This is a genomic window from Lysobacter korlensis (assembly GCF_042434515.1).
In genome coordinates this window covers 1-49,262 of record NZ_JBHLTG010000018.1, presented here as the reverse complement: position 1 = coordinate 49,262, position 49,262 = coordinate 1, and the positions used below count along the sequence as shown (strand labels likewise).

At 67.5% G+C, this 49,262-nt stretch carries 43 protein-coding genes; 19 read left to right on the top strand and 24 right to left on the bottom strand.

Going from position 1 to position 49,262, the window contains the following annotated elements; translation table 11 throughout:
* Positions 1-631: 631 nt before the first annotated feature.
* From ACFFGH_RS33635 to ACFFGH_RS33620, 4 genes are all read right to left on the bottom strand, one after another.
* Complete coding sequence (locus ACFFGH_RS33635; RefSeq protein WP_386677177.1) at positions 632-826, bottom strand: hypothetical protein; 195 nt, start codon at positions 824-826, stop codon at positions 632-634.
* Positions 827-999: 173 nt separating this feature from the next.
* Positions 1,000-2,277, bottom strand: a complete 1,278-nt coding sequence (locus tag ACFFGH_RS33630) for a hypothetical protein (protein WP_386677175.1) — start codon at positions 2,275-2,277, stop codon at positions 1,000-1,002.
* Between the two features lie 118 nt (positions 2,278-2,395).
* Positions 2,396-4,234, bottom strand: coding sequence for a hypothetical protein (locus tag ACFFGH_RS33625; protein WP_386677174.1), 1,839 nt, complete (start codon positions 4,232-4,234; stop codon positions 2,396-2,398).
* Positions 4,235-4,633: 399 nt separating this feature from the next.
* Entirely contained in the window at positions 4,634-4,768 is a 135-nt protein-coding gene (locus ACFFGH_RS33620) for a hypothetical protein (protein ID WP_386677172.1), read from the bottom strand.
* 497 nt (positions 4,769-5,265) lie between these two features.
* Here ACFFGH_RS33620 and ACFFGH_RS33615 point away from each other — a divergent pair, with 497 nt between their 5' ends.
* Both ACFFGH_RS33615 and ACFFGH_RS33610 read left to right on the top strand, forming a co-directional pair.
* A complete protein-coding gene (locus ACFFGH_RS33615; protein ID WP_386677170.1) occupies positions 5,266-7,941 on the top strand; it encodes a CHAT domain-containing protein in 2,676 nt (891 codons plus the stop codon).
* Positions 7,941-9,026 carry a ComEC/Rec2 family competence protein gene (locus tag ACFFGH_RS33610; RefSeq protein WP_386677168.1) on the top strand — a complete coding sequence of 362 codons (1,086 nt, stop codon included), beginning with the start codon at positions 7,941-7,943 and terminating at the stop codon, positions 9,024-9,026. The genes ACFFGH_RS33615 and ACFFGH_RS33610 overlap by 1 nt, the downstream gene beginning before the upstream one ends.
* Positions 9,027-9,405: 379 nt before the next feature.
* Here the strand turns inward: ACFFGH_RS33610 and ACFFGH_RS33605 are convergent, their stop codons facing one another.
* Entirely contained in the window at positions 9,406-10,290 is an 885-nt protein-coding gene (locus ACFFGH_RS33605; RefSeq protein ID WP_386677166.1) for a hypothetical protein, read from the bottom strand.
* Between the two features lie 637 nt (positions 10,291-10,927).
* Here ACFFGH_RS33605 and ACFFGH_RS33600 point away from each other — a divergent pair.
* The 5 genes from ACFFGH_RS33600 to ACFFGH_RS33580 all read left to right on the top strand — a co-directional run bounded on the left by ACFFGH_RS33600 (position 10,928) and on the right by ACFFGH_RS33580 (position 18,653).
* Positions 10,928-12,004, top strand: coding sequence for an MBL fold metallo-hydrolase (locus ACFFGH_RS33600; protein ID WP_386677164.1), 1,077 nt, complete (start codon positions 10,928-10,930; stop codon positions 12,002-12,004).
* Positions 12,001-15,609: a CHAT domain-containing protein gene (locus ACFFGH_RS33595; protein ID WP_386677161.1), complete on the top strand. Its 3,609-nt coding sequence runs from the start codon at positions 12,001-12,003 to the stop codon at positions 15,607-15,609. The genes ACFFGH_RS33600 and ACFFGH_RS33595 overlap by 4 nt, the downstream gene beginning before the upstream one ends.
* A 28-nt stretch (positions 15,610-15,637) precedes the next feature.
* Entirely contained in the window at positions 15,638-16,930 is a 1,293-nt protein-coding gene (locus ACFFGH_RS33590; RefSeq protein ID WP_386677159.1) for a T6SS phospholipase effector Tle1-like catalytic domain-containing protein, read from the top strand.
* Positions 16,931-17,491: 561 nt separating this feature from the next.
* Positions 17,492-18,214 carry a CFI-box extended C-terminal domain-containing protein gene (locus ACFFGH_RS33585; RefSeq protein ID WP_386677157.1) on the top strand — a complete coding sequence of 241 codons (723 nt, stop codon included), beginning with the start codon at positions 17,492-17,494 and terminating at the stop codon, positions 18,212-18,214.
* A 199-nt stretch (positions 18,215-18,413) separates the two neighbouring features.
* Positions 18,414-18,653, top strand: a complete 240-nt coding sequence (locus ACFFGH_RS33580) for a hypothetical protein (protein ID WP_386677155.1) — start codon at positions 18,414-18,416, stop codon at positions 18,651-18,653.
* 316 nt (positions 18,654-18,969) lie between these two features.
* Here the strand turns inward: ACFFGH_RS33580 and ACFFGH_RS33575 are convergent, their stop codons facing one another.
* Positions 18,970-20,289 (bottom strand): nucleoside permease, encoded by a 1,320-nt coding sequence (locus ACFFGH_RS33575; RefSeq protein WP_386677153.1) that lies wholly within the window; start codon positions 20,287-20,289, stop codon positions 18,970-18,972.
* Positions 20,290-20,815: 526 nt separating this feature from the next.
* Positions 20,816-21,616: a CPBP family intramembrane glutamic endopeptidase gene (locus ACFFGH_RS33570; RefSeq protein ID WP_386677151.1), complete on the bottom strand. Its 801-nt coding sequence runs from the start codon at positions 21,614-21,616 to the stop codon at positions 20,816-20,818.
* Between the two features lie 313 nt (positions 21,617-21,929).
* Here ACFFGH_RS33570 and ACFFGH_RS33565 point away from each other — a divergent pair, with 313 nt between their 5' ends.
* From ACFFGH_RS33565 to ACFFGH_RS33555, 3 genes are all read left to right on the top strand, one after another.
* Positions 21,930-22,643, top strand: a complete 714-nt coding sequence (locus ACFFGH_RS33565) for a sensor domain-containing protein (RefSeq protein ID WP_386677149.1) — start codon at positions 21,930-21,932, stop codon at positions 22,641-22,643.
* A gap of 13 nt (positions 22,644-22,656) precedes the next feature.
* Positions 22,657-23,610 (top strand): CPBP family intramembrane glutamic endopeptidase, encoded by a 954-nt coding sequence (locus tag ACFFGH_RS33560; protein WP_386677147.1) that lies wholly within the window; start codon positions 22,657-22,659, stop codon positions 23,608-23,610.
* A 182-nt stretch (positions 23,611-23,792) separates the two neighbouring features.
* Positions 23,793-25,439, top strand: coding sequence for a protein kinase domain-containing protein (locus tag ACFFGH_RS33555; protein WP_386677145.1), 1,647 nt, complete (start codon positions 23,793-23,795; stop codon positions 25,437-25,439).
* On the opposite strand, the gene ACFFGH_RS33550 is transcribed toward ACFFGH_RS33555, so the two are convergent.
* From ACFFGH_RS33550 to ACFFGH_RS33540, 3 genes are all read right to left on the bottom strand, one after another.
* On the bottom strand, positions 25,411-26,565 hold the full coding sequence (locus ACFFGH_RS33550; RefSeq protein WP_386677143.1) for a sensor histidine kinase: 1,155 nt from the start codon (positions 26,563-26,565) through the stop codon (positions 25,411-25,413). The genes ACFFGH_RS33555 and ACFFGH_RS33550 overlap by 29 nt on opposite strands.
* Before the next feature lie 104 nt (positions 26,566-26,669).
* Positions 26,670-27,173 carry a flavodoxin family protein gene (locus ACFFGH_RS33545; protein WP_386677141.1) on the bottom strand — a complete coding sequence of 168 codons (504 nt, stop codon included), beginning with the start codon at positions 27,171-27,173 and terminating at the stop codon, positions 26,670-26,672.
* A complete protein-coding gene (locus tag ACFFGH_RS33540) occupies positions 27,173-28,054 on the bottom strand; it encodes a hypothetical protein (RefSeq protein WP_386677140.1) in 882 nt (293 codons plus the stop codon). Before ACFFGH_RS33540 ends, ACFFGH_RS33545 begins: the two co-directional genes overlap by 1 nt.
* 230 nt (positions 28,055-28,284) lie before the next feature.
* Here ACFFGH_RS33540 and ACFFGH_RS33535 point away from each other — a divergent pair, with 230 nt between their 5' ends.
* From ACFFGH_RS33535 to ACFFGH_RS33525, 3 genes are all read left to right on the top strand, one after another.
* Entirely contained in the window at positions 28,285-31,959 is a 3,675-nt protein-coding gene (locus tag ACFFGH_RS33535; protein WP_386677137.1) for a protein kinase domain-containing protein, read from the top strand.
* Between the two features lie 79 nt (positions 31,960-32,038).
* Positions 32,039-32,815 carry a phosphotransferase gene (locus tag ACFFGH_RS33530; RefSeq protein ID WP_386677135.1) on the top strand — a complete coding sequence of 259 codons (777 nt, stop codon included), beginning with the start codon at positions 32,039-32,041 and terminating at the stop codon, positions 32,813-32,815.
* Between the two features lie 65 nt (positions 32,816-32,880).
* Positions 32,881-33,270: a YybH family protein gene (locus ACFFGH_RS33525; protein ID WP_386677133.1), complete on the top strand. Its 390-nt coding sequence runs from the start codon at positions 32,881-32,883 to the stop codon at positions 33,268-33,270.
* A 20-nt stretch (positions 33,271-33,290) separates the two neighbouring features.
* Here the strand turns inward: ACFFGH_RS33525 and ACFFGH_RS33520 are convergent, their stop codons facing one another.
* Together ACFFGH_RS33520 and ACFFGH_RS33515 are read right to left on the bottom strand one after the other, a co-directional pair.
* A complete protein-coding gene (locus tag ACFFGH_RS33520; protein ID WP_386677131.1) occupies positions 33,291-33,548 on the bottom strand; it encodes a putative antibiotic biosynthesis monooxygenase in 258 nt (85 codons plus the stop codon).
* Between the two features lie 60 nt (positions 33,549-33,608).
* The gene (locus ACFFGH_RS33515) at positions 33,609-34,526 is read right to left on the bottom strand and encodes an NAD(P)/FAD-dependent oxidoreductase (protein ID WP_386677129.1); all 918 of its coding nucleotides are present in this window, start codon (positions 34,524-34,526) and stop codon (positions 33,609-33,611) included.
* A 75-nt stretch (positions 34,527-34,601) separates the two neighbouring features.
* Here ACFFGH_RS33515 and ACFFGH_RS33510 point away from each other — a divergent pair, with 75 nt between their 5' ends.
* Positions 34,602-35,204, top strand: coding sequence for a helix-turn-helix domain-containing protein (locus tag ACFFGH_RS33510; protein WP_386677127.1), 603 nt, complete (start codon positions 34,602-34,604; stop codon positions 35,202-35,204).
* Between the two features lie 76 nt (positions 35,205-35,280).
* On the opposite strand, the gene ACFFGH_RS33505 is transcribed toward ACFFGH_RS33510, so the two are convergent.
* The 7 genes from ACFFGH_RS33505 to ACFFGH_RS33475 form a co-directional block, all read right to left on the bottom strand.
* Positions 35,281-36,570, bottom strand: a complete 1,290-nt coding sequence (locus ACFFGH_RS33505; RefSeq protein WP_386677125.1) for an ABC transporter permease — start codon at positions 36,568-36,570, stop codon at positions 35,281-35,283.
* The gene (locus tag ACFFGH_RS33500) at positions 36,567-37,283 is read right to left on the bottom strand and encodes an ABC transporter ATP-binding protein (protein ID WP_386677123.1); all 717 of its coding nucleotides are present in this window, start codon (positions 37,281-37,283) and stop codon (positions 36,567-36,569) included. The genes ACFFGH_RS33505 and ACFFGH_RS33500 overlap by 4 nt, the downstream gene beginning before the upstream one ends.
* Positions 37,280-37,654, bottom strand: a complete 375-nt coding sequence (locus ACFFGH_RS33495) for a DUF805 domain-containing protein (protein WP_386677121.1) — start codon at positions 37,652-37,654, stop codon at positions 37,280-37,282. Before ACFFGH_RS33495 ends, ACFFGH_RS33500 begins: the two co-directional genes overlap by 4 nt.
* Before the next feature lie 78 nt (positions 37,655-37,732).
* On the bottom strand, positions 37,733-38,806 hold the full coding sequence (locus ACFFGH_RS33490; protein ID WP_386677119.1) for an NAD(P)-dependent alcohol dehydrogenase: 1,074 nt from the start codon (positions 38,804-38,806) through the stop codon (positions 37,733-37,735).
* Positions 38,803-39,075, bottom strand: a complete 273-nt coding sequence (locus ACFFGH_RS33485) for a DUF8691 family protein (protein ID WP_386677117.1) — start codon at positions 39,073-39,075, stop codon at positions 38,803-38,805. The genes ACFFGH_RS33490 and ACFFGH_RS33485 overlap by 4 nt, the downstream gene beginning before the upstream one ends.
* Positions 39,072-39,791, bottom strand: coding sequence for a DUF2306 domain-containing protein (locus ACFFGH_RS33480; protein WP_386677115.1), 720 nt, complete (start codon positions 39,789-39,791; stop codon positions 39,072-39,074). The genes ACFFGH_RS33485 and ACFFGH_RS33480 overlap by 4 nt, the downstream gene beginning before the upstream one ends.
* A 19-nt stretch (positions 39,792-39,810) precedes the next feature.
* Positions 39,811-40,497, bottom strand: coding sequence for a hypothetical protein (locus ACFFGH_RS33475; RefSeq protein ID WP_386677113.1), 687 nt, complete (start codon positions 40,495-40,497; stop codon positions 39,811-39,813).
* Between the two features lie 140 nt (positions 40,498-40,637).
* Here ACFFGH_RS33475 and ACFFGH_RS33470 point away from each other — a divergent pair, with 140 nt between their 5' ends.
* Positions 40,638-42,059 carry a dihydrolipoyl dehydrogenase family protein gene (locus ACFFGH_RS33470; RefSeq protein ID WP_386677111.1) on the top strand — a complete coding sequence of 474 codons (1,422 nt, stop codon included), beginning with the start codon at positions 40,638-40,640 and terminating at the stop codon, positions 42,057-42,059.
* A gap of 36 nt (positions 42,060-42,095) precedes the next feature.
* Here the strand turns inward: ACFFGH_RS33470 and ACFFGH_RS33465 are convergent, their stop codons facing one another.
* The 4 genes from ACFFGH_RS33465 to ACFFGH_RS33450 form a co-directional block, all read right to left on the bottom strand.
* Entirely contained in the window at positions 42,096-42,281 is a 186-nt protein-coding gene (locus tag ACFFGH_RS33465; protein ID WP_386677109.1) for a hypothetical protein, read from the bottom strand.
* A gap of 115 nt (positions 42,282-42,396) precedes the next feature.
* Positions 42,397-44,913 (bottom strand): phosphoketolase family protein, encoded by a 2,517-nt coding sequence (locus ACFFGH_RS33460; protein ID WP_386677107.1) that lies wholly within the window; start codon positions 44,911-44,913, stop codon positions 42,397-42,399.
* Positions 44,914-44,942: 29 nt separating this feature from the next.
* Complete coding sequence (locus ACFFGH_RS33455; RefSeq protein WP_386677105.1) at positions 44,943-45,866, bottom strand: TIR domain-containing protein; 924 nt, start codon at positions 45,864-45,866, stop codon at positions 44,943-44,945.
* A 191-nt stretch (positions 45,867-46,057) separates the two neighbouring features.
* Positions 46,058-46,405: a DUF2200 domain-containing protein gene (locus tag ACFFGH_RS33450; protein ID WP_386677103.1), complete on the bottom strand. Its 348-nt coding sequence runs from the start codon at positions 46,403-46,405 to the stop codon at positions 46,058-46,060.
* A gap of 202 nt (positions 46,406-46,607) precedes the next feature.
* Here ACFFGH_RS33450 and ACFFGH_RS33445 point away from each other — a divergent pair, with 202 nt between their 5' ends.
* A complete protein-coding gene (locus ACFFGH_RS33445) occupies positions 46,608-46,835 on the top strand; it encodes a hypothetical protein (RefSeq protein WP_386677101.1) in 228 nt (75 codons plus the stop codon).
* Positions 46,836-46,842: 7 nt separating this feature from the next.
* On the opposite strand, the gene ACFFGH_RS33440 is transcribed toward ACFFGH_RS33445, so the two are convergent.
* Positions 46,843-47,322, bottom strand: a complete 480-nt coding sequence (locus ACFFGH_RS33440) for a cupin domain-containing protein (protein ID WP_386677099.1) — start codon at positions 47,320-47,322, stop codon at positions 46,843-46,845.
* A 177-nt stretch (positions 47,323-47,499) separates the two neighbouring features.
* Here ACFFGH_RS33440 and ACFFGH_RS33435 point away from each other — a divergent pair, with 177 nt between their 5' ends.
* From ACFFGH_RS33435 to ACFFGH_RS33425, 3 genes are all read left to right on the top strand, one after another.
* Positions 47,500-47,703, top strand: a complete 204-nt coding sequence (locus tag ACFFGH_RS33435; protein ID WP_386677097.1) for a DUF1653 domain-containing protein — start codon at positions 47,500-47,502, stop codon at positions 47,701-47,703.
* Between the two features lie 59 nt (positions 47,704-47,762).
* On the top strand, positions 47,763-48,197 hold the full coding sequence (locus ACFFGH_RS33430) for a DUF6630 family protein (RefSeq protein WP_386677095.1): 435 nt from the start codon (positions 47,763-47,765) through the stop codon (positions 48,195-48,197).
* A 518-nt stretch (positions 48,198-48,715) separates the two neighbouring features.
* Positions 48,716-49,262, top strand: a 547-nt coding sequence (locus ACFFGH_RS33425) for a DUF222 domain-containing protein (protein WP_386677093.1), incomplete at its 3' end; no start/stop codon positions are given.

The following is a 49,262-nucleotide window of genomic DNA, read 5'->3' as shown; positions in this document are numbered from 1 at the left end:
GGTGATGACCAGGCGAGCTTTCGACACCTGCCGAGACTGCCGCGGAGTTTCCTATGTCTTGAGACATGCGTTTCCTATGTCCTGAGACCACACACTGCCCCCGCAACGAAACGAAGGCCCGAAACCGCAAGGTTTCGGGCCTTCATGCTTCGAACGCTGCCCGAGTCTCTGGGTGCCAGAGTTCGGTATACCCATTCGCTCTACCCATACGTCCATCACGCTCGGCATCGAGAGGGATGACCCAGTGTGCTGATCCGTGTTGCGGCGGGCCGATGGCTCCCGCCACTCATCAGGACTGCTCTCAGCCGGTTTGCGTCCAGTGCTGTCGCTCCGACGTTATTGATCTTGGTCGCAGACATGACCAGGCGGCCGCCAATCTCGGCGCCGGACAGCTGTACTTCCCCTCGAACGGAGCATTTTGACAGAACCAGGGGGCCGTCTGTCCTGAGCTGCGCCCCAGAAAACCCGGACGGTAGCAAGCAGCCGTGCCACCAGATGCTGGCGACGTGGGCGGCAGTGAAATCAGGCGCAGAGGTGTCGTCAAGCCAGCAGTTGAGCAGTTCCAGTTGCGTAGGGATTCGTGCGCCCCAGCCGTCGAATGCCCCGGTAATCCGAAAATTCTCGAGCCGGACTAGCCGGAGAGAGTCGTCGGGACTGGGTGGTCGAGTGGTGGAATCGGCCCACTTCCCTCGAGCAATTGAATCAAGGCTTCAGCTCGCACGACGTTCACGGTCTTCTGCCACGCGGGATCCAATTCAGTGACGCTAGCGAGCTGCGGTTGAGCAGGAAAAGTCACATGATGCTGTTTATAGGCGAGCATCACCATGGCGCGCTCCAGCGGAGTCAGCTCCTTGAATGAAAGTAACGTCACTGTTCACCACTTTTCTGAGTGACAATCACCGCGCGCGAACGTCGCAGATCACTGCTCCAGACCGGCGGCTTCCGGGCCGCCTACACCCCCAGCCTGCGATGAGCCGATTTCGCCGGCATTCCGGCGCCCTACTCGGGGGGAGCGGGCAGAACGAATCCAGGAAGGACAGCGGGGTCGGGCAAGCCAACAGCGGTCTCTATGTAATGCCTCCGTCGACCCAGCCACAGCGCCATTTCGTTCCCCGCGCGCGGTACATGTCGCCGGCCTGCGCGGGCGGCTGCGACCTGGTTGTCGGTCAGAACCTTGTCGAACGCCGATGCGCTCCGACCGTGATATTCGTTCGTCAGCAACTCAGGATTCAAGCGAATGTCATACCCGTGTGCCTGTGCGACATCGGCGTGCGATGCCATAATGCCGGCGATCGATTCGATGGCCCCCCCGGGTGTGGCGAGCGCACGCCTCCTGTCGTCGTCAGTGCGAACCGGTACGTAGCCGCGTTGTTCTGCCTCCCGGATCGCGGCGGCAGACACGTGCACCTTGCCCGGACCAATCGAGCTACCTAAACCGCGCACCCTGGCTGACTCCAAGGCCGGCCGAATGTTCTCCAGGGCCTCCCAGGCGATCGCACCAGCGATGGCCCGGCGGTCCACTCTGAACCTCTTTTCCGCAGCGACGATCGCGGGGAGGTGCTTCCGAAGCCAAGCGACAACTTTCAACTCCGCTAGCGTGCCAGCCAGTACGTCTCTCGGGGTGGGCAGCCCCCAGGCATCTTCCAATTCAAAGCTGATGCGGCCCCGACTGAGCGGTGAGCCACTGGGGCCGAGCGGCGTGTCGCCGTGAAAGGGCACATGTTGGCGCTGCGGCGCGACAACCCCCAGTGCCTGGAGAACAGTGGCGAATGACGGGGTCACCTGCCGCTCGCCCTCGATCTCCTCCACTTCGTTCTCCGTGAACGTGATTACAGAGTATGGACCCGGATTGGGGGTCTGGGTGAGTTGTGGACCCTTGTCGGGTTGGAGAACCACGATGCCTTGATATGGGCTGTGATCCGATCGAGATTCTGCCGGCTCAAGCTCTGACTGACCCGGTGCGATAATCGCATCGTATCCTTGAGAGCGTTGTCCGATGATTGGATCCACTTCCGACTCGTCGAACACGACTACGCTGCCATAGTGGCGCGGGGGCCCCACGAGGGGCTCGACCTCCTCACTCGTGTGAGCCGCCGATCCGGCGTCGTCTCGATCCTCCCACTCGCCTCGGGGATCGAAATCGAGCGCGACGTCGCCGGGTCCTGGGCGGTTACCTACTATCGGTTCCACTTCCGAATCGCTGAACGTGATGATGTCGGTTTGCCTACCCACCACGATCGGATCCGCTTCGGACTCGCTGAAAACTACCTCGTCCATTTCTCTGCCACTGCTCCTCCGCTAGCGCATGGGGTCGTGGGTCCCGGGCGGACCGGTGAATCCGCCCGGGGCATGGGGTGTTCGGCTGCCGCTCGCGCCGCAGGTTGGGGTCGTCCGCTCACTGCTGGGGCGGGTGTGCGCCATTCGTCAATGCAGAGGTTGAGACCACTTGGATTTCGGGCTCGTCGGGGAAGAGCCGCTCGAAGGCGGTCACCTTCTCGGGGTCCGGCTGGGCCGCCACGAGATCGAGCCTGTCCGTGGTCACCCGCGTGGTCGCCAGGCGGTCGTCGAGGCGTGCCTGGCGGTCCATCAGATCGAGCGCCTGCACCGAGGAGGCGTAGGGGTCAAGCGCGTCCGCTTGGCCGAGCAGGGCTTCAACGACCAGGTTGTCCGTGCGCAGCGTTACGGCGCTCTTGTCCATGATGACTCCGGGAATCGATGGGCTGCCCTCGGCAGGGTCGTGTGATAGCGGCTCCTGCTTGAAGCGCCACCTGACGTCCGGCCCCAGCCATGGGCCCGCCACTAGGCCGTCGTCGTCTAGCTCAGCGTCCTGCCAGTCGTACTTGATTCCCCTCGGATTGCGCCCTACCTGCAGGGTGGTCACCACCTCCGAGAAGGCGTCGAAGCGCTGGGCCGCCAGGGTAAGCAATTGCTGAGCAACCCGGTCGCGCGAGGGCTCCTTGACGTGCTTCTCCAGCAGCCTGCCCAATTCGGGGAGCGGCACTATCTCTGCTGAGCCAGCATTGCCGTTATAGAAGGCGACCTGGATGTCACGCAGGACCACGTACGTGTCGTAGGACTGGTTCAGTTCGCGGAATACGAAGTTGAGCACTCGGCGCAGGTTCGTGTTTGCGATCTCGCGCACGGTAGTGGTCTCCACTCCGGCCGCAGTCTGAGTAGCTGACGTCGACTCCACCGCCTGCCTCCGGCTGTTGTTGACCTGTGAGGCATGCTCGGACGCGGATTGACTGGCTCGGCTGCTGAATCGCTGGCTCGATTCCTGGTGATTGGCTGCAAACCCGGCTGAGACAGAAGCGGACGCCGACACCAGCCCGAAGAAGCTTGCGCCGGCGGAAACGCTCGTTGAAACAGAGACGCCCCATCCGCCGGACTCTTGGGAAGCAGTACCCGACGCGCGTTGAAGGGCGTCGGTGAAGCGGGTTTGAGCCGCAGTGTCCGATGAGTCGAAGATCGAGGTAGCATCTTCGCGCGTCGCAGCCTCCGTGCGCCACGTGTGGACGGTGATCGTCGTCCGTTCACCAGGCAGCAGCGAGAAAGTCTGGAGTGTGCGCCCGAGTCCGTAGTCGCCGAGGAACGAGCGAAGCTCCCAAGTCTCAACGAGGGCCAAGCGCGGGTAGATCGGTGCTACGGGATTGATGGGGACGTGCCGAATACTGTTGCCGATCCCCGGGAGCGGAAGAATGAGCTTGGGTAATGCGTCCTCTACCAACGTCTCGACTTGGAACTTCGCCAGGCGGTCGATGTAGGAGTCAATGCGCAGGCGCTGCACCTCGACATCTTCCGGCTCCGCCATGACCGCGCGACGGTCGCGCAGTGCAAACCGCACGCGGTCTAAGTCTTGAGGCGGCAGGGGTTGCGGATTCAGTTCCGACAGAAGCGGCTGGACATCGGCACCCACCTCCGCCACCAGCCGCAAGGAAGGACGCGCGGGCGCAGGCAGCGCTTGCCGAATGAACTTCGCCAAGCGCCCGGCGTCGATGCCCGTCAGAACACCCTGGTCTCCCGTCACGACCTTCAGCTTGAGCAGGGAGTCACCGATTTTGAAGGCCTGCTCCACGAAGTCAGAGCGGTCGATTTCCAGCGGAACTACGCGTTGCCAGGAGTACGCGCCCGGCAGGGGCACGTTGTAGTTGATCTTCGCCGCCTTGCCGGCGTCGCCGCCGCCGAAGGCTGCGACATCAGCGACGACGGGGGTACTCAGGTCAGGAGTAGGCATGACAAAGCTCCGCTCACAGTAGTTCCGATGGCGAGAGACACCGGCGGTCAAAGGAACAGGACGACCCCCCTCGCTTGGACGCCTCAGGTGCCTCACGGTAGACAGCTCCGTACATGCCCACCAGGGCCCATGGTCCTGTTCGGACGTTCCCCACCGGTCCCGGTATTACCCAGCGTTGCCTGGGCTGTCAGCGTGGGTCACCGTTCGCGCGATCACGGCCATCGGGCCTCGCCCCTCGGCTACCCCGACGCCGACCTGTTCTGGGCAGCGAAGCGATGAGTGCAGTCCTGAGAGCCGACCCCGGCTGGTCGGCGGAAGATCGCAGCCGCTTGGCTTGGACCGAGGCCCACGCCATAGCGCCGTTCGACTAGCCGACACACCTGCGCCCTGCAGCGTCATTCAGTGGCGAAACACGCCATCGAGGATTTCCGCAGTCACCGGTTCGACCCGTCCTGCGCTGACCACATAGCTCGAGCGGGTGACCTGTTCGTTGGCATGGCCGAGCAGGCGGCAGGCGAGGATGATGCCTGCCACTTGCTCCAGGAGGTAGCGGTCGTCCGCCGAAGAGGTGCGTGGTGCACTCAACGTCGATGCCGAGTTCTGTGAGGTAGGCGCGGTTGTCGTCGACGAAAGAGCGGAGCAAGCGCCCGTAGTTGCTCACGCTTAGAGCCGCCCTACTTGGGCGGGGGGAGGTACGCCTCCGGCCGACTCTTAATTAGCGGCAGCGGTAAACGCTTGTGTCTGACCCGACGACCAGGCGCCTCGGTACGAGTCATGGAACGTGAACCAAGTGGCACCAATCTAAACCCGTGCTTCGATGCGGCGCACGCCGTCGACGAACAGCACCACACTCGGCCGGGGCAGGGCCGTTGCGGTCGATGGCGCGTCGGCTGGTGACTGGTCATCTGACGCGGAGGCCGGCGAAGTTGGGGGGCCGTTCGACCCTATTGTCGCTGGGAATGGCCACCTACCGTACCCTCGATGGCCTTGTGGCCTGTTGAGCGATGGCACCAACCCGCGGGAGGGGTGGAATGGTGATTCCCCAAAGCCATGGCCTCGGGAGCACGCGTGCTGCACTGGCGGCTGGGATCGTCACGGACCTCATACCCCCCGGTGTCCGCCGTGACTCCGACTACGTCACTGGGGTGCTGGTTGAATCACTCACCGCTTCCGCCGTGTGGCAGTCGGGCCACATCCCGCAGGAGCTGCGCGGCGAGAAGGCGTACGGCGCCCCGCTTCCACGATGGCGCTCGGGCGCGCTCAAAGCGGCCCAAGTCGACACATTCGACGCCGCGTGGCAGAACGCATTGCCGCAACGGGGCAAGGGGATGGGGGACTACCTACGGCTGCGCGTGAACAGCCCCGAGGACGCCCGACTCCTGCGGGATTCCGGCGAGATCGACGGCATGACGATCGTGCCGTCGCTCGACTCGCGAGGCGACTTGCGGCAATTCGAGTGGCGTTGGCCCTTGCGGGTCGGTGTCGTACCCGCGCCGTCCGCCGACGATTGGCTCATGGACGTGCGGAACTCGACGCACCTGGACATGGTCTTCGACGCGGAGCTATGGAGTCCAGCAAACGAGTACGACATCGTCATCGTGGATGCCCACGTGCTGTCGACTCTATCCTCGGAGTGGACCAGCCTGCTCAGCGAAGTGGCCTGTGTCATCGTCGCAGGGGACACCGGGGTCGAACAGGTGCTGCGCGAGCTCGATAGTCGCATCAAGCCGTCCATCGCCGTGGCATTCCGTGGGACCCCCGCCGCGTGGTGGAGACCCTTCTTCCACGAGCTATGCCACGACCTGCCGGTCGACGTGGCGGTCGAGCTCGTCGCTCGCCAGGGCATCGACGGGATGATGGCAGGCCCGGAGTGGGGACTCGACATCACGGCTTCTGCGCACTGGTTCGCATCCGTCGCGCCCGAACTTCCAGCGCTGGAACCTGTGTTGTTGGACGATTCCCCTTGGCGGTGGTCGTCAGAGGGCGAGAACACGACGGAAGCCGTTCAACGGGTGCGCCAGGCCGAGTACACCGGCGCCGAACTACGGGTCCTCATTCCCGAACGCGTCGGCCGACTGATATCAGGCCCCGGTCCGCACTACCTCGACGAGCACTTGCCCGCACGTCAGCCTGCGCAAGGGCGCCGACTGGTGGCGCGAGTGTACGACGGCGAGTCTGTCGTCCAGACAGTCCTGCCGCCGAATCGCGACCTTCAGTTGGCGGTGTGCATCGCAATCCCGGAAAAGGGCGACATTGCTGCTGACGAGGTGATGCCCATGCCTTCCGAGGCCCCCGGCCCCACGGTGCCGCTCAAGGTGAGCGTGTGCAGTGACGTGTGGGCGGTGCAACCACAACCGCAGATGATCTCCGTGCGCAAGGACAGGAAGTCCGAGCCCAGTTCTTGGGCGGTGTTTCCCCTCACCACTCCCGATGCCGGCAAGCTGGTGAGCGTCGAGATCGTGGTGCTTTACCAGGACAAGCCGCTTCAAGCGGCGATCTACGAGTCCCCAATCCGAGCCTTTGGGCTACCGGGCGAGCGGCCGACTCTGAGGACATTCGAGCTTTCCGGCCCCGACGAGCCTACCGATGACCTCAAGCAGGTTGACGTCACGCTCAACGGCCGCGGTGCCGAACTGCGTCGCCTGGACGGACAGGAGGGTGGGATTGTCCTCATCACCGACGTGCAGCGCATGCTCGACAAGATCGAGGAGCGCGTTTCGAAGGTTCTCGGAGTACCCGGCGCACCGGACTCGTTTGAAGACTCGAAGGCCTTCACACTGCTGGTCGATCTGGCCCGACTAGGATCCGAACTCGCCAGGCTTCTGGAGCCTCTCAACCTTGATGACGCGAAGAGCATCAACGTGAGTGTGGGTGTTGACACCCCCGTTCTCCCACTCGAACTGGCGTACGCGGCACCACCGCCCGACCGGAATCGCGCCAAACTGTGCCAGCACGTGACGAAGTCCGACCCTCCGTCGCTCGGGCAGGCATGCGACAGAGCCGACACGAGGACCGTCTGCCCGTACGCATTCTGGGGACTCCACCGCTCGATCGCCAGGACCGTCTGGTCGGGCCCACCGCGGCGGCGTTCCCGCTCGGCGGTGCCCTTCGTTCCGGCTCCGGGGTTCTCAATCCTCTATGCCGCCACGGTCGTCGCCGACGACGGAGCCGTGGACCCGAAGCCGAGCGACAGCGTTCTCGCCGCCGCAAGAAATGCGTTCTCCCTCGTCACCCGGGTCACCAGTTGGACCGCATGGCGCAAGGCGGTGAGGATCGGCCGACCAAACCTACTCGTGGTGTTGGGCCACACTACGGTTGGCATGGAGACGAGGCTTTACATCGGAAGGAACTCGGCCGTCTCTAGGGTGGATATCTCCGCGGCCCTCCTGCGGTCGGCTGACAGCCCGAAACCGCTAGTGCTGCTGATCGCGTGCTCAACGGCTTCGATCGGAGATCCGTTCGGCACTCTTCCTGGGGCGCTCACCGCAGCAGGCGCCGGGGCGGTGGTGGGTACGCTTTCGAAGATCGTAGGCCCTCAAGGGGCTGCCGCGACGATGCACCTACTCACTTCGCTGCACGACGCAGTCGGCGAGGAGAGCGTGGGCGACGCAGTAGCCCGGGCGCGCTATTCGCTCGTCAACGAGAAATGTCCAATCGGCCTCCTCCTCGTCTCCCACGGTGAGCTGGACACGAAGGCCGGCTACTGATGTTCGCGGTGGAGATGCTGCCGGCGGGTCATGGCGACGCGTTGGTTGTCGAGTATGGCGCGGAGGCGGATCCACACCAGCTGCTTATCGACGCTGGGACCTATCACGCCTGGGAGGGCGTGCAGGCACAGTTGATGCGAAGGCGAAGGGACAAGTACGAGGTTTTTGTCGTTACCCATGTCGATGAGGACCACATCGGCGGCGCCATCTCGCTGCTCGACGACGGCAACCTCAACCAGCGCATTGACCAGGTCTGGTTCAACGGGTACGTCCACTGCACGTCAGGCGGCAACGTGCTCGGGCCGCTGAACGGCGAGCAGCTCACGTATCGCATCGCCAGGGGTGGGTTCCATTGGAACGAGGGGTTCATGCCGCGGAAGTCCGTCGACGTGGGGGGTCCGGTCGTCGTACCGAGCGCGGGTGATCTCCCCTCCTTCGACCTACCGGGGGGCGCGACGGTGGTCCTGCTGTCTCCCACCGGTCCAAAGCTGAGGGCAATGGCAAAAAAGTGGGTCAAGGTCGTGAAGGAGGCTGGCCTTGGCGACGCCGGACACACGTCAATACCGACGCCGCGAGACCGCACGTTCGACCCGTTGCCCGATGCGCTCGACTTCGACGCGATCGCGAAGCTGGCGGCGAAGCGCGCATCTGACAGATCTCCGGCCAACGCAACCTCCATCGCGTTCGTGCTCGAGTACGACGGGAAGCGGGTGCTTTTCGCCGCCGACGCCTACGCGAGCATCCTGACCGACAGCATGAGGAGATATGCCGAGCGTGTTGGCGAAGCCCGCCCGCGGATCGATCTGGTCAAACTCGCCCACCACGGGAGTAACGCCAACATCTCCCTGGAACTGCTCGGGCTCATCGACTGCCGTCGGTGGCTGGTGTCGACAAACGGCGACAACTTCGCCCACCCGGACGATGCGGCGATCGCCAAGGTGATCGTCTCGGCCGGGGCGCCGGTGACGTTCTACTGCAACTACCGCACCGCACGCACGATCCCTTGGGAAGAGCGCGGCCAAGCTGTGGGGGCTGCGTTCCTGTTCCCAAAGGCGCGACAGCGTTCCATGCGCGTCACGGTCTGAACGTGCCTTGCGCAGTTTGGCATCTCTTCGCCTGAGCCGCTAGGAGCGGCTGCACCATTGCCGAGTGCCGGAAGGGTAGGCCGGGTGCCACACAACAGGACGAGGATGAGGGGAGGCCCTCACGTCGACACCTCGCAGCGCACTTCGAGTTGACCCTCCACGCCGGCGGGGAGCGTCATGACGGCGGGGCCAGGTTCTTGTCGACGTTTCGGTGCACCCGGTCGGCGACGTCGCGGCCAATGGGCCCTCCTGCTACCCCAAGGCGGCCGTCGGCCTCGCGGAGGAGGTTCAGCCTCGTGGCTGTTGCCCACCCGTCGCGCGATCGAATCTCGTTATGGTCCCGTTCTATATCGGTTCCGCATTGGATTTCCGCAGGCCTTTAAACGGTGCCTCTTCCGCTCAGTGAAGCCGTCGCCGTTTCGTCACCGATCGTGGCTGTAAGTTCGCCATCGTAGGATTTCGCCTCCGTGGGCATGAACCTGATCCGCACGGAGGCGCGACCGCCAAGCGGAGCCAACTGTCCCGTTGGGGCGGGCCCCACCACCTCGAATGGAGGGGCAGTTGCGAGGGAAGTCGCAGCCAGTGTCAGTTCTTGACTGCTGCCATTGACGAGTGCAATCTCAGCTTCTCCGGGGTCTCCCCCAATTGCGACCGCGCCGAATTTGACGCGTGCAGGATCGAAGGATAGGCCGACGGTGGTGTCGCCAGTGCCCTCCGCAGACGTGTTCCCGGGACCCAAAAGTACGTCGGTGACGCGGCTGATTAATTGCGCGAAGACGTCCTGCTTGTAGCCAACGACGAAGGCTACAACGAAAAGGGTGGCGCTTCCTCTGGCTGAGGTGTCGATGTTCGCATCGCTTGCCGGGTCGACCGTTTCCAGAAAGAGGACCACAATCAGGGCCGCGACGCTTCCGTAGATCGCTCCGATCGGTAATCGTACGAGGTACCAAGCGTTGAAGCGCTTGGACTGTGTCGATGGGCCTGCCGGGCCGAAGTTACGCCAGTAGGAGGAAAGACCCACAATCGCCTTCGTGACTCCGCCCAGCGCGCCTCCCCATGGGACGACGATGGGTAAGACGCCGGCTATGGCGAGAGGCAGGACGGCTCGATCTATTCCGCGTGCGAGGTAGGCGAGGAACAAGATGATCAACGCCACCAGCTCGAGGAGCAGTATCGAGAGAATAAAGCCAGGACGCCAACTCACGACGCTCCAGCGTGAGTACTCCCGCGGTGCCTTCTTGTCGGGGATGTCGGCTCGGCTCATCATGGCGCCAGCGTCTCGCTTTCGCGGTCAGTCCGAGCAGGGCAGGTGCCGGTGCCAGGCCATAAACGCACGCAAGGCGACCCTGTATGCGCCAGGCTCGTCATTCAACCTTGAACGTTGAGACATGACCCTCTTTGAAGGGACAAGCTACCCGTCACCCAGGCGTATCCTGCGGTCGGCGACTCACTTTTAGGGCACCTGTCACCCGCCGTTCGCGCACGCATCACTCCGCTCTGCACCTCGGATACGGGCACCAACAGATTGGGCTCCGACGCTGCCAGACCAAAGACCCTAGACGGAACCGCCGACCGAGTGTTTGCCTGAAGTTACGAGGGGTTCCAAGTGAGGGGGACCGCGATGGCAGAAGTACTGCGAAGCGTGCGCCAGTCCTAGCCAGGACTTCGAAAGCTGCGACTCCGTTCGAGGTGCGTGATTGTTCCTCATGCGCGTACGCCGAAGGGGACGGACGACCTGACCGACGATGTTTCACCTTGTTCAACGGCCGCTGGTGTTCATAGGTTGATCGCCACATTTGGAGTTCGTGTTGGGTACAGCGATCCGCATCGAGGCCTTGCCGGCGCGGCTGGGCGACTGTCTTCTTGTGGAGTGTCTCCGCGACGGCGATCGCCCATGGCGCATGCTGATCGACGGCGGACCACCCGACACATGGCCCACCCTGCGCGCCCGCTTGGAGCGGCTTGACGACCCGTATATCGATGTCGCCGCAGTCACACACATTGACAGCGACCACATCGGCGGGTTTCTCCCATTCGTCCGGAGCCCCTTCGCACATCAGGTGGGCGACTTCTGGTTCAACGCCCGCCCCCACCTGCCTGGCGGTCTCGACGGCACGCGCAGCATCCCCCAAGGCGAGAGCCTGGCGACGGAGCTGTCGGCCCTCGCGCCGCCCGAGAAACCCGCGACGCCCGACACCGTGCAGGGCGAAACCTTAGCCGGCCGCGATAGCGGGGCCAGCGCCTCCACTGACGAGGACTGCGGCGCACCGCTGCCGTGGAACGTGGCGTTCGGGGGTGGTCCGATCGAGTCCGGCGAGGCGGGGGGCTTCCGTGAGGTGCCGATTTCCGGCGCGCCGCGGATCACCGTCCTGTCGCCCACGACCAAGCGCCTCCAGATCCTCGGCGCGAAGTGGCATGAGGCGGTCTCGGAGGGCCGGCGCGGCGAAGAGGGCGAGACGGACACGGCCGATGTGCCGCCCCCGCTGGGAGACCTCGTCGCGATGGCGAACGAGACTTCCCCAAGGGATGCCTCGGCACCCAATGGCAGCAGTATCGCGCTACTCGTCGAGCACCGTGGCGCGAGCGCGCTGCTGTCTGGCGACGCGTTCGGCAACGTTCTCGGTGCTGCGCTCGCAGGTCTTGCGAAGGCCCGTGGCGCTGCGGCGATCGAGCTGGGCGCCTTAAAGCTTCCGCATCACGGCAGCCGCGGCAACGTTCTGCGGGCGATGCTCAAGCTGGCGCCTGCGCGCCACTACATCGTGTCGACGAACGGTGACACGTTCCATCATCCGGACGACGCGGCCATCGCGCGGACGGTCCTCGCCGGCGCCGAGTCGCCGACGATCTCGTTCAATTACCGCACGCCGCGTGCCGAGCGGTGGAACGCTCCAGAGCTCCGCGCGCAGTACGGGTTTGCGGTGCGCTTTCCGGGCGACCCTACGCCGGGCATTGCCGTCGAGCTGGAGGAACATCCGTGACCCTGCATGCCATCACCCTGACGACTCTCATCTCGGAGGACCTCCGCGGCGTGCCGGGGCCAGCGCTCGAGAACGCGCTGGCGAAGATGGCTGCAGAACCGGAAGATCAGCAGGCACATCTCGACGCGTGCCTGGCGGCCTTGCTGGCAGGCGAAGCCAAGCGCGCCCTCGGGCTGCTGAGCCGATCGCAGCAGAACCCCCGGGTGACGGCTGCGTTGACCGCCTGGGCGAGGCTGCTCGACGGCAACCGCTACCCCGGCGGGATCGGTGGGGAGACTGCGGGCACCGTGGACGCCGCTGTCACGCCAGCCCCCGGCCCGCCGCTGGAGACACTGCTCGAGCACATTGCGGCCTACGGACCGCCCGGACTGGCGACAGTCCGCACGTTGCTGGAGTTGGCTCTCCGTGCCGGCAATCTCGGCGGGGTGCAGCAAGCCGTCGCAACGGGGATCAACGGCTTGCAGCAGCTTGGGAACACCGCCGCGGGAGTGGGATTCCCTGCGATCGGGCAGTGGGCGACGCTCGCCGGTGCCGACCTCCTGCGCCGCGCTGGCATGCCCGACTGGCAGTCGTGGATGCAGCAGGCGCGTGCGATGGCGGCAGAGCCGGCGCAGCTCGCCCTGACGTTCCTGGTGGAGGGTGACTGGCGCGCGGCCCCCGGCTCGTCGCCTGAGGCTATGGGGCTGGACCTGGCGGCCATGACCCGGCCTAGCCCCCTCGGCATACGAGATCTCGCGGCGGCGGGGGAGCTCTGGGCGAACGCCGCCGCGCTCGTCGCCGCGCCCGGGACGGCTGCCCCGGCACTCACGGCGTCGCTGGCGCTGCGCCGAGCCCTCCTGTCCCGAGCTGCCGGCGACGCCGAAGCCCGGCGCTCGGCGCTGGACGATGCCACGGAGGGGTACCGTCTCGCGGGTGACAGCGCCGGCGTGCAGCTCGCCACCATCCATCGGGTGGTCGCCGACATCGATGACGGGCGGCTCGGCTCCCTCGCATTGGAGCTCGGCGGCGGCTGGCGGCCTCCTGAACGCGGCCCGGTCTCGGATGTGGTCGTCTGGGCAGAGACGGTCGGCAGCCGCAGTTGGTGTGTTGGGCTCAGCCGCCTGCTCGAACGAGTCGGCGGCGCCTGGACCAGTGCCGGCAGCGCCCACCGTGCGCGCATCGCCTACCTGGCGGCGCTCGGGCTGGCGTCGGTGGATCGGTCGTTCCCCTCCCGCACACTCGTTACCGCCGTCGCGGATGCCGATTCGAGATCCAACCTCGCAACCAACGCCCTGCTGCGGCTCGAACGCGGCCTGGGCGATCTGTTCGGCGACCCGAACGACCCGGATCCATTCGCATTCGCTCAGCGGCTGGAGGCGTCGTACGTCATGATCGGTGCCCTCAGAGCACGCTCGCGCGGCGCCGGCGCCGGCCTGGCGGCCGACCGGTTCGACAAGCTGCGCGCGCAACTTGCCACTGCGATCGAAACGGCGCGCGCCGAACTGCCGGCCCGTGAGGTGGATCTGCCGCAGACATTAGCCGAGCTGCAGGCCGCCATCGCGGCGAAGGGGGTAGGCGACTCCCTGGAGGAGCAGTCAGCCGCCTCGGAGCAGGGATTCCAGCTCATGCGGCAGATGCAGCTCGGCGGCGCGCTGGATCAGTTGGACTCCATCGATGTGCTGGGACCGATCTGCCGAGCCTCCGCCGCCCGCCAGGCAGGGCGCGACGACGAGGCCATGCTTTGGAACGACGCGGCGGTGGATGCAGCCCGGAAGACGGGCATCGCCGGCTACCTGCTGCCGCTCGCGCTGATCGAAGCTCAGCGTCTCGAGGATGCCCGGGTAGCACTCGCTGTCGCTCGTGCATCGGGGACCGTGCCCGACGAGTTCGCGCTCCTTCTCGCGCTGCGCGCGGAGGATCAGGATGCCGCGACCGCGGCGTTGGACGCGCTCGTGGGCGCGGGCACGCCGCCGGAGGGATGGTCGGACCTCCTGGCCGAGGCCGAGGTCGAATTGCGCGCAGGCGACCACGACCGTGCGCGCTCGACGATCGAGGCGGCGATCACCGATCTCGAGGGGTCGGTGAGCCTCCTGCTGCGCGACCCGGAGCGGATCGACGCGTGCGACCGGCCGGATGTCGCGGCCCTGTACAGCACACTCGCGCTGGCGCTGCTGGCGGGCGGCGGGCCCGATGCGGCGGAGGCGTCCATCAATGCCGCCGAGCGCTTGCTGCACTTGACGGCCGCCGACACAGTGAGTGGGGCAGCAGCCGACGGAGGTCGGGCCTGGCGGCTGGCGGCGGCCTCGTACTCGGCCGTTGCCAACGGGATCCTTGCTGTGCTCCCGAACGCCACAGCATCGGAGGCTGAGCAGCGTTTCGCGCTGCTCGACGCGGTCGACCACGACCTCGCGGCGGCCGAGCTCGCCCTCGACGCGGCAAACCCCGGCATCCTGCTGCGTCGCGCGGCCCCCGTGCTCCCATCGTCGATTGCCGAGGTGCGTGCGCGGATGCCGAAGGAGGCGCTGCTGCTGGACTACCTCGCGGTGGGCGACGATCTGCTCGCGTGGGCGGTCACGCGCGACGATGTTCGGCCGCATCACAGCCGGATCCGCACCCGGGATCTGACCTCGCTCGTGCGAGCGTTCCACAGCGGGTGCAGCGCCGGCCGCGCGCCTGACACCAGACTCGCCGAACTGCTGCTCACGCCGTTCGCTGACTTGCTGCGCACCCGGAGTCGCGTAGTCGTCGTTCCTTTCGGTCCGTTGACGCTCGTGCCGTTTCACGCGTTGCAACTGGATGGCACCCCACTCGGGCTCACCCACACCCTCTCCTACGCGGCGAGGGCGGCGACAGCCTTCGCCGCCGGGTTCGATCAGCCCGCGCGGCGAACCCGCCCACTCGTGGTTGGCGATCCCGCCTTCGATCCCGCCGCCCGGCCGGGGTTGAAGCCGTTGCCCGGGTCGCTTGCCGAAGCCCGAGCCGTGGCTCAGGTGTTGGGCGCGGCCGACCCACTCGTGGGAACCAGTGCAACCGAGGCAGCAGTGGGCGCCCTGCTCGGCGGCGCGGATCTTGTCCACATCTCAAGCCATGGTCATCTCGAGGAACTGTCGCCGTTCGCCTCGTCGCTGGTGCTCGCGCGATCCGACGAGCTCACGGTCGCGGATTTCGCGGGCATGCGACTCGAGACCGACCTGGCCGTGCTGACAGGTTGCGACACCGGGCGTGGCGCGGCGACGCTCGGGGGGGATCTCGTGGGTCTCACCCGTGCGTTGCTGCGATCGGGCGTGCGCCGGGCCATCGTGTCTATGTGGCCCGTCGACGACGTGGTCGCCCCGGTTCTGGTGCGGGCGTTCTACGACGCACTGGTCGCCGACATCCCGCCCGCTGAAGCTCTCGCGACGGCACAGCGAAGCCTTGCTGCCTTATCAGCCGATGATCTGCGGGCAGCATACGAGGCGCTCGGCGGCGATCCCGCGGCGGCGCGGGGGGTGCGGCGCGGAGTGCCAGCACTCGATGCGGAACTCGACGCGCACATGGATCCGGAGCTCAGAGATGACGAGGAGGTGCCGAAGCCTCTCGGCGGCGACGCCGCGAGGTACTGGGCGCCATTCATTCTTGTGACCTGACGGTTCGGAGTCTGCGGAGGGAGTAGGAATGACTGCACCAGGTGAAGGCCAGCCGACGGAGGGGTCGACCGCCGGTCCCAAGGCGCCGCCCGAGCCAGCGGCGCGCTCGAGCAATTCGCTGGTGCTCGGACGCAATCTGGTGATCTGTCTGGACGGCACGAACAACGAGCCCGAGACCGGCGTCACGAACGTCGCACGGCTCTACGAGGTGGCGGTGAAGCAACCGGATCAGCAGTTGGTCTACTACGACCCCGGCGTCGGCACCATGGGCGCGCGCGGTGCGGTGACCCGATGGGGCAAGATGCTCACACGATTCGCGGGACTCATCGCTGGGTTCGGTATCAAGGACAACATAGAGGAGGCGTACACGTGGCTGGCTGACAACTACCGCCGCGGCGATCAGGTGTACGTCTTCGGTTTCTCGCGCGGGGCCTACACGGCGCGCGCGCTAACCGGGATGCTACGCACCGTCGGCCTCCTCCGACCGGGCACGAGCAACCTGGCCCCGTACGCGCTCAAGCTGTACGCGCAGACGAAGGGTGCGAATAGCCCGCGGGCTGCGGTGCCTCCCGAGCAGCGCAGCGCAAAGCCGGTCGGGCCGCCGCCTGAGTCCGCCGCATCGGACGCCGAGAAGGCCTTCTGGAGGATGCGGGACTCGTTCACCGACCGTTTCGGCAACCCAGACTTCCCGCACCCATTTGACCGCCAGCGTCCACAAGTTCACTTCCTCGGGGTGTGGGACACAGTGAAATCCGTCGGCTGGCTCAATTGGAAGGCCCGCATCGAACAGGCGCGGTGGCCGTTCACGGCCCGCATCACCAACGTCGGCATTGCGCGCCACGCGATGTCCATTGACGAGACACGGTTCACGTTCCCCATCTATCGCTTCGATGGCGATGCGGTGCGCACTTCGGACGGCCGCTACAAGGAGTTGTGGTTTGCGGGCATACACAGCGACGTTGGCGGGCAGTATGACGACGATCACGCCCTGTCGGATGTCGCATTCGCCTGGATGGTTGACGAGGCAAAGGAGGCCGGACTCCTTGTCGACGACAAGGTTCTCGACCGCGTTCTCCAGCGCCGCGGCATCCCAATCGAAGAGCGCGCGCTAGGTCTCATCCATCGCAACGGCATGTACTGGTGGATACTCGGTGGCTGGCGGGCGCGCGTCATTTATTCCGGCGATGAGCTTCATGAGAGCGTGTGGCGGCGCATGGACCGCGGTCAGGATGCCAAAGGGCGGCCGTATCGTCCGGCACTGCCTCACGGGCTCCCACAACCTCGAAGCAAGGTTGAGGGCCGTGGGGGAGGCGGCAACTAGCCCACTTGCGTATTGGTCGCGCATGGGTCAACGACGGCGAGCTCCGAAGCCGGATCAAGAACCCCGCCGAGTTGTAACGGGAGGGCCATGCCGGCGCGCCGGTAAGAGGCGTGGGGCTTCACGTTCGGGGGCGCTGCCGGTCTGGTCATCTGGTTGGCCTCAACGCTTGCCCCAGTTTCTCACTGCCGCATGCCAGGTCTTCATCGGAGGACCGACCGGGGAGAAGTCTGTCTCCTGGGTGGAGTCGTCACTCTGATTCGGCCGGACTTACATGGGGCTGAAATGTGGAAGCTTGGCACGACTGGAAGAGGTGAGGGTAGTTGAGGCCGCACGCGAGCCGGCTGGTCGGAAGAAGCCATCACCAACCACCGAAGGAGAACGAAGGCCCGGATCCGCATGGTTCCGGGCCTTCGTGGTTCCCGGCAATGGAATCCGACGACTTACGGAGCTGACCCGGGCGGCGCGGGCCAAGGAGCGGCGGTCGCCCATACAGTGTGGGGCTAGGCGATCACGCCCAGTCGACCCGACGATCCTAAGCACTCGTGAAGGAGCCTGCTGCCGATGTTCCCACCAGAGATTCAACGGTGCATAGCCGAACTGCAGCCGTTGCAGGCGAAACTGCTCGAGGCCGAATCGAGCTCGCAAGCTTCGGTTGCTCAAATCTACGAGTGGGAGAGACAGTGCATCGCAATCGGCGGCGAGATGAGAGTTCTTTCCAGGAAGTACGGATTCCCCGACGTCGAGCTGGGCGAAGCAGCCGGAGATGCGGCGCTTCGCATGAGCGTGCTGATGGCCCTCCTGCGCAGGGCCCCGGAAGGGCACGTTTCCAGAGCACAGCTTCTCGACCGAATCGAGCAACTGAAGGACCTATACGAGACGTGCGAGACCTATGCGCCCCGCGCCAACTCGTTCAATCAGCAGATGACCATCGATTACACCGAGCGCCTTGGGCAACTCGCTGTCTTCGAACAACACATTGACAAGTTCATGAAGCGAGCCACCAACCCATTCGCCCAAGGTGGGCGGCCGTCGACAAGCGGCGGGTGCTACATCGCCACCGCTGTGTACGGTTCTTATGACTCTCCTCCGGTGATGACCCTGCGGCGGTATCGAGACGAGACGCTCGAGCGGTCGGCATTCGGGCGGGTCTTCATCCGCAGCTACTACCTGATCAGCCCGCCGCTCGCTCGGCACTTCGCCATAGGTTCTCCCTTGAGTCGTGCAGCGCGTCTTCTCCTAGATGTGATCGTCTACCGGCTCGAAGCGCGCAGATCCGGGACGTGAAGCCCCGGCAGCCGCGGCTCTTGCAAGGCGCGGATACGAGGTCGCGCGGGCAGTGAGGAGCGCCGGGGTCCTGGAGGTCGTCGTCCCTGCTTGGCATGTCGTTGAGGTCATCCTGCGCCGAATAACGGGCGATTCTGTTCGATCACGGGATTCGCGGCTTCAGCCGGACAGTGTTCGCCCACACCCAGCAGGTGCGGTCGTGGTTGTCCATCAGCCGGAACTGGACGCACACCGCTCGCTGCGTCCGCGCGATCGCCAGCCCGTCGACTTCAACCTGCACGTCACGGAACGGCACTCACGCGACGACGTCGCTGTGGCAGGCGCGCTCGCCATCGTCCCCCTCAGGATCGAGCGTGCGAAGGGGCGGGATGCGGCCAAGCGACTCAGGCCGCTCAGCGGCGGGTTGACGGGCGGTGGGCCTCAGCGGGTCGCCCGGTGAATCGAGCGGTGCTCTGGTCCATCAATCGCTCTACCCGATCAAGCAGGTGGTGAAAGCCCAGCTCTCGACGTGATGGCCGGTCAGGGGAAGACAATCACTGTTCAGCAGAATCCGGCAGGACCACCCAGAACCTAGAGGTCGTGAGTTCAAATCCTGCCCGCAACGAAATGGATAGGCCCCCGCATCGCAGGGGCTTCTCCCGTGGTCGGCACTCGCCACCACGGACGGAACCCTCCGTCGTCGGGGCCGTGGCGAGGGCAACACGGTGGGAGAAGCAGGGATGAGCCGCCGTCCGAGTGTGGTTCGAGAGCAGTGCTCAGCGCTCGGGATTCGTGTCCCTCGGAACTGGAAGAGAAGTGCCTGGCGCCTCGAGCGTCGTCACTTCCGCTTCAAGCCCGACGGTCGCCGACGCGCGAGTGCTCCGGTCCTTGAACAAGAGCAGGAAGAGGACGAGGACGACAGCGGCGATGATCGCTGGGATCACCCAGATGTCGCGCCATTGATGCCCGTCCGCGGTGGCGAAGGCGTCGACGATCGGCCCGGACACCAGCGAGCCGATCAGGATCCCGACCCCGTACGTCGCCAACGTGATCAGCCCCTGTGCTGAGCTGCGGAAACGGTCCCCGGCGAACCTGTTGGTGTAGATCTGGCCGGCGACGAAGAAGAAGTCGTAGCAGATGCCGTGCAGCAGCAGGCCGACGATCAGCAGCCAGAACATGCCGCCAGAGTCACCGAACGCGAAACAGACATACCGCAGCGCCCACGCCGCCATGCCGATCGCGAGTGTCAGCTTCACGCCGAAGCGTTTGAGCAGGAACGGCAGCACGAGCAAGAACAGCACCTCGGACACCTGACCGAGCGACTGCACGGCCGCGGCCCCCTCAACCCCGACCTCGTTGAGGAACAGGTTGGTGAAGTTGTAGTAGAAGGCGAGCGGAACACAGATCGCGATGGACGCCAGGAAGAAGACCAGATACGACCGGGACTTCAGCAGGCTCAGCGCCTCAAGCCCCAGCATCTCCCGGACACTCGACTTCTCGCCACGCCGCGTGGGCGGTGTGGCCGGCAACGTGAAACTGAAGATTCCGAGGATCAGCGATGCCACCGCCGCCATCTTGAAGGTCAAGGGCAGCTGTCCCTGCTCCCAGCCCAGCCAGCCGATGACCAGTCCGGCGACGATCCACCCGATCGTACCCAGCACTCGCACCGACGGGAACTGCCGTTCGGGATCCCGCATCTGCCGGAAGGACACCGAGTTCACCAGCGCCAGCGTCGGCATGTACAAGATCATGTAGCCGAGGATGAGCGGGAAGAAGAGCCCGAACTCTGAGACGTCACCCGCGAACCACAGCAGGACGGCGCCTGCGGTGTGCAGGACGCCGAGGATCTTCTGCGCCGAGAAGAACTGGTCCGCGATCAGACCGATGATGAGCGGCGCGAGGATGGCACCCAAGGATTGGGCCAGGTACGCAAGGCTGATCTCACTCCCGGAGACGCCCAGGCCCTGGCCCAGGAAGGTGCCCATGGTGACGAACCAGGCGCCCCAGACGAAGAACTGAAGGAACATCATCAGCGAGAGCCTGAGCCGAATGCCGGTTCCCAGGTTCTTGCTGGCCGCAGCGGCGTCCGATGTCATCAGTTCCTCCTCGTCGAGTGCACCAATGCAGTTACGGCAACGGGTGAGCCGCCCGATGCGTTGAGTGCTCGGAGGCCCCCTCCGTTGCACGGCGACAGCGTTCCACGGTCAGCAGCTTGAGTCAACAGAAATGCGGGAACGCAGAGCGTCCGCTGGATCGGCCGCGGCGTCGCGCGCTCGGAGGACCGAAACGTGGCGCAGTTCCCTCGGGTCGATTGGAACGTCGAACCGGTTGCCCGTCGACGCGCTGGAATGGAGCCCACGCCGCTGCACGTCTGGTGGTGAGCGCTTCCATGGAGCCGACGAGACGGCGCCCAGGCTGGCGTTATCCCAGGCGACGGTCGCCGCTCGTTCCACTGGATTAGCCGCTCGCTCCGAGGCGAGAACGCGTCGGGTGCTGCGTTTGCAGCGGGATGAAGGCCCGGAACCGCTGGTTCCGGGCCTTCGTGTGTTCGTCAGCGCACGATCTGCTGTCAGGTCGTGCCGGCGCCGATGCACCTCCGCACGTTCACGGCGATGACTCCACTCACTTCAGCACCAGCATGAGCAGGAGCACCCCGAAGACCACGCTCTGCGAGCTGTGCGCGAAGATCCCGAGCAGCGCGCTGCGGTAGCGGCGGGACGGCCAGGAGAAGATGAACGTGTTCACCAGGCGTCCCGGAATCGCCCACGGCACGTGCAGGTGGTAGAGCGCGAACAGCACGCCGTTGGCCAGCCAGTCACGTCGTCCGAAGACCCCTTCCATGCGCGGGAGCAGCAGGCCGCGGAAGAGCAGCTCCTCACCGAGCACCGTGTTGAACAGCTGCATCACGAGCACCAGGGCGAACCATGTCCAGTTGCCCGAGAAGAACTCCTGGCCGATCGTCGACTGCAGAAAGTCGCCGAGGTCCCGGCCGTCCGGTGCCGGCAGCTTCGGCAGCTCCTCCCGCGCATACACGAGCAGCACGAGGGGGACAAGCAGCAGCCAGAGCCGTCCGCCTTTTCGCCCCGTCTTCGGGCTCAGCGGCGCCCTCAGCCACAGCGCCTCCTTGAGCACGGACCAGCGGAGCGTGCCCTGTTCTCGATGCACGAGGAGCAGGACGAACACGAACTGCCAGACGAGGCCCGCGGTGAGCGCGACGAGAATCGCCTGCGGCCAGGCAGCGGGACCATCGAAAGCGGCGGCAAGCCACGGGACTCCCAGCCAGGCCATCGCCGCCATGGGGAGCGCGGCTCCCGCCCAAACACCCAGAATCCGGGTCAGCGAATACTGCGGGAGCGGTTTGGGTTCCGGTCCGCTGCGATCGTCGCCCGTTGTGGTGACGGTCTTGTGCGTCGTGCTGGACATGAGACTCCTCGATTGCTTGCGTCTGGAGCTCCCGCTGCGGGTGATCCAGTGGTGGTGAAGTTGACGCTTCCGACGCTATGGACGAGCCTTCAGGCTCCGCGTCGTCGGAAGGCCTTGAACGCCGCGGCACCATCCGATGAGGCACGGTCCTCCTTTCGGAGGAGGCCGTTACCCGCGCCGGCTCGTCTCCTACTCCTGGATGACCCTCCGCCGGCAGAAGTTGCGACGAAGGGCGGACGACACGCGATCGGACGGCCGCCTAACGTCATCACCGTCCGCAGCGACGGACGCAACCAGACTGAAAGGGACCACCGTGTCGAACGTCGTCCAGCCCGCCGAGCATCGGCCCGAGATCGGCCGGCGCGTGCTGCGCACCCTGCGCCGGATGCTGTCGGAGCTGGGGTTCCTGCTGCCGTCCTTGCCGATCGCCATTCTCGGCTGCTCGCTGATCGTGTCGCTCTTCGCCGTCGGGGTGGGAACCGTTCTCACCTTCGTGGGTGTGTTCCTGCTGATCGGCGCGTTGGTCGCGGCTCGCTGGTTCGGCATGGTCGAAGTCGCCCGCCTCCGGCTCGCCGGCCGGCGAGACGTTCCCCAGCCGACTCCGGCGGTGAACGGCGCGGAAGCCGGAGTCGTCTCCCGGCTGAAGCGGGTGCTGACCGACCGCCAGTATTGGTCGAGCCTCCTGCACGGGGCGATCCTCAACCCGATGGTGAGCATCTTCAGCTGGACCGTGACGGTTGCCTGGCTCGCTGTCGGGCTCGGGGGAGCGAGCCACTGGATCTGGTCGCAGTACGCTCCGGACCCGGAACGGGACTCTGAGCTTTCGACCGTCCTTGCGAACTGGCTGCAGCCGCATGCGGCCGGCTGGGTCAACGCTGCCGCAGCCGACGATCTGCTCTGGGCTGCCGCTGGTGCGGCCTTCCTGCTCACCCTCCCGCTCGTCACCCGAGGTCTGGTCGCGCTGCACGCGTTCGCGGCGCGCGGCACCCTCGCCGGCTCACGGCTTCGTCCATCCGCAACTCACTGAGGGGATCACCATCATGACCATCCCATCCCGCCAGCCACGACAGGCGGCAGCCACTCGCCGCCGGAGCGGTGTTCGAGGCTGGTTCAGCCGACACCCGCTCCTCGCCTACACCCTGATGGCTTACGGCATCAGCTGGACCCTGCTCATCGGCGGCTTCTTCGGCAGCGAAGCCGGGCTCCTCAATCCCGACGGGAGCCTCGTCGGCGTCATGATCCAGGTCGCGGCCGCGGGGCCGCTGATCGCCGCCTTGATCGTGCTCGCGCTCACCCGAGGAGGAGCCGGTCTCGCGGGCCTGGCGCGCAGCCTGATCCGGTGGCGGGTGAACCCCCTCTGGTACGCGTTCATCTTCCTCGGCGTCCCGCTGCTTCTGATCACCACGGTGAGCGCCTTCTATGGCGACAGCGTGATTCCCGCCCTGACCGCGGACTGGTCGCTGCTGTACTCCTGGTTCCCGCTGCAGCTGGTGGGCGTGGCGCTGGTCACCGGATTAACCGAGGAACCCGGCTGGCGTGGGTTCGCGCTGCCCGCCGCGAATCGGCGCTTCCAGCCGATGGTTGCGGCACTTGTGGTTTCGGCGATCTGGGCGGGCTGGCACCTCCCCAACGCGCTCTTCGGACAGACCCTGACCGAGACCCTCAGTCACCTCGTGGTCACTGTGGTCAACGGTCTCGTTCTGGCATGGGCGTACAACTCCACCGGCAGCGTCCTCATCGTTCTGCTGCTCCATGGGGCGCAGAACGCCGCGACCCAGCTCGTCGCGCAGCTGCTCGAGGGTTCCACCGGCGGGCCGTCGGTCGCGGTGCTCTACCTCATCTCGGCCCTCGCGTCCGGCGTGCTGATGGCCGCCGTCGCCGTCCTCACCCGGGGACGACTCGGTCTGGCGCGGAACAACCCGGACGCGCACTCCGCGCCGGCGGAGTTCGTCGCGGGACCGGCCGCGGCTCGTTCCCCGCGGCAGAAGAGCTGACATGCTCCGGAACCGGGCCGAATGGCTGTTGTCCTCCGCCATCCGCCGCGGGAACATTGGATACTCCTCCCGCTCCAACGACATTGGAAGGACAGCGCGGTGATCGCACGCGATGCGTTCGGCGAGGTCGGCATCCCGCTGCCTGTCCGAGCGCGAGACCCGCTCCAGGCGGTGCCGGTTCGATGAGGGCAGCGCCCGGCGTCGCCTTCGGTGACCGCTACCGGCTCACCAAACCGGTGGCGGTCGGGGGCATGGGCGAAGTCTGGGAGGCATCGGACCGGGTCATCGGCCGCACTGTCGCGATCAAGATCCTCAGGGACGAGTACGTCGGCGCCCCAGGATTCCTGGAGCGCTTCCGGGCGGAGGCGCGGAACGCCGCCCTGGTCAATCATGAGGGCATCGCAACGGTGTACGACTACGGCGAAGAGGGCCACATGGCCTACCTCGTCATGGAGCTGGTGCGCGGCGAGGCGCTGTCGGCGGTCCTTCGGCGCGAGGGCCCGCTGTCGGCGGATCGCGTCCTCGACATCGTCACGCAGACCGCGTCGGCGCTGCAGGCCGCACACGCCGCCGGCCTCGTGCACCGGGACATCAAGCCGGAGAACCTTCTGTTCACACCGGAGGGGCGGGTCAAGATCACCGACTTCGGGATCGCCCGCCTCGCCGATCAGGTTCCGCTGACGCAGGCCGGACAGGTGATGGGAACCGTGCATTACGTCTCCCCGGAGCAGGTGAGCGGCCGTACCGCGTCGCCCGCCACAGACATCTACTCCCTCGGCGTCGTCGCCTACGAGGCGCTTGCCGGGCGGCGGCCCTTCACCGGTGAGTCGCAGATCGCGATCGCACTGGCGCAGGTGAACGACATCCCGCCGGACCTTCCCGCGCATGTGCCGGAAGCGGTGCGCGGTCTGGTGCGATCGTGTCTGGCGAAGAGCCCATCGGACCGGCCGGCATCAGCGGGGGAGCTGGCTCGCATGGCCGGAGCGCTCCGCAGCGGGATCGCTGAGAACCCGCGAGACGCCGTGAACCGGCGTGAACCCGAGAACCCGCGTGCAGCGGTGAAGACCGGACCCGACGCGTTGGATGCATCGCCGCCCGGATCCGACCCAACCGAGGGTTCGCCGGCCACGGATGCGGGGGAAACGAAGACCATCCGCGCGCTGCTCGTCGACGATCAGTCGATGGTGCGCGCGGGGCTGCGGATGCTTCTGTCGGGAGAGCCGGACATTCAGGTGGTGGCAGAGGCGGGGAACGGTCTGCAGGCGGTCGGTCAGGCGGCACGCTTCCGGCCGGACGTCGTGCTGATGGACATCCGCATGCCGGAGCTGGATGGGCTGGAAGCGACGCGGCGGATTCTCGCTGCGGACGAGAGCGCGCGCGTCCTCATCCTCACCACATTCAACCTGGACGAGTACGTGTACGAAGCGCTGCGGGCCGGCGCCAGCGGGTTCGTGCTGAAGGATGACCCGCCCGAGCGGCTGATCTCGGCGGTCCGGACCATCGCAGCGGGCGACGCCCTGCTTTCCCCGTCGGTGACCAAGAATGTGATCCGGCAATTCACCCGAATGCAGCGACAGCCGCCGCCTCCGGCCGTCGGCGCACTCACCTCCCGGGAACTGAACGTGTTCGAGCTGATCGCGCGTGGACTCTCCAACGCAGAGATCGGGAAGGCGCTGTTCATCAGCGAGACCACGGTGAAGACCCACGTGACCCGGGTGCTGCAGAAGCTCGAGGTCCGCGACCGGGCACAGGCGATCGTGCTGGCGTATCAGAGCCACCTGTTCGAGGAAGCGGACGGGCTCAGCCGTCCAGAGGGAGCCGGGCGCTGAGCACGAAACCGCCTTCGGGACCCGGCCCGGCAGCAAGCTCACCGCCATAGATCTTGACGCGTTCCCGAACGCCGATGAGGCCGTGCCCGAGTCCGTCCCCGGGCTGTGGCCCATCGCCGTCGTCGCGAATCTCCACCCGCAGCTCGGCGGGGGCGTAGCCGACAACGACGTCCGCGCGACTCGCTCGCGCGTGCTTCAGCACGTTCGTCAGTCCTTCCTGGGCGATCCGGTATGCGGCGAGATCGATCGGCCCCGGCAGGGGGATGGGATCCCCGTGCACATCCAATCGGACGGGCAAGCCCGCACCCCGCACCTCCTCGAGCAGCGCGTCGAGCCCCGCCAGACCGGGCTGAGGACCCAGCTCGGCCGCTTCGTCGTCGCGGCGAAGGGCTCCGAGCAGGTGCCGCATCTCCGTCAGCGCCCTGCGCCCGGTGTCCTCCACACCACGCAGGGCGTCCTTCTCCTCGGGGAAGGCGTCGGGCAGGCGGTGCCGGACCGCGCCGGTCTGGAGCACCATGACGCTCACCGCATGAGCGACGATGTCGTGAAGCTCGCGGGCGATCCGCGCCCGCTCCTCGGCCACCGCGATCCTCGCCGAGGACTGGCGTTCCCGCTCGGCACGGGCCGCCCGCTCCTCGGCCGCCTCCGCCCGGTCTCCGCGCTGCCGCACCGCGAATCCGGCGAACCAGCAGACCCCGAAGAGCAGCGGGATGAAGACGAGCTGGGTTGCAGTGTGCGTCGGCAGGTTGTAGACGACGACCGCAGCGCCACCGACCACGACGGCCAGGCCCAGTTGCGCCTGCCGGACGGATCGGGCGCCTCCGAGCAGGAACGCGGCCGCCATCGTGAGCACGAAGACGCTCGTCGTACCGGGAATCAGCCGGCCGTCCACGAACGACGCGCTGACCGCCAGGAGCCAGTACGCCATCGGAGCGCCGACCGGGAATCGCTGCCGGGCGAACAGGGGCAACACGATGATCCCGATCGCCACCACCTGGAACCAGAGCCGTTCCTGGGGAGAATCCGCCGGGTGCCTGATGACGAGCTCCAGCATCGCGGCGCCGGTCAGAAGGACGATCAGCACGTCGAACCCGTGGCGCCGTGCGAGGGGCAGGAAGCGTCTCACGTTCGCGAAGCTACTCCGCGCAGCGGCTCCCCGCCTCCTACTCATGGACGACGTTCCGCCGGCACGAACCGCGACGGGGGAACGCCCTCCGGTGTGACCGCGTCTCAGCCGGCCGGAAGGAGTGTCCTGAGGTCGGCGCCCCAACGTCGCGCACGTTCCAGTTCCCCGTCGGCAATGGGACCCGAGTACCCGTGCACACCGAAGGTCTCCGGCTTGGCCAGTGGCCGGTACCCTAACGCAACCAGTCGCTTCATCGCCTTCTTCGCGGCTGAGCCCGGCAACCGGGGGCTGACGACCCGGGTGTCGAAGGTCGCCACGGCGATCGCGCGAGGCGGCGACTGGTGCGCTTGGATCCACTCACGGATTCCGCGTGCTGGGATGTGTTCAGCACCTTGTTGTTTCGCTGACTCGCGTGTCTGCTCCGTCGACATGGAGAACGCGTGGGTAGGCCCGCCGACGACCAGCAGGTCGACCTCGGAATCCAACACCGTCGGCGCAGACGCAGCATCCACCACGTCCGTGCGCACCCCACCGAGCCCACCGGCGATCTCTCTGCCGATCAGTTCGGTGTTGCCCCAGATCGACTCGAACACGATCACCGTGTGCATCATGCCTCCTTGCCCGATGTTCGGTGCTCGGCCTCCGCGGCGTGAGGCGGTGCTTCATGAATCGGGCGCGTGTTCGCGATGACAGCTGCGAGACTCGCCGCGACGACGGCGCCGACCATTCCCATCGGGACCAGCGCGCTGGTGTCCCCGGTTGCGAGGATCAGCGCCATCGCGGCGATGATGCTGGATCCCATCAGCACCGAGAAGACCAGCGCCGGCACCGCGAGCGTCCGACCCGTCTCGTTCCCCCGGAGCGCGAGCACACCGATGGTGATCATGCCTGGCAGCACCACGGCGAGGTCGATCACATGGATAGGGTTCACGATCAGTCCCGCAACCTCAAGGCTTTGCGGCGCCTGCCCGGTGACGGTGGCTGGAATGAGCTCACTCAACCACAGCAGGGCGAAGAGCGCGCCCGTGCCGATCAGCACCCACGCCCCGAAGAGCCGCGCTGGACCACGTCGGTTCGCGGACGGATCGCCTCTCATGGGGAGCGCAGCGAGAAGGGTGTAGAACACCAGCCCCAGAACAGCGACGTAGATGAGGAACAAGCGGCTGAAGTGCACCGCGAAGGCGTAGACGATGTAGGCGTAGAGAATGTAGAGCAGAGTCCCGGTCCAGAGCTGCGCTGCTCGGGAAGAGCCCGCAACCATTCTGATCGCGCTCACGACAAGCACCACGACCGCCACCAGATTGCCGATGTCTTGACCGCGCGCCTGCAAGACCCAGTTCTCCGTCTCCTCCCGGTATGGCCAAGATGCGAGCAGGCCGAGCGTGCTGGCGAGCGTCACGAGCGCGGCGATGCCCAAGGACGAGACGACGAAGAGAGTCTGGCGTCGTGTTCCAAGGGAGGCCTTGGAGTTCAACCGGCCGGGGTCCATGTTTCAGGAGCCTACGACGTCGAGCTGCCGTCCTCCGCGGTGATGCCGCATGAGCGGGCACGTCTCAGCGTCTATTGTCCTTCCGCCCTGGCCGCGGGAACATTGGGTCGTGCTCCTCGACCTCGAGGGGCGCCCGCGGCGAAGCGGAGGCTCCGGCGGCTTCGCGAGTTGACCTCTCGATCGTCCGGCCCCTGCTGTTCCCGGTCAAACGACCTTGCAAGGAGATCGCGGTGAGGCCAATCCCCGGCGCCGTCTTCGGCGACCGCTACCGGCTCGTGAAGCGGGTCGCGGTCGGCGGCATGGGCGAGGTGTGGCAGGCCTCCGATCCGGTCATCGGCCGCATCGTCGCGGTGAAGATCCTCAAGGACGAATACGCCAGCTCCCCGGGCTTCCTCGAGCGGTTCCGGGCGGAGGCCAGGAACGCCGCCCTTGTGAACCACGAGGGCATCGCCACTGTCTACGACTATGGCGAGCAGGGCGACACCGCGTACCTCGTCATGGAGCTGGTGCCCGGCGAGTCGCTGTCGGCGATGCTGCGACGGGAGTCCGCCCTTCCCGTGGATCGCGTGCTCGACATCCTCGCGCAGACCGCGACAGCGCTGCAGGCTGCCCATGCGGCCGGGCTGGTGCACCGGGACATCAAGCCCGAGAACCTCCTGCTCACCCCGGAAGGGCGGGTGAAGATCACCGACTTCGGCATCGCCCGCCTCGCCGACCAGGTGCCGCTCACCGTGGCCGGCCAGGTGATGGGGACGGTGCAGTATGTCTCCCCGGAACAGGTCAGCGGCCGCCCGGCGACGCCGGCCACCGATCTCTACTCGCTCGGCATCGTGGCTTACGAGGCGCTCGCCGGGCGGCGCCCGTTCAGCGGCGAGTCACACGTCGCGATCGCGCTGGCGCAGGTCAACGAGACCCCGCCGGAGCTGCCCCCGGATGTGCCGGAGCCCGTGCGGAAGCTCGTGCGCTGGTGCATGGCGAAGAGCCCGTCGGACCGGCCAGCCTCGGCAGCGGACCTGGCCCGCGCCGCCCAAGGCCTTCGCCGCGGAACCGCAGCCGCTCCAGATCCAGCGCAGGGCGGCCCGACCGACGCACCGCGGGAGGACGCGGGGAGCCGGCCGCCTGCCGTCATCGGCTCACCACCCGACACCGCGCCGCCCAGTCCGCTCCTCGGGACCAAGCTGTACCTGCCGCGGCCGCAGCGGCGTGCGGTGCCGCGGCCCCGACTGATCGAGCGACTGAACCGGGGGATGGACTCGGCATTGACGCTGGTGTCCGCACCAGCCGGCTTCGGCAAGTCGACACTGCTCGCGTCATGGCTGGCGGCCGGCCCGGCCGCGCCGACCGGAGAGCCTTCTGCTGCCTGGCTTTCGCTCGACGCCGGCGACAACGATCCGGCACTGTTCTGGACGTATGTGATCGCCGCGTTGAGGACAGCGGCGCCGGCGGTGGGCGCGGTCTCACTGGCCATGCTGGAGACGCGATCCGCACCGAGTCAGGAGGTGCTCACCGCTCTGCTGAACGACCTTGCCGCGCTTGAGCGCGACGTGGTGCTGGTGCTCGACGACTATCACGTTCTCGAGTCCCGCGACGTGCACGACGGGATGGCGTTCCTGCTCGACCACATGCCTCCCCGGCTGCACCTGGTGATCGCGAGCCGCGCCGATCCGCCGCTGCCGATCGCCCGCCTGCGGGCCCGGGGAGAGCTGGTGGAGGTTCGCGCGGCCGATCTGCGTTTCTCACCGGAGGAGGCCTCGGCGTATCTCACCGACGTGATGGACCTGCCGCTGACAGCGCAGGACGTGTCCACCCTCGGCAGCCGGACCGAGGGGTGGATCGCCGCCCTTCAGCTCGCTGCCCTCTCCATGCAGGGGCGGGACGACATCGCCGGCTTCGTCGCCGGCTTCGCGGGCGACGACCGTTACATCGTCGACTACCTGGTCGAGGAGGTGCTGCAGAGCCAGCCCCAGCCGGTTCGCGCCTTCCTGCTGCAGACCTCCATCCTCACCCGGATGAACGCGTCACTGTGCGACGCCGTGACCGGTCGTGAGAACGGCAGAGCCATGCTGGAGGCGCTCGACCGGGCGAACCTGTTCCTGGTCCCGCTCGACGACCGGCGCCGCTGGTACCGCTACCACCACCTCTTCGCCGAGGTGCTGCAGGCCCGACTCCTTGACGAGGAGCCGGGGGAGGTGCCTGCACTGCACCGGCGGGCGAGCGTCTGGTACGACGAGCATGGCGAACCGGACGCAGCCATCCAGCACGCACTGGACGCCGAAGACCATCCGCTCGCAGCGAACCTCATCGAGGCGGCGATCCCCGCGATGGGCCGGGCAAGACGGGAGGCGGCGCTCCGGGAATGGCTGGAGCGGCTGCCCGTCGGGCTCTTCCGCGACCGGCCGGTGCTCAGCCTCGGTTTGGTCGGGGCCATGTTGTCCACCGGCCAGGTCGAAGGGGTGGAGCCTCGGCTCAGGGACGCGGAGCGGTGGCTGGACGACGCCGGCAGCGTCCGGGACGGACCGGACCAGCCGGTCGTCATCGATGCGGCGGACCTCCGGCGACTGCCCGGATCGATCGCCATCTACCGCTCGGGACAGGCGTTGGCCCTCGGGGACGGCGCCGCGACGGTCGTCCACGCCCGGCGAGCGCTCGACCTCCTCGATGAGGACGACCATTACCGGCGGGGGGCGGCCGCGGCCCTTCAGGGGCTCGCGCTGTGGGGGAGTGGCGATCTCGAAGGCGCGTACGAGGGGTACGCCCAGGCCGTGTCGAGCTTCCGCCGCTCCGGTCATATCGCCGATGTGCTGGGCTGCACCGTCACCCTGGCAGACATCCGGCTGACGCAGGGCCGCATGAGTGATGCGCTGGCGAGTTGCGAACAGGCCCTGCGGCTGGCTCAGGAGCAGACGGACGAGGTCCGCCGTGGGATCCCCGACATGCATGTGGCGATCAGTTCGATTCTCTGTGAGCGCGGGGAGCTCGACGCCGCGGCGAACCACCTGCGACGCAGTTCCGAAATGGGCGACTCGGCCGGACTGCCGAAGTACCGCTACCGCTGGAGATCGGCGATGGCTCAGCTTCTGCAGGTGCAGGGCGACCTGGGCCGCGCGGAGCAGTTCCTGGACGAGGCGGAGCGCTTCTTCGTGGCCGACATGGGACCCATCGTCCGTCCGATCCCGGCGTCGAAGGCGCGCGTGTGGCTCGCGCAGGGGAGGGTGCCCGAAGCGACGGCCTGGGTGCGGGAGCGGGGGCTCTCGGTGGAGGACGACCTCAGCTATCTCCGGGAGTTCGAGCACGTCACCCTGGCCAGGGTTCTTCTCGCGCGTTCCCGGCAGCAACGGGACCCCCGGTCGCTCGCAGAAGCAGTCGAGCTCCTTCATCGCGTCCTCGAGGCCGCGGAGACCGGTGGCAGGAGCGGGACCGTTCTCGAGATCCTGGTGCTGCAGGCCGGTGCCCATCAGCTCGGCGGCGACATCCCTGCGGCCCTGACGGTGCTGGAGCGTGCGATCGCACTGGCAGAACCGGAAGGGTACGTGCGAACCTTCGTCGACGAGGGTGCGCCGATGAAGGTCCTGCTCAAGGCCGCTGCTGGCGGCGGCGTCGCGCCCGAGTACATCCGCCGGCTGCTCGTGGCATTCGGCGATGACCACCCCACGGGTCCACAGCGACCCGGGGCGGGACCGATATTGCTGGAGCCGCTGAGCGAGCGCGAGCGTGAGGTGCTCCGTCTGCTGGAAACCGACCTCAGCGGCCCCGAGATCGCTCGTCAGCTGGTCGTGTCGCTGAACACCGTGCGGACGCACACGAAGAACATCTACACGAAACTCGGGGTGAACAATCGCCGGGCCGCGGTGCTCCGCGCCCAGGACCTCGGTCAGCTCGGGCGCGGGAGCCAGCGCCCCTCCTGAGCGGACTGTGCAGGCTGAGCGGCATGGGTTGATCCGCCTCGGCTTCCGTCGGAGAACCGTTCCGTGCCACTGTGGGGAAATGGAAGGTCCCCCGCGAGTACTTCGGGAGGCCGCAGCGCAGTTCGGCGTTCGGCTCGATGACCTGCTCCCGCTCGGCGGGAGGTCGAACCAGGTGTTCGCCACGGAGCGCCACGTTCTCCGGGTGACCGACGTCGCCGTGGCGCAGCGGGAGACTGCCGCATCGGCCGCTGCCGCCGCCGTCGTGCCGGTGCCCAGGGTGCTCGACCGTCTCGACTTCGGCCCAGAATCCGTTGCGCTGCTGGAGCGCATGCCGGGCGAACCGGCTTGGATCCCGGCGAGACTGCACCCAGACCGGGCGTGGCGGCGAGGTGCGGCGTGCGCTCGGGTCCATGCCGTGCTCACCAAGATCCTGGCGCCACCCGAGGTCCCGGTTGTTGCCGTCGAGGGCCTGGAGCGGGAGGATGTCACGCTCCTTCACCTCGATCTGCACCCGCTGAACATATTGCTCGGCGACGATGATGAGGTCTCGGCCGTCCTCGACTGGGCGAATGCGGCATCCGGGCCCAGCAGCCTTGATCGTGCTCGCACCGCCACGATCCTCTATCTGGATCCCTCGGTGCAGGCGATGAAAGGCGATCCCTCGTGGAATGCCTTCGTCGCCGGCTGGACGCAGGCGGCGCAGCTCGACCGCGTTCCCTCCCCAGCGCTCGCGTGGGCGGCCGGATTCATGCAGCGCGACCTCGCATGTAGGGCGACCGTCTCGACGCTGGAGAAATTGCGCCGACTTCGACTGCGAGCCGAGGACGTGCCCTACGTCGACGTCGCAAGCCTGTAGCGTTCGACGCGACCGCCGCGCTGCCACGATGGTCGCCTCGGCCATCGCTTTCCTACGATTGCAGCGTGGATCTCGGCTCTCCTCAGGCGGCGCTTCGTGCGTACATCGATGCGACGAACACCCATGACTTCGGCAACGTCGGCCGGGTGCTGCACCCGGACGCCGTGTTCTGGTTCGGTGACGCGACGTGCGAGTCGCTCGACGATGTGGGGGCGTACTTCGAGGATGCCTGGCGGGTCGTGGAGCAGGAGGTCTATGCGGCGACGGAGGTGCGGTGGGTCGCCATCGGCGAGGGCGCCGCATCATGCGTGTACACGTACACCTACGAGGGCTGGCACGCCGGTTCCCGCGTCAGCGGACACGGGCGGGCGACGAACGTCTTCACGCTGGACGACGCAGGCGAATGGAAGCTGATCCACGAGCATCTCAGCGCCGCTCCGGCCAGCACCGGCTGATCAGCACCGGCGGCGGCTGATCAGCGCCGGCGGCGGCTGATCAGCGCTCGGCGGATGCGGTGCAGCTGCGGCATGAGGCCGTAGATCACGATCGGCACCGCGACGGTGGCCAGGACGAAGGTGCGCAGCAGGGTCGGCAGGGGGTCGAGCAGTGCGCCGAGTGCCAGGTTCAGCACCGCGAGCGTGGGGAAGACCGCGATCCAGATCATGAGCGCGAGCTGGTGCTTCGTCGGCGGGGGGATGGGGGTGGTGCGAGTGGCCGTCGTGGTAGCGGACATGGGTGGTACTCCTCGGATCGATCGGTGTTGAACAGGTGGGAACTTGGGGATTCGGGGCAGTCACCGGGCGGTGCGGTGAGCCGTGAGGGCGTCCCGCACGTCGTCTTCGACCAGCTCCGCGTGGATCGCGATGGCCGCGGCCGATCCCTGGCCGGCGGCGGTGATGACCTGCGCGCGTGGGTCTGCGGCGTTCCCGGCGACGCGGACACCGGGCACCGTGGTGCGGCCGGTGGTGTCTGACGTCACCCAGCCGTTCTCGTCCGCTGCGCAGCCGAGCTCGCTCAGCAGGCTCGAGTTCGGCACGAACCTCGGCCGGACGAACACCGCCGACCGGGTGAGGACGGTGCCGTCGGCAAGCTCGACGCCGTGCAACCGGTCGTTCTCGACCGTCAGCCGGGCGACGCGGCCCTCGATGACGCGCACGGCGCGGGCGGCGAGCAGCTCCCGCTGATCGGCGTCGAGGGTGTCGGTGTGCTCGAACAGCACGACGTCGGCCGACCACTGGCGGATGAGCAGAGCGTGCTGGACCGCTTCGGCGCTGCCGCCGAGCACGCCGAGCGGCTGGTCTCGGACCTCGTAGCCGTGGCAGTACGGGCAGTGCAGCACGTCTCGGCCCCACCGCTCGCGGACACCAGGAACGTCCGGCACTTCGTCGCGGAGCCCCGTGGCGACCAGGATGCGGCGGGCGCGAAACTCCACACCGCTCGCGAGTCGTGCGCGGAAGCCGGGCTCGAGGCTCGTCACGGTGTCGTCGATCAGGGTGCCGCCGTATCCGGCGACTTCGGCGCGACCGGCCGCGATCAGCTCCGCAGGTGGCATCCCGTCGCGGGACAGGAAGCCGTGCATCTCGGCGGCCGGGGCGTTCCGCGGGGAGCCGGCGTCGATCACGGCGACGGTGCGCCGAGCGCGCAGCAGGACCAGTGCGGCGGTCAGGCCGGCGGCGCCCCCGCCGACCACCAGCACGTCGAATTCGTTCATGCTGCAACCCTGACCTGCGGAACCGGTCTGGGGGACATTTGTTGCCGATTTCGGGAAACGGCGATGAGATGAGGCATGGACGACAGCACGGTTCTCGAGGCGGCGCTCGACGCGGTGGGTCCGCGGCTCAAGCGGTTGCGCGTGCAGCGTGGAGTCACGCTGGCCGAGTTGTCGGAGACGACCGGGATCTCGAAGAGCACGCTTTCCCGACTGGAGACGGGCGGGCGTCGGCCCAGCCTCGAGCTGCTGCTCCCGCTTGCCCACGCGTATCGGGTGCCGCTCGATGAGTTGGTCGGTGCGCCGGAGGTCGGCGACCCGCGGGTCCGCTTGAAACCTCGACGGGTGCACGGGCGTACCGTCGTGCCGCTCACCCCCAACTCCGCGGGAGTGCAGGCGTGGAAGATCCTGATCCCTGCGAGCCAGACGGAGCCCTCGCTTCGCGCGCACGAGGGGTACGAGTGGCTGTACGTGCTGAGCGGGCGGATGCGGCTGATTCTCGGCGACCACGATCTCGTCCTCGGCGCCGGCGAGCTCGCCGAGTTCGACACCCGCCTTCCGCACTGGTTCGGCAGCGCCGATGGGAAGGCCGCCGAAGTCCTCAGCCTGTTCGGCCGGCACGGTGAAGCGGTGCACGTCCGGGCCAAGTCCGAGCGCCGCGGGCAAGAACGCGGCAGGTGATGCGGCCGAGCGGCGACGACCCGACCCGGCGCGCCGGAAGGTGGGCGGAGCGACCGCCGCCGCCCACCCTTCGCGCCTACTCGTAGCGCAGGGCGTCGATCGGGTTCTGCCGAGCGGCGCGGCGTGCCGGCAGCGTGCCCGCAAGGAACGCGATCCCCATCACGATGGCGAGAATCGACGCCACGGGGAGGACCTCGAATCGCAGCACCTGAAGCCCTTCCAGGTCGGCCAGGAACGACGCGCTGAGCATCCCGTTCGCCGCCGTGCCCACCCCGATCGCGGCTGCCGCACCGAGCAGACTCCCGAGGAAGCCGAGAAAGACCGCCTCGGCACTGAACAGCGCATAGATCCGCCCTCCGCCCATGCCCATCGCCTTCATCAGACCGATCTCGCGGGTGCGTTCCTGCACGCTCATCAGCAGCGTGTTCACGATCCCGAATCCGGCGGCGATCAGCGCGATCACCGCGAACGCGTTGAGCACGGCGATGATGCCGTCGACCACGGTCTGGATGATCCCGATCTGGTCAGCGACGGTGGCGGCCGTGAAGCCCTCGCGCTCGAGTGCAGCCTGGATGTCGTCGATCTGCTTCTCGGTGGAATCGGGGGAGAACCGGGCGGTGGCGAGGATCGACCCTTCCGAGGCGGTCTCCGGCTGGCCGATGTTCTGGGTGGCGTAGAGCTCGTCGAGCAGCGCCTGGTTGAGCGCTGCGCCCGAGGCCAGGAGCGACTCGTTCTGCACCCCGGCAACGGTGGCGTTCACCTCGTGCATCTCGCCCACGTGGTCCACGACCCCGATCTGGATCGTCCGGCCGACCGCCGCTTCCTCGTCGGCGAACCCGAGCGCGTCGACGTAGGGGGTGACGAGCAGGATCTGCGGCTCCTCGCCGGTGTTGTCGAGCTGCTCGCCCGCCGCGAGGTCCGGTGTGGTGAGGTTCGCGGTGGCGTTGACGTCGAGGACGTACTTGCCGTTGCCGTCGAACTCGACATACCGGGGATTCACCTGTTGCACGGCGCTGACGTCGACGATGCCGTCGACGGCGCGGATGGTGTCGAGGTCGGCCTCGGTCAGCGCCTCGGTCTCGAACTGCGTGAAATCGGGGCCGACGACGGCCGCATCCGGGTCGTACTCGGCCGGTCCGTCGTCCGCCCCGGCGGCTTCCTCACTCGACTTGGTGACGGAGAGGACGTCCTTCGCGCCGAAGGCACCGATCTGGCTGTCGATGTACTCGGAGACGCCGGTGCCGATGGCACTGGTGACGGTGAGGGTGAACGCCCCGATGAAGATGGCGAGCACGGTCAGGGTGGTCCGGATCTTGCTGCGGAGGCTGTTGCCGACCGCGGTGGTGACGATTCCTGCCGTGTTCATGCTGCGGCTCCTGCCAGTTCGGGGGCGGGCACTTCGCGGCCGTCCCGGAGGAAGAGCTGACGGTCGCATCGCGCGGCGAGCTCGGAGTCGTGCGTGACCACGACGAGGGTGATGCCGTGCACCTTGTTCAGCGAGAACAGGATGTCCTCGACGAGCCGGCCCGTTGCGGAGTCGAGGTTGCCAGTCGGTTCGTCGGCGAAGATCACCCGGGGGTTGTTCACCAAGGCGCGCGCGATGACCACCCGCTGCTTCTGACCGCCGGAGAGCGTCACCGCTTTGTTCCTCGCCTTGTCGGACAGCTCGAGCTGCGTGAGCACGGCCATCCCTCGTGCCTTGCGCTCGCGGCGGCCGACCCCGGCGATTTTCAGCGGCAGCACGACGTTGTCGAGCACCGTCGCGTTCGGGGTGAGGAAGAACTGCTGGAACACGAATCCGAAGTCCTTGTTCCGGAGCCGGTTGAGCTCACGTGTGCCGAGCTTCGCCGCGTCGCCGCCATCGACCGTCAGTGAGCCGCCATCCGGGTGGTCGAGCAGCGCCAGCAGATGCATGAGGGTCGACTTGCCCGAGCCGCTCTTGCCGACGATCGCGACGGACTCGCCGACCCCGATCCGGAGCGAGACTCCCTTGAGCGCGTCGAAGCGCGCGGTGCCGCGTCCGTACGAGCGCCGGATCTCGTGAGCCTCGAGAAGCGCCTCGCCTGCTGCGCCGTTCATGAACGCACCGCGAACGAGAGGTCGGCGCCCGCGCGCTGCGCAGTCAGCCTCTGATCGGCCGGCTGTGCGCACAGCACCGCGACGATAATGGTCCCGGCGAAGGGGAGCAGCAGCCAGAAGGTGTGACCCCAGCCGTAGCCCGCGTCGCGGAGGCGGCGCACGGTCACGGCGAGGCTCGGGAGCAGCATCAGGAGCGACCACAGTGCATTCACGTCGGTGCTGCCACCGGCGATCGCGTTGGCGGTCGCGGTGAGTGCCGCGCTGGCGAGGGTGGCGAAGAGCACCCACCACCAGAACTCGGATCGGGTGGCGGTGCCGGTGAAGTCCGCATACTTGCGGAACCCGGTTCTGATGGCCTGGAAGAACGTCATGGGGAGTGCCTTTCTGGATGGGTTCGTGTGGGGTGGTGCCGCTCTTGCTCGAGTCGTGGTCTTCTCATGCGCGACTTCTCATGCGGGTGGGCGGCGTGTCGTGTGAGAGCTCCGCGACTCGACGAAGGTTCGCTGGACAGGTGCGGTGGCGACTCGGATCACGACGTTGCCTCGCTTCCGTCCGGTGTCGACGTACCGGTGCGCGTCGGCGATGTCGGAGAGATCGAAGGTTCGGTCGACGACGGGCTGGAAGAGTCCCGCGCCTGCGAGTCTGGCCACCTGGGCGAGCTGCTCACTCGTGAACGGGACGTTGCCGGCAGTGATCCGCTTGCCGGTGCGACGGCTGCGGCTGCGCGCCTGGACGACGCCGGCGAGATCGGCGATGACCGACAGCAGCGCTCCTCCGGGCTTGATCAGGGGTTCGAGTCGGCCGAACTCGACGTTGCCGACGCAGTCCACGACGATGTCGTAGCGGTCCGCCTCCCGAGTGAAGTCGGCGGTGGTGTAGTCGATCACCCGGTCAGCACCGAGCGAGCGGACGAGCCCGGCGTTCCCGCCGCTGGTCACCGCGGTGACGTGCGCGCCGGCGAGGTGTGCGAGCTGCACCGCGGCGGACCCGACCGCTCCCGATGCACCGTTCACGAGCACGGACGCGCTCGCCGTGAGCGTCGCCTGGTCGAGGAACGCGCGGGCGGTGATGCCGCCGAAGACCACGGTGGCGGCATCCTCGAAGCTGAGGTTCGCGGGCTTGCGGGTGATGGCGCTGTCCTGCGAGACGGTCACGTACTCCGCGTGCCCCCCGAACCTGCCGCCCAGCATCGCCATCACCTCATCGCCGGGACGGAACGCGGAAACCCCCGGCCCCACCGCTTCCACGACGCCGGCGATGTCCATGCCGAGAATCCGGAGGCGCGGGCGCACGAACCCCAGGGTGAGCGACGAGAGCAGCTTCACGCCCTTCGGGACGTCTTTGGTCCGCGAGCGGTAGTCCGCCGCGCTCACGGTGGTGGCGTGGACCTTGACCAGCACCTCACCGGTGCCTGGCGACGGCTTGGGCACCTGTTCGATCCGGACGACGTCCGGGCCGCCGAAGCGGCGGTACACGGCGGCCCTCATCGTGCCGCCCTGGCTTCCAGTGTTCATGGTCGTCATTTCTCTTCTCCTTGCCGTTGTTGTTGCAGCGCAGCTTCGGGACTTCCGATGGGCTGCACCGAGATGAGCGTCATCCCCAGGTCGCGGACCTTGATGAGCAGCCCGTGCAGGGCGGCCTGGTCGGCCACCGGCCCGCGAAGGGTCGTCGTCCCGTCGCTCTCGCGGGTGAGCGCCAGGTTCCCGAACCATTCGGTCCAGTGATCGTCGAGGTGCCTGCCCACCCGGAGCTCGTAGCCGCCGGGCTCGGAAGGGCTGGGATTCGTCGTCATGGCAGTGCCGGAATCCGTGCGGCGGCAGAGCCTGCGCGTCGCCGGGGTCGCCTGCGGATGACCAGCTCGGCCACGGCGAGGTTGAGCGCCCAGCCGGCGCCGTTCAGGAGCGCCACGCTGAGCTGTGTCTTCCCGAAGATCGCCTCTCCGAAGCCGAGGGTGAACACCTGGGTGCCGGCGCCGAGCCCGATGGCGACGGCGCGGATCATCCATGCGCGGTGGCGCCGGATGTCCCGACGACGGATGGCTGCGAAGCCGGCCGCGATGCTCAGCGCCATTCCGATTCCCGCCAGCAGCCGGAACACGAAGAGCAACTCGCCGGAGCCCGCAGGCAAGGAGGAGAACGCGGCCAGCCAGAGACCGGAGAATGCGGCGAGCAGCCCCACACCGACCAGCACCCGACCGGCGCGGCGGTGCCACGCGGGCCTCCGCCGGCGCAGGCGGGCGGAGAACTGGAACGCGCCGAGGAGCACGAAGACGGTCGCCCCGAGAATATGGAGTAGCACCGGGAGGCTCAGGGGAGCGGCAGACTCTGCCGCGCCTCCGGCATCCATCGACAGCGCCACCCGTCGGAGAGCGTTCGCGAGGATCGGAATGAGCCCGAGCGTGATGAGCCCGGCTGGGATGAGCCACGCCGGCTTCGTCGCGCTGGGGGCCGGCCGGTTGCCGGCCGCCGGCGCGGTTCGATCCGGCCGCGGAATGGTGGTCTCGTTCATTGCCGGGCCCCGTCCGCGGTCACTCGGCCGCGGCCCGGTCGAGCCGCGCTGCGCTGCCCGGAGGGGAGACGGTGACCGGCCCGCGCCGATCGGCCCAGAGGGAGTACCCGAGCCAGATCAGCGCCAGTCCCACCGGCACCGCGACGAACCGCCCCACGGTGTGCGGCAGCAGCGGAACCAGAAGTGTCGACACTGATCCAGCCGCGAGCAGGATGCCCGCCCAGCCGGACACCACCCGCGTGCGGAAGATGGAGAGGCCGAACACCAGGCCGCCGGTCAGATAGGCGCCGAATGCGAATGTGCTGAGTGCCTCGAGCGCGCCGAGGCTGCCGTCGGCGGGTGCGCCGCTGAAGATGCCGAGGATGTCCTCGACCACTTGCGGGGCGTCCTTCACGATCGCGGGAAGCACGAGGGCTTCAACGAAGCTGAAGGCCGCAGCGGTCAGCAGGAACGTCCCGAAGATCAGAAACCCGATCAGTCCCAGAAGACCGGACTGCGTCACCTGCCGCAGGTACACGCCGGTGATGCCGATCAGCCCCAGCACGCCGAACGCGACGGTCATCCACGCCACGACCGCCCACGCGGGCGTGACAATGGAGGCCACCGTCTCAGCCGGGTGGATGAATTGGACCGTGATGTACAGCAGTCCGGACAGCGCGGCCGATACGCCGGCCGCCCGGGTGAGCTTCGAGGTCGTGAGGGTCATGTTCCGTGCTCCTTGTCCGTGTCCCCGCATCGAAGGTCTGGGGATGGTCAGAAGCTACGGATCGGTGTGGTGACTGGACATCACCACATGTGGTGATTGATTTGGTGAACTTCGACGCGACGAAAGAGGATCAGCTCGACATGAACACTCGCAGCCACTCGCAGCCCGAGCACTACGACATCGCGGTGATCGGCGCCGGCCCGGCCGGAACCGCCGCGGCGCTGCGTGCCGCCGAACTCGGTGCGAAGGTGGTTGTCCTCGAAGCGGGCCGCGTCGGCGGCACCTGCGTCAACACCGGGTGCGTGCCCACCCGCGTTCTGGCGAAGACCGCCCGGCTCATCCGTGAGGCACGCAGCGCCGACGATTATGGGATCGCGGTCGGCACCCCGGTGATCGACTGGGCAGCCACGGTCGCACGGGTCCACGAGCGCGTCGACGCGGTTCGGTCGATCAAGCGAGAGGCCGAGCGTTTCGCCCAGGCGGGTGTCGCACTGATCCAGGAAGGCCGGGCCCGGTTCCAGGACGACCGGACCCTCGTGCTCGAGAGCGGTCGCCGGGTCACGGCCGGCTCCATCCTGATCTGCGTCGGCGGGCACTCGAAGCGGCTGCCAATCCCTGGGGCGGAGCTTGCGACGGTTCCGGAGGATGTGCTGTCCCTGCCGGAGCTGCCCCGGCGGGTCGCGGTGATCGGCGCCGGCAACACTGGGGCACAGCTCGTGACGGTGTTCAGCTCGTTCGGCTCAGAGGTGACCCTGCTCGATGTGGCGCCGAGGGTGCTGATGGCCTCCGACGCCTCGATCTCGGAGCTCGTCGCATCCTCGCTGGCCGGCCACGGCGTCGACGTGCGCACAGGAATCCAGACGGTGGAGCGCCTCGACCGCGCATCCGACGGTTCGATCACGCTGACCTGGCGGGAGCACGAGAGCCGGTCCGCGGAGTTCGACGCCGTGATCATGGCCACCGGATGGCCGGCCGACGTCGAGGACCTCGACCTCGACAAGGCGGGTGTCGAAACGGTGCGCTCGGCGATCCCGGCGGACCAGTACTTCCGCACGATCGTGCCGCACATCTTCGCCGTCGGGGACTCCAACGGCCGGGACATGCTGGTGCAGGCTGCGCAGTTCGAGGGCGAAGCGGCAGCCGAGAATGCCGTCCTCGGTGCGAATCGCCGGACGCCGCACCATCTGCTCCCCGCCGGCGGCTTCACCGACCCGGATTACGCCGGAGTGGGGTTCACGGAACAGCAGGCGCGGGAGAGGGACCCCTCATGCGTGGTCGCGACGGTTCGGTACCGCGATCTCGATCGTGCCGTCATCGACGATCGCGAGCGTGGCTTCCTGAAGCTCATCGCCGACCGCCGTCGTGAGCTGATCCTCGGCGCGCACGCCGTCGGCGAGAACGCCGTGGAGGTGATCCAGTCCGTGACGACGGCGATGGCGGCCGGCATCGACGTCTCCACGCTTGCAGGAGTGCGCTTCGCCTACCCGACCTACAGCGCGGTGATCGGCATGGCCGCCCGCGCTCTGCTGACGCAGCCAGCGGAGCCGGCGCTCCTCGAGTGAGCGGGTGAGGTCCCCGCCCTTCTGCCGTCTCCGTGGTCAGATGCCTCGTCCGGCCATCACCGCGGCCCGGTCGAGCCTGGCGTACTCGGAACGCTCGTGGGCGAGGGTGAGGATGCGGGCGTACCGCTCGCGGTTCGGTGCCGACACGACGGTGGCGACGGAAGCGGCAGCGCTCCGGGAGGCGGTGGCTGCGTAACCGGCGGAGCAGGTCGTTGTGGTCATGCCCCCACCCTCGCGGCTGGCTTTCACCGTCGCGCCCGTGCGATCCACTGGGAACGACCCGGGGGTGGCGGCCCGGGACCAGGGCGCTTGACTCCGCTGCGAACCGGCCGGACGGTCAGGCCTCGTTGTCGCCGCCGGTGGCGGCTGTTCCGGTGTTCACCTGCCCGACACCGACGTTGACTTCGCGGGCATCCAGCTCCGATTCCGCCGTCCAGGTCCAGTCCGCGACGGCGGGGATGTCCTCCCCGTGCTCCCTGGTGTATGCACGCGCCTCCAGACGGGCATCCTGCATGCGCTGCCGGAAGCCGGCGTACCGCTCACCGAGACCGGGGACCCGGTCCAGCACGTCGATGACCAGGTGATACCGGTCCATGTCGTTGAGCATCACCATGTCGAACGGCGTGGTCGTCGTTCCCTCTTCCTTGTACCCGCGGACATGCAGGTGCGGATGCCCGGTGCGGCGGTAGGTGAGCCGGTGGATCAGCCAGGGATAGCCGTGGTACGCGAAGATCACCGGCCGGTCCTTGGTGAAAATGGAGTCGTATTCGCGATCAGTGAGCCCGTGCGGGTGCTCACCCTCGCTGACCAGGCGCATCAGGTCGGCCACGTTGACGACTCGCACCTTCAGGTCGGGGATGTGCTCGCGGAGGATCGAGGCCGCCGCCAGCACCTCGAGGGTGGGGACGTCGCCGGCGCACGCGAGCACGACGTCGGGCTCCGTCCCCTCCACCTCGGTGCCGGCCCAGTCGAAGATGCCCAGCCCTCGTGTCATGTGCGCTATCGCCTGGTCCATGGTGAGCCAGTTGAACGTCGGCTGCTTGCCGGCAACGACGACGTTGACGTAGTCGACGCTGCGGAGGCAGTGGTCGTAGGCGGAGAGCAGGGTGTTGGTGTCGAATGGGAGGTAGACCCGCACGACCTCCGCCTTCTTGTTGACCACATGGTCGATGAAGCCCGGGTCCTGATGGGAGAGACCGTTGTGGTCCTGCCGCCACACGTGCGAGGAGAGCAGGTAGTTCAGGGAGGCGATCGGCCGCCGCCACGGGATCGCCTTGCTGACCTTCAGCCACTTCGCGTGCTGGTTGAGCATCGAGTCGACGATGTGCACGAATGCCTCGTACGTGTTGAAGATGCCGTGCCGGCCGGTCAGCAGGTACCCTTCGAGCCAGCCCTGGCACTGATGCTCGCTGAGCATCTCGACGACCCGACCCCGCCGGGCGAGGTGTTCGTCCGTGGGCAGATACTCGGCGTTCCACTGCTTGTCGGTGACCTCGAGCACGGCGCCGAGCCGGTTGGATGCGGTCTCGTCCGGTCCGAATATGCGGAAGTTTCTCGGGTTCTCCCGCACCACCTCCGCGAGCCACTGCCCGAGCACCCGCGTCGCCTCGTCGACGGTGGCGCCAGGCGCTGGGACGTCGACCGCGAATCCGCGGAAGTCGGGGAGCACCAGGTCGCGCTTCAGGATCCCGCCGTTCGCGACCGGGTTCGCGCTCATCCGCAAGTCGCCGTCCGGCGCAAGCGCAGTGGCGACCGCCCGCGGTGCGCCGGACTTGTCGAAGAGCTCGTCCGGCCGGTACGAGCGCAGCCAGTCCTCCAGCACGGCCAGGTGCTCCGGAGTGTCACGAGCGCTGGCCAGCGGCACCTGATGCGACCGCCAGTTGTCCTCGGCGGGATGCCCGTCGATCTCCTTGGGGCAGGTCCAGCCCTTGGGGGTGCGCAGGATGATCATCGGCCACGCCGGGCGGCCGTCGAGTGTGCCCGCGGCCGCTGCCGCCTTGATCTCGGCGATCTGGTTGAGCACCGTGTCGAGGGTTTCCGCGAGCCGGCGGTGCACCTCCGCCGGGTCCTCCCCGTCGAAGCCACCGGACACCAGGTGCGGCGTGTGCCCGTAGCCGCGCATCAGCTGCAGCAGCTCCTCCTCGGGGATGCGGGCGAGCACCGTCGGATTCGCGATCTTGTAGCCGTTGAGGTGCAGGATCGGCAGGACGACCCCGTCCGAGAGCGGGTCCAGGAACTTGTTGGAGTGCCAGCTGGTGGCGAGCGGTCCGGTCTCCGCCTCCCCGTCGCCGATGACCGCAGCGACCAGCAGATCCGGGTTGTCGAACGCCGCCCCGTAGGCGTGCGACAGCGCGTAGCCCAGCTCACCGCCCTCGTGAATGGATCCCGGAGTCTCCGGCGCGGCGTGGCTCGGGATGCCACCCGGAAATGAGAACTGCCGGAACAGCTGCCGCAGGCCCTCCTCGTCGCGGTCGATGCGGGGGTGCAGCTCGGTGTAGGTGCCGTCCAGGTAGGCGTTCGCCACCATCCCGGGGCCGCCGTGTCCCGGTCCGGTGATGAAGATCGTGCTGACACTGCGTTCACGGATGACCCGGTTCAGGTGCGCGTAGATGAAGTTCAGTCCCGGCGTGGTGCCCCAGTGACCGAGCAGGCGCGGCTTGATGTCCTCCCGGGTCAGCGGTCGGCGCAGCAGCGGGTTGTCCAGCAGATAGATCTGGCCGACGGACAGGTAGTTCGCCGCACGCCACCAGCCGTCGAGCTGCGCGAGCGATTCGGCGTCGAGTGGCTCGATCGGGCGGTACGCGAACGAATCCGTTTGCCGGTCCGTCGTCTGCGGCGGTGTGGTCGTGGTCATGCGGGCTCCTTCAGCCGGGGTGGATCGACTCAGAAGTCGAGGATCTGCCTCCAGCGGCTCAGCCGTTCCGCGAGCAGCGCGGCCCGCGACGCGTTGTCGCCGGAGTCCATGATGTGTGCGTCGGAGGCGTCAGCCCGCAGGTAGACGCCGGAAGTGCGGGATTCGACGACGCCGTGCGCGTTGGCATGGGTGGTGTAGTACCCCGCCGCACGATCGGCTGACTCGAGAAGGATCTCGGCGGTGCCTTCCAGAACTGGCGCGTCCGGATCGCGAGGGCGCTCACCGCGGAAGTAGTAGAAGATCCCCGGGGGGTCCTGGCGTTCCTTCGTCGCCTCGCTCCAATACCGGACCGACAGGCTGCCGTCTTCCCGCCACCCGCGCCCGGTCAGCTCCAGCGCCCGGAACCGATCGCGTGAGATCCGGAGCAGGCTCACCGCGGAGGGTTCCCTGGTGCGTTCGGTGAGCGCGTACTGCCACCACAGGCCCTCGACGCGCGCGACATGGCCCTGCGCTTCGATGGCGTCGCGGAGCTTCTTGACCATGCCCTTCACCTCGGCGGCGTTCGACGCGTCGTCGTACCGCACGGCGGTCAGGCCGAGCAGGTCGGATGGCAGCTTCGCAGCCCGCGCATGCAGGATGAACGTCCGGCGCATGCCGAGCACCCCGCCGAAGAGCCCCGCCTCGAAGACGACGTTGTCACGCGGGGACAGCTGACCCGGCGCGGAGGCCGGAGCCGAGGCGTTCGTCGACGTCCAGTCATCGCCCGCGAAGACGAACGCCGCGAAGTCGACTTCATGGGTGAGCTCGACGAGCCGGTCGATGGCGGTGATGCCGAGATCGAACGAAGTGGTCCACGGATCGACGTGGGCGACGTCGGCGAGACCCCGAGTCAGCGCCTGGACGAGCTTCGCCTGCGCCCCCGAGGACCCGAGAAAGATTCGGGGCTTGTCCACGTGCCCTCCTCGACGGAAGTCCTCCGGACCAGTCTGGCGTGTCCCGCGCCGTCGTCAACAGGGGTATTCCGATCCGGGCAGTCGGCGAAGGTACGATCTCACTTCGGCCCGCCGCATCCTCGGCAGTGGTGCCGAGAGCGCGTGGCGGGCCGACGACGGCATGCTCGAGAACCAGTCCGTAGCGCGTGCCGCTACGGGTTCCCGCGCAGGACCTTCTCCATCGGCTTGCCCTTGGCCAGCTCGTCCACCAGCTTGTCCAGGTAGCGGATCTTCTGCATCAGCGGATCCTCGATGTCCTGCACGCGCACGCCGCAGATCACGCCGGTGATCAGGGCCGCATCGGGGTGGATTCGCGCCTCGGCGAAGAAGTCCTCGAACGTGGTGCCATCGGCGAGGTGGCGACGCAACGCCGGATCGTCGAATCCGGTGAGCCACCGGATCACCTGATCCAGTTCGTCGGTGGTCCTGCCCTTCTTCTCCACCTTCGTCACGTAGTGCGGATAGACGGCAGAGAAGCTCGTCCGGAAGATCCTGCTCACGCGTGGAAAGCGTAGTCGCAGGGGGACTCGTGCGGACCAGACCGGACCGGTCCCGGACAGGGCTGCGGATCCGTGACTGGTGTCCCACCCGATTTGCCGCTCTGTCCCTGGGCGAGGGGGCGCGGTATCGCGCACCCTGTTCATGCCGGGCAAGCCGAGCCCGCGCCAAAGGGGCTGAGACGCCGGATGGGAGGACGACATCGTGATCGACCCTGAGGACGACACCGTTGTCCGCCTGATCACCGAGGACGCGCAACTGCTCCTTCCCGCTCTGCTTGCACGTGGTGCTTCTTTCCGGCTCAGCGGCCGCCGGCGGATCGACGTGCGAGGGATGGGTGCAGCGGATGTCGCGCGGATCGCCGCGCTCTGCGAGGCGCGGGTCGTCGGCCTCGAGCTGGTCGGGTCCGGCGGAAGCGCATACCTGCCGTGAGCGGACTTCAGCCGGCGTGCTGGTCCGGCTGGCTCTCCTCGGGCTGCACCGTCCAGGCGGGCGGCTCGTCGACGCCGAGCTCCTCGTCCCGCTCGGCGTCCTCGTCGGTCTGCTGGACGAGACCCGGGGCATGGTGGACCGGCGCATAGATGGCATAGAGCCGCAGCGGCTCGTCGCCGGTGTTGATCACGTCGTGCCAGGTGCCGGCGGGCACCTGGATCGACCAGCCGTCTGAGACCTCCTGCTCGAAGGTCAGCTCGTCCTCGGCGGCACCCATGACACATCGGCCGCTGCCCGCGTCCAGTCGGAGGAACTGATCCGTGTCGGGGTGAGCCTCGAGACCGATCGATTCACCAACGGGGATGGACATCAGCGTGACCTGCAAATACTTGCCCGTCCAGGCAACCGTGCGGTACGTGTCGTTCTCGCGAGTGGCCTTCTCGATGTGGAAGGCGTTGGGGTCGGGTCCGTTGTCCTGAACGGTCATCGGGTGAGTCCTCTCGCGGTGGTCTTCACTGCGATTATCAGCACCGGGCCTGGGCATCTCCGGACCGCTCAGGTTCACTCCAGTTCCCGCGGCCCTGGAGCAGCCGACCCTGATGTGCTCGCGCCCGCGGAACGCACTGGTCCGCTGCCGTCGGAGCGGGCGGGTAGCGTGTCCGGAATGGAGCCGGGTACATACCGTCACTACAAGGGGAACCTCTACGAGGTGCTCGGCGTCGCTCGCCACTCCGAGACGGATGAGGCGCTGGTGGTCTACCGCGCGCTCTACGGCGAGCACGGCCTCTGGGTGCGGCCGCTCACGATGTTCCAGGAGACGGTCGTCGTGGGCGGGCGGGAGGTACCGCGGTTCGCACCGGCGGATTGACCCGGGCTCTGGAGTGCTTCGACACGGTCACCTCAGGAAGCGGTTCGATAATGGCCGATGTGGACGAGCTAGCGGCATGGGAGCGTCTCACCCTTCTTCTGGATGACGACGCACTTCTCTGGCCGCGGGTGCGTGAAGCGCTGCAGAGCGAAGACCAGGATCCCTGGGAGGCGCTCCTCGACGGGTTGGATGACGCCGGTGCGCTCGCCTACCTCGACGCGGCGGACACCGGCATGGAGCTCGCCGACGCGCTCGCGCAGCTGCCTCGCGTATTCCGGCTGCAACCCGATCTCGGTCAGGTGAACGACACCGACGACCTCGAGGCCGCGATTGCGATCGCCGATCGGGTGCTTGCCGGTGGCGGTTTCCGGCTTGCGCGGCTGCAGGATGACGAGGAAGACGCGCACGCCCTCGCGGTGGTCCCCGGGGGCAATGTGGCGGAGATTCTCGAGGTCAGTGCCCACCTGGAACGGTCCGTCTCGATCGTCGGGTGAAGTCAGGTAACAGGCCGGGACCTGAGCGGCCTCCGCGAGGCGACCTCTTCCTGACATTGTGGGTCCGCTGGGAGTTCCGGCGATGTGGTGGGGATAACTGTTTCTGACCGGCGGTTTCGGGGTCTTGGTGTCGGGGGCGGCTGTTCGAATGACGGTATGGAAGAAACCGCGACCGTTGGCCCGGGCCCGGGCCCGGGCCCGGGGGTGGCGGTGCTGTCGCCTGGGGCGGTGGCGTTGGAGCGTCGCGCTGGAGTGGTGGAGCGTCTGCGGGAGCTGGACCGGGCGGCGGCTCGGGCAGACGCTGCGAGGTTGCGTGGCCGGAATGACCTGCGGGTCGAGGCTGAGGCGGTGCACGCCGGCTCAGCCGCCGCGCAGGACGATGCGGTGGGTGTGCGGGCGCGGGTGGGGTTCGGGGAATCGTCGGACGTGGAACGCCGTTCGGTGCGGGCTGAGGCCGCCGCGGCGCTGCGGATCTCCGAGCGGGTGGCGGGGACCCGGCTGGAGTTCGCGAAAGCGCTGTGCACCGAGCTGACCGCGACGATGGATGCGCTGACCGTGGGGGACATCTCCGAGTACCACGCGCGGCTGATCTGGGAGCACGCCTGCCTGGTGCCCGCCGGCGACCGGCGTGGGTTCGAGGAGCAGGCGTTGGTCGCGGCGCGGAGGTTGAGCACCGCCCGGTTGAAGGGCAGGCTGCGCGACATTCAGCAGCGGCTGACCCGGAGGCCGCGATCGAACGGCACCGTGCGGCCGTCGAGCGGCGTGATGTGTGGGTGGATCCCGCCGCGGATGGGATGGCGATTCTGAGCGCGCTGCTGCCGGCGGCGACCGCGGTCGCCGCGGCCGACCGGATCGAGGAGTACGCCCGCGGGATCACCGGTGACCCGCACGAGACCCGCACGGTGCCGCAGGTCCGCGCCGACGTGTTCGCCGAGTTCGTCCTCGGCGGCGAAGCGGGCGCCTGGAGAATCACCCCGACCGTGCAGGTGGTGGTCCCGGCGTTGAGTCTGCTCGGCCACTCCGAGGAGCTGGCGATCCTGGACGGGTACGGGCCGATCGATTTGG

Bases quoted from the DNA above. Each gene is read 5' to 3' on its own strand.
- ACFFGH_RS33470 (WP_386677111.1), top strand. From the start codon at position 40,638: ATGAACACTCGCAGCCACTCGCAGCCCGAGCACTACGACATCGCGGTG.
- ACFFGH_RS33610 (WP_386677168.1), top strand. From the start codon at position 7,941: ATGTTCGCGGTGGAGATGCTGCCGGCGGGTCATGGCGACGCGTTGGTT.
- ACFFGH_RS33465 (WP_386677109.1), bottom strand. From the start codon at position 42,281: ATGACCACAACGACCTGCTCCGCCGGTTACGCAGCCACCGCCTCCCGG.
- ACFFGH_RS33440 (WP_386677099.1), bottom strand. From the start codon at position 47,322: ATGACCGTTCAGGACAACGGACCCGACCCCAACGCCTTCCACATCGAG.
- ACFFGH_RS33485 (WP_386677117.1), bottom strand. From the start codon at position 39,075: ATGACGACGAATCCCAGCCCTTCCGAGCCCGGCGGCTACGAGCTCCGG.
- ACFFGH_RS33600 (WP_386677164.1), top strand. From the start codon at position 10,928: ATGCTGATCGACGGCGGACCACCCGACACATGGCCCACCCTGCGCGCC.
- ACFFGH_RS33540 (WP_386677140.1), bottom strand. From the start codon at position 28,054: ATGGACCCCGGCCGGTTGAACTCCAAGGCCTCCCTTGGAACACGACGC.
- ACFFGH_RS33530 (WP_386677135.1), top strand. From the start codon at position 32,039: ATGGAAGGTCCCCCGCGAGTACTTCGGGAGGCCGCAGCGCAGTTCGGC.
- ACFFGH_RS33510 (WP_386677127.1), top strand. From the start codon at position 34,602: ATGGACGACAGCACGGTTCTCGAGGCGGCGCTCGACGCGGTGGGTCCG.
- ACFFGH_RS33555 (WP_386677145.1), top strand. From the start codon at position 23,793: ATGAGGGCAGCGCCCGGCGTCGCCTTCGGTGACCGCTACCGGCTCACC.
- ACFFGH_RS33590 (WP_386677159.1), top strand. From the start codon at position 15,638: ATGACTGCACCAGGTGAAGGCCAGCCGACGGAGGGGTCGACCGCCGGT.
- ACFFGH_RS33575 (WP_386677153.1), bottom strand. From the start codon at position 20,289: ATGACATCGGACGCCGCTGCGGCCAGCAAGAACCTGGGAACCGGCATT.
- ACFFGH_RS33570 (WP_386677151.1), bottom strand. From the start codon at position 21,616: ATGTCCAGCACGACGCACAAGACCGTCACCACAACGGGCGACGATCGC.
- ACFFGH_RS33630 (WP_386677175.1), bottom strand. From the start codon at position 2,277: ATGGACGAGGTAGTTTTCAGCGAGTCCGAAGCGGATCCGATCGTGGTG.
- ACFFGH_RS33520 (WP_386677131.1), bottom strand. From the start codon at position 33,548: ATGTCCGCTACCACGACGGCCACTCGCACCACCCCCATCCCCCCGCCG.
- ACFFGH_RS33480 (WP_386677115.1), bottom strand. From the start codon at position 39,791: ATGAACGAGACCACCATTCCGCGGCCGGATCGAACCGCGCCGGCGGCC.
- ACFFGH_RS33500 (WP_386677123.1), bottom strand. From the start codon at position 37,283: ATGAACGGCGCAGCAGGCGAGGCGCTTCTCGAGGCTCACGAGATCCGG.
- ACFFGH_RS33490 (WP_386677119.1), bottom strand. From the start codon at position 38,806: ATGACGACCATGAACACTGGAAGCCAGGGCGGCACGATGAGGGCCGCC.
- ACFFGH_RS33615 (WP_386677170.1), top strand. From the start codon at position 5,266: ATGGTGATTCCCCAAAGCCATGGCCTCGGGAGCACGCGTGCTGCACTG.
- ACFFGH_RS33460 (WP_386677107.1), bottom strand. From the start codon at position 44,913: ATGACCACGACCACACCGCCGCAGACGACGGACCGGCAAACGGATTCG.
- ACFFGH_RS33435 (WP_386677097.1), top strand. From the start codon at position 47,500: ATGGAGCCGGGTACATACCGTCACTACAAGGGGAACCTCTACGAGGTG.
- ACFFGH_RS33475 (WP_386677113.1), bottom strand. From the start codon at position 40,497: ATGACCCTCACGACCTCGAAGCTCACCCGGGCGGCCGGCGTATCGGCC.
- ACFFGH_RS33560 (WP_386677147.1), top strand. From the start codon at position 22,657: ATGACCATCCCATCCCGCCAGCCACGACAGGCGGCAGCCACTCGCCGC.
- ACFFGH_RS33625 (WP_386677174.1), bottom strand. From the start codon at position 4,234: ATGCCTACTCCTGACCTGAGTACCCCCGTCGTCGCTGATGTCGCAGCC.
- ACFFGH_RS33635 (WP_386677177.1), bottom strand. From the start codon at position 826: ATGGTGATGCTCGCCTATAAACAGCATCATGTGACTTTTCCTGCTCAA.
- ACFFGH_RS33545 (WP_386677141.1), bottom strand. From the start codon at position 27,173: ATGCACACGGTGATCGTGTTCGAGTCGATCTGGGGCAACACCGAACTG.
- ACFFGH_RS33495 (WP_386677121.1), bottom strand. From the start codon at position 37,654: ATGACGTTCTTCCAGGCCATCAGAACCGGGTTCCGCAAGTATGCGGAC.
- ACFFGH_RS33585 (WP_386677157.1), top strand. From the start codon at position 17,492: ATGTTCCCACCAGAGATTCAACGGTGCATAGCCGAACTGCAGCCGTTG.
- ACFFGH_RS33605 (WP_386677166.1), bottom strand. From the start codon at position 10,290: ATGAGCCGAGCCGACATCCCCGACAAGAAGGCACCGCGGGAGTACTCA.
- ACFFGH_RS33515 (WP_386677129.1), bottom strand. From the start codon at position 34,526: ATGAACGAATTCGACGTGCTGGTGGTCGGCGGGGGCGCCGCCGGCCTG.
- ACFFGH_RS33505 (WP_386677125.1), bottom strand. From the start codon at position 36,570: ATGAACACGGCAGGAATCGTCACCACCGCGGTCGGCAACAGCCTCCGC.